Raw genomic sequence first — 57,671 nt, forward strand, 5'->3', positions numbered from 1 at the left:
AAGGAATTTCTCTGGGTAGGTGGGTCATACCGCACAGGTGTAAAACTCTACGACAAGAGCTATCTTCAAAACGACCTGACACCACGTAACTCTGCTGTTGCAGCGATACAGATCTTCCCATCAGAAAAAATCAGGATTGGTTATGGTTATGATTTCTCGATTGGTCCATTACAGGGCTATAGCGGAGGCACACATGAGATCTCGATTGCCTATTCATTCATTAAGCCAAACATCCGACTGGCAACACCAAGAGTGTTTTAAGTGCATAAAATCTTTTATATGTATAATAACCTTTACAGAATAAGACAAAAAATAAACTACATTTACGTATAATAAACTAACTTTTTACTAAATTGCCAAATATTCCTAATACAATGAAAGCAAAGAACGCCGTAGCGACGTTTTCAATTCTTATCGCCGATGATCATGAGATTATCCGCAGAGGTTTAAAAAGTTTGATATCAGACTTTTGGGCAGGTGTACAAATACTCCATGCCTCAAATATGGAACAAGCACTTTTAGAGGCTGAAAAGTCTCCTAACTTGATTGTAATTGATGTAAACTTGCCGGGGGGCAATAACCTCAAAGTAATCGATCAATTGAAGGCGGTACAACCAAATGCGAGGATTCTTGTATTTTCTTCACTTAATGAAAATATTTATGCTGTACCTTACCTTAAATCCGGCGCATCAGGGTACCTCACAAAAAATGCAGAGGAGTCGGAAATTGTTACGGCGATTACCACAATACTTGCGGGAAGCAGGTACTCGAGCAGAAACGTAAAGGAAAATATGTTTAACAGTATTTTGGGTAATGACGCCGATAATCCATTTACGAAGCTTTCTTCAAGAGAGCTGGAGGTAGCTGAGTTGCTGACAAAAGGAATCGGGGTATTGGAAATTTCCAATCAACTTAACCTGCAAATGGGAACAGTCAGTACATATAAGCTTCGATTGTTCCAAAAACTGAAAATTAAAAGTATAATTGAATTAGCCGAAAAAATGAGTATCTACGAAAGATAAAAAGAGTACTATACTCTTTTTATCTTTTGAATTCCTATGTTTTACTTTTTATCCTGATGTTTTGTCCCAGGTCCGTTTTCTTCTCCTGATTCATTTGGAGTAGAGCCTGCCTGACCATACTTTTCCGAGGCCCCTTTTCCATTTTGGTCGAAAGAAGCTTTTTCTTTGGATGTGCCACTCGTTTTTCCTTCTGTATTTTCTTTTTCCTTAGTTGCCATAACGTTATCGTTTTATATGATAACATATAGCCGCCTAAGATGGTTTGAATTAAATCGCAATACTTAACGGACTGCGAATGTGTGGATTGATTTTTACAATAAACTGTAGTCCAACCATAAATAAATTGCGATTTTTATACCCTTACGATAACCTTTAATTCGCAAATACTTATCATATATTAGCCATTGACGGTTTTGAGTCAAACTTAATGGTTGCAATCAGGATATTTGCCTAACACAAAAAATGATGTTTGATAAACAAGTTTACATTCAGCGCAGAGCAGCTTTAAAGTCAAAGATAAATTCCGGAATCTTACTTTTTCTTGGAAATGAAGATAGCCCGATGAATTATAAAGATAATACTTACCACTTCAGGCAAGACAGTACTTTTCTTTATTATTTTGGTATAAGTGAGCCTGCTTTGGCGGCAATAATTGATTTAGATGGCGATGAGACCATTCTATTTGGCGATGAAATGGGTATTGATGACATTGTATGGATGGGCCGCCAAAAAACACTTAAAGAGAAAAGTGAGGATGCCGGATTAAAACAGGTATTGCCCTTGGAAAACCTGGGTGCCTACCTGACACAGTATCAGAAGAAACATCATATAATACACTTCTTACCGCCATACAGACCGGAAAATAAAATCAAGCTGGCGAGCTGGTTAAATTTATCCATTAATCAAGTGAAAGACGCTGCATCTATAGCTTTTATTAAAGCTGTTGTCGCACAAAGATCTATAAAATCGGCTGAAGAGATTACTGAGTTAGACCAGGCAGCATCATTGTCTGCAGATATGCATTTGATGATCATGAAAACGGCCAGACCAGGGATGTACGAGCGGGAACTTGCCGCGAAAATACAGGAGGCCGCTCTATCATCAGGAGGTAACCTGGCTTACCCCGCCATACTGACTGTAAGAGGAGAAATTTTGCACAATCATTATTACGGGAACCAGCTCAGCGAAGGGCAAATGGTACTGAATGATTCTGGTGTTGAAACCGCTATGGGTTACGCGGGCGACTTAACGCGCACATTTCCGGTTGGCAAGCAATTTACCTCGGATCAAAAAGATGTTTATGACATTGTTCTGGAGGCCTATACAAATGCCAAAAACCTACTTGCTCCCGGTGTCCGCTACCTTGATGTTCATTTAACATCTTGCAAAACGCTTGCTCAGGGACTAAAAGATCTCGGTTTAATGAAAGGCAATATTGAAGATGCTGTGGCGCAGGGTGCTCATGCCATGTTTTTTCAATGCGGAACAGGGCATATGATGGGGCTGGATGTGCATGATATGGAAGATATGGGTGAACAGTATGTAGGTTATACCGATGAACTCCTTAAAAATACAAGTCAGTTTGGATTAAAATCTTTAAGATTAGGTAAAGCACTGGAAACCGGATACGTTTTAACCGTTGAGCCTGGAGTTTATATCATTCCTGAATTAATTGACCGCTGGAAAGCTGAAAATAAGTTTACAGAATTTATCAATTACGATAGACTGGAGAAATTCAGGGATTTTTCAGGTATCAGGGTCGAAGACGATTTTCTGATCACTGAAGATTCAAGCAGGATGTTAGGTAAACATCTCGCCATCACCACAAAAGAGATTGAAGCTATAAGAAGTCAGGCTTATTAGAAAACATGAAAATACTTAACACGACATTTTTAACGCTTTTGCTGCTGATTTCAGCAGCAAAACTTTTGGCGCAAAACCAGAAACCAGCCTATACTTTAGCAGATACACTTCGCGGGAGTTTAAATGCCGAACGTAGCTGGTGGGATGTGCAGCGTTACGAACTGAGTGTTAAACCCGATTACAATGATAAGAGCATTGCTGGCGATAACAAGATTGTGTACAAAGTGGTTCGGCAAAATAGCGGGGCCACACGTATGCAGATTGATTTGCAACAGCCCTTAGTTATTGATAGTGTACTCTACAACGGTGCATCCAAATTAAGATTTGAACATGCAGGTTCCGTGTGGTACATCAACGTTCCCGCTCAGAAACTCTCCACTACAAACAACATTCATATCTTTTACCATGGAAAAGTTCATCAGGCTATCCGTGCGCCATGGGATGGGGGTTTTATTTTTACAACCGATTCACTTGGCCGGCCATGGATGACAGTTGCTTGTCAGGGATTGGGTGCCTCGGTCTGGTACCCAAATAAAGATCATCAAAGTGATGAACCCGACAAAGGTGCCTCGCTTACAATGACAGTTCCTGATAGTTTGGTGGCCATAGCCAACGGGAGGCTGCGATATAAAAAAGCCAACCCGGATGGAACAACAACCTATCAATACAACGTAATTGACCCCATCAGTAACTATTGTCTGATTCCATACATTGGAAAATATGTTAATTTTAACGAGGTATATCCGGGAGAGAAAGGACCTTTAGACATTAACTACTGGGTGCTGGATTATAACTATCCTAAAGCTAAATCCTATATGCCGGATCAGGTGCATAAAATGATGAAAGCGCTGGAGCATTGGTTTGGACCTTATCCTTTTTACGAAGATGGTTACCAGCTGATTGATGCTTCGCATACAGGTATGGAACACCAATCAGCTGTTTCTTACGGGAACGGTTATAAATTTGGTTACCGCGGCAGGGATGCATCTGGCTACGGATGGGGTATGAAGTGGGATTTTATTATCATACACGAAAGCGGGCATGAATGGTTCGGGAATAATATTACCACAAACGACCTTGCGGATATGTGGGTCCATGAGGGCTTTACTAATTATAGTGAAACCTTATTTGTAGATTATACTTTTGGTGAGCAGGCTGGGAATGAATATAATTTTGGTATCCGTAAAGGCATTCGAAATGATAAAACGATTATTCCGGCTTATGGTGTTAATGCACAAGGCAGTGGAGATATGTATCCCAAAGGTGGGAACATGTTGCAATCTATCCGGCATGGCCTGAATAATGATGAATTATTCAGATCAGTATTAAGGGGATTGAATTCAACCTTTTACCATAAAACGGTAACTACCCAACAAATAGAAAACTTCATTTCGAAAAAAACAGGATTCAACTATTCCCCTGTGTTTAATCAATACCTTAGAACTGTTCAAATACCCAATTTTGAGTTTTACCTGAAAGATGGGAAAGTGTTTTTCAGATACACCCATTGTGTTGAAGGTTTTAATCTTCCGCTGGTATTGAAAACGGATGGTGTTAAAACACTTAAGATCAATCCGTCAACAAAATGGAAACAGGCAGCTATTACTGGTGATCAGCAAAAATTATTCAATAAAGAAGCCATCGAATTCATGTATTACGTACAGGTAAAACCAGCTAAATAATGGTTTCTAAAAACCTCTTATATATTAGTTTTAACTGGCGTATTTATAGTTGATATTGGTTAAAATCCTATAATATTCTGGAAAGCTGATCCTTTAACTTTGATATTAAATCAATCACATCAATTATTATAAAAGGTAATTGCCAAAATTGAATGAGTCATCTCCACAGATTAGAATTTTAAACTAAATCAATTATATAATATACCATGAGTATAAAATGGACTGGGGTTTTTCCTGCTGTTACCACTAAATTTACAGCAAATGATGAGTTGGATTTCGAAACATTCGACTTAAATATTGAAGCGCAGCTTGAGGCAGGAGCCGAGGGAATTATTCTTGGCGGTTCACTTGGTGAAGCAAGCGTTTTAACCGAAGATGAAAAATTCAGTCTTTTGTCGCACACTCTGGAAGTTGTTGCTGGAAGGGTTCCTGTTCTATTAAATATAGCGGAATCGACTACAAAAAAAGGTATTGAAGTGGCACAGAGAGCAGAGTCGCTTGGTGCTAACGGTTTGATGTTACTTCCGCCAATGCGTTATAATGCTGCGGCAGATGAAACGCTTGCATTTTTCGGCGCCATTGCCGAAAGCACATCTTTGCCGATCATGATTTACAACAACCCTGTAGATTATAAAATTGAAGTTACACTTGATATGTTTGAGGTGTTAACCAAATATGATAACATCCAGGCGATTAAAGAGTCGACCAGAGATGTATCGAATGTAACCCGTTTGATTAATCGTTTCGGCGATCGTTTCAAGATTTTTACCGGTGTAGATCCGCTTGCTATGGAAAGCATTGTGATGGGAGCAGATGGTTGGGTTGCTGGTCTTGTAGATGCCTTTCCAAAAGAAACAGTCGCCATATTCAGGCTGGTTAAACAAAACCGCATTGCTGAAGCCTTAACTATTTACCGTTGGTTCCTTCCGGTACTTGAGCTTGACATACACCCGAAATTAGTGCAGTACATTAAAATGGCTGAAAAGGCAACTGGTTTAGGAACAGAAACCGTCCGCGCGCCACGTTTAGCAGTAGAGGGTGCAGAGCGTGAAAAAGTGATGAAAATTATCAACGATGCAGTGGCTGTTCGTCCTCAATTGCCTGCTGGTAGCTGGGGTAAATAGTTTAAAAGCCAAATATGAACGGAAAAAATATAGTAGCAGCGGAATATGTTGATGTTGCTGAAAAGAATCTTCAGGCACTTGACGCTGCTACGGGATCGGTGCTTGAAGGTACCTTTTCGAAAGCCAACGAAACTTTGGTGGATGAAGCCCTCGAAGCTGCAACATCTGCATTTAAGGTTTACCGAAACATCCATAAAGATAAAAAAGCGTTGTTTTTAACCGCCATTGCCGATGAGATTGCGCTATTAGGCGATCCACTGGTAGCCAGGGCTTCGGCTGAAAGTGGTTTACCTCTGGCACGATTACAAGGGGAGATTGGCCGTACAACGGGGCAGCTCAGGTTGTTTGCCAATCTGGTATCGGAAGGTTCATGGGTAAACGCGATCATCGATCATGGTCAAGCCAACAGGCTGCCGCTACCAAAACCGGACATCAGGAGAATGCTTATTCCTATTGGGCCTGTGGTTGTTTTCGGCGCAAGTAATTTCCCCCTGGCGTTTTCTGTAGCTGGTGGTGATACCGCTTCCGCTTTGGCATCGGGTTGTCCGGTTGTTGTTAAAGCCCATCCGGCACATTACGGTACAAGTGCGATGGTTGCCGGAGCAATAAGCAGGGCAGTGGAAAAAACCGGAATGCCGAAAGGGGTATTTTCTATGTTGTATGATGATGGATATCAGATAGGTGAAGCTTTGGTTAAACATCCCTTAACAAAAGCAGTAACCTTTACAGGTTCGTTTAAAGGTGGTATGTCGTTGGTTAAGCTGGCACAGGATAGAGCACAACCTATACCTGTTTTTGCAGAGATGGGTAGTATCAATCCGGTGATCTTTTTACCAAAGGCAATTGAGCATCAGGCGGAAGAACTGGCTAAAAAATATGCAGCATCCATTACACTTGGAGCGGGTCAGTTTTGTACCAATCCCGGACTTATGCTGGCTATTCAATCGCCCGGGCTTGAAAAGTTCAAATCTGTTATGGCTTCAGCAATCGAATTGATCCCTTCTGCAACGATGCTCACTCCGGGCATTGCAGCAAATTACAGCAAGCTTTCAGAAGAAGTGGCTGGCGAAACCGGAGTTGAAATCCTGGCAGTATCAGGCATTAAAAATGAGTCGCTTAAAAATCAATCAGAAGCCAGAGTGGCACAGGTGAAAGGAAAGGATTTTATTAACAATCCGAGGCTCAGAGAGGAAATTTTCGGTCCCTATTCGTTATTGGTTGTGGCCGATGATGTGGCACAACTTTCGGAGGTTGTTGCTGCACTTGAGGGGCAGCTTACGGCAACAGTAATGGCCGCGGATCAGGAGCTATCAGACTATAAAGATCTCATTCATATATTGACCGAAAAGACCGGCCGTATTATATTGAACGGGGTTCCAACCGGAGTGGAAGTTTGTGCAGCCATGCAGCATGGAGGTCCGTTCCCGGCCACAAACGACAGCCGCTTTACTTCAGTAGGGTCAACTGCGGTTTATCGTTTCGTAAGGCCCCTGGCTTACCAGGACTGGGATCAGGATTTATTGCCCGATGAGTTGAAGGACGGTAATCCACTTGGTATTTACAGAACAGTTGATCAGAAAATAATCCTCCCAGATGAGTAAAACTTTCTTTTGCGTCGACGCCCATACCTGCGGTAATCCGGTAAGACTGGTTGCAGGTGGTGGCCCTCAGCTTAATGGCTCTAATATGAGCGAAAAGCGCCAGCATTTTTTAAAAGAGTACGACTGGATCAGAACGGGCTTAATGTTTGAACCACGTGGTCATGATATGATGTCGGGAAGTATTCTATACCCACCTCACGATCCTCAAAATGATGTAGCAGTATTGTTTATTGAAACAAGTGGTTGTTTACCTATGTGCGGACATGGAACCATCGGCACGATTACGATTGCGATAGAAGAAGGACTTATCCAGCCCCGCATTCCTGGTGTTATTCGTATGGAAGCGCCGGCGGGTTTAGTTCACATTGAGTATAAACAGGAAGGAAAGAAAGTAAAATCGGTAAAACTGAAAAATGTGGCTTCCTACCTGGCCGCAGAAAGCCTTGAAGTGGAATGCCCTGATCTGGGGCTGTTAAATTTTGATGTGGCCTACGGAGGTAATTTCTATGCAATAGTTGATCCACAGGAAAATTTCCCAGGCCTGGAAAATTATACCGCTGCTCAGTTGATTACCTGGAGTCAAACCATCCGTAAACAAATCAATGAGCAGTACAGTTTTATTCATCCGCTCGATCCGACAATTAATGGCTGCAGCCACGTATTGTGGACCGGTAAAACCCTGGACCCTACATCTACTGCCCGCAATGCTGTTTTCTATGGAGATAAAGCCATTGATCGCTCACCTTGCGGAACAGGTACATCTGCACGTATGGCACAATGGCATGCTAAAGGTAAGTTGAAACAAGGTGAAGATTTTATACATGAAAGTTTCATCGGTAGTAAGTTTACCGGAAGAGTGGAGGAGGTGGTTGAGTTAAATGGCATTACAGCCATTATACCCAGTGTGGAGGGTTGGGCAAAGGTATATGGTTACAATACCATAAAAATAGATGCTGAAGACGATCCGTATGCTTTCGGATTCCAGGTGATCTAATCAACTAATTTATCATTTGCCAATGGCCCGTTTATCGCCATTGGCTTTTACGTATCACTACATCAATGGCAAAAGTTTTAATTATAGGTGGGGGAATTGTAGGATTAACCTCGGCTTACTACCTGACTAAAAAGGGTTATCAAGTGACGGTTCTCGATAAGGGTGATATTACTGATAACTGCTCCTTTGGTAATGCAGGGATGATTGTGCCAAGTCACTTTGTACCTTTAGCTGCTCCCGGAATGATCAGTCAGGGGATTCGTTGGATGTTTAACAGTAAAAGTCCGTTTTACGTACGCCCATCTTTAAATGGCAGTTTGATCAACTGGGGTTTGAAGTTCATGAAAAATGCAAATCAGAAGCATGTTGACGCAGCTGCGATTCCATTGAGGGATCTTTCTTTACTGAGTAAAAAAATGTATGAGGAGCTTGCTGCTACGCCTGAATTTGAGTTTGAACTCACCCATAATGGCATTCTGGCATTTTATAAAACCGATCAGGCAGGAGAAGAAGAAACACATCTGGCCGAGAAAGCCATCGCACTCGGTTTAGATATGGCGGTATTGTCGCCTGGCGAATGTAAAGTTTTACAGCCAAACCTTGCACTGGATGTTTTAGGTGCAGTGCATTATCGTTGCGATGCACACCTCTATCCTGCTAAACTGATGAACGCGTTGCTTAGTTATTTAATTACCAACGGCGTGGAAATTCTTAAAAACACGGAAGTAACCAAAATAGAATCGATCAATGATCAGATTAGCCGTGTGTATGCTGGTGAAAAAGTTTTCGAAGCCGATCAGTTTGTAGTGGCCACAGGTTCCTGGTCGCCGGCGGTAGCCAAAATGGCTGGACAAAATATCTCACTCATGCCCGGGAAAGGTTATTCTTTTATGGAGCCTGAGCCTGAAGGCCGCTTAACTATTCCAGCGCTTCTTTGTGAAGCGAGAGTAGCCATAACGCCAATGAACGGCAGTATTCGCTATGGCGGAACGATGGAACTCGACAAGATCAATTCGCGGGTAAATATGCAGAGAGTAAGGGGAATCGTTGAATCTGTTCCTAAATATTTTCCTGATTTAAAGCCCATACTTCCTGATGAGAAAGATATCTGGTATGGTTTCCGTCCATCGTCACCTGATGGTTTACCCTATATTGGAAGAAGTGAGCGTAAAAAAAACCTGATCATTGCAACCGGCCATGGGATGATGGGTTTAAGCCTCGGGCCAGCAACCGGATTACTGGTAAGCGAAATCATTTCGGAAACTCAAACATCAATGCCATTGAATGCTTTCGCGGTAACCCGCTAGTGATGTCACAACTAAAACTGTTGTTTTTTGCTGTAAATGTTTGACAGGTAGTTAGTTGAATGGATTGAAGTTCTTGTGCAGTTGTTAATTTCATTAAGATATTAGCATATGTTGACCGTATTTTAACCTTATTAGCTGATTTTTTATGTTTTTGAGTTAAAATCCTTAAATTCATTCCATAATCAACAAACCTAAACCAACCAAGCTCAGATGAAAGTACTACCGTTTACCATGCTCGTTCCAGATGATAAGAGTGTTATTTCAGAACATATTGAACTGCCTTATTTTTATCAGTATTTGCACCGTCATGATGAGTGGCAAATCACTTACATTGAAAAGGGAGAAGGTACCTTGATCGCTGGAAATGATATGCATGCCTTCCGTTCTGGTGATGTATTTCTAATCGGAGCCAAACTTCCCCACCTTTTTAAGAGTAATCCCGAGTATTTTTCGGGGGATGAGCACAAATCTGTAAAAGCCTGTTCAATTTATTTTAATGCGAGCGGTGCATTAGCTGCTTTGTTTGCCCTTCCGGAAATGAAAATGGCCAGCGCTTTTCTTACTAAAAACAAGCACGGTTTTAAGGTTCCCGAAAAACTGGCCAAGGAAATTGCTGCGAAAATGTTTAGCGTGTACCGGGCATCGGGCGTTGATGTGCTGTTTAACTTTTTGAAACTGGTTAACGGACTTCAGGAATTGAATGAAAATGTTGAACCCCTCTGTTCAGATCTTTATTCATCGAACGTTTCGGAAAACGAGGGGATGAGGTTAAGTAAAATCATCAACTTTATCACTGAAAATTACAACAACCAGATCTCACTGGAAGATGTGGCCAATGCTGCATTTATGACACCTCAGGCATTTTGTCGTTATTTTAAGAAGCATACGGGTCATACTTTTGTGTCGTTCCTGAATGAAGTTCGTATCAACGATGCCTGTAAAAGCCTCATATCCGGCGAAAAAGCAGACTGTATTTCCGGAGTAGCCTATAAGGCAGGCTTCAACAGCATTACTAATTTTAACAGGGTATTCAAAAGCATCATCGGACAATCACCCCGGGCATACATTGACAATTACAACAACGTGAGCAGAGTGAGTCTTGTAGGTAATTAATTTCAACTAGTTTCGACATAGTAAATGAAGCCATTTCTTAAATGGATGGCTAGCCTGTTGTCAACTTTTTTACTAAAGGCGTCTGGATACTGACCTGATGTACTGATCCTGCTAATCAACTTTATGAACAAAAATTCTGAACATTTCAAACCCTCACTTAAACTTATTGATGCGACCATGCTGGTTGCAGGCAGTATGATCGGCTCGGGAATTTTTATTGTAAGTGCAGATATTACCCGAAATGTAGGCAGTGCTGGCTGGCTCATGGTGGTATGGCTCATCACCGGATTTATGACGCTTACTGCAGCATTAAGCTATGGTGAGCTGAGTGCCATGTATCCTAAAGCAGGAGGGCAATATATTTATCTGAAGGAGGCTTATAATCCACTGGTAAGCTTTTTATATGGATGGAGCTTTTTCACCGTGATTCAAACAGCAACTATTGCAGCAGTGGGTGTAGCTTTTGCAAAATTTACTGCTTACCTCATACCCGCATTCAGTGAGGAACTGGTTGCCATTGATCTGGGTTTTTTATCTGTTTCACCGGCACAGCTTCTATCAATTGGAGTTATTGTATTGCTTACCTTTATCAATAGCAGAGGCGTTAAAGGAGGTAAAACCATCCAAACTACATTCACTGTAGCCAAACTACTAAGTCTTTTTGGTTTAATCATTTTCGGACTGTTATTCCTGGACAAAGATATCTGGAGAAATAACTGGGCAGATGCCTGGAAACTCACCGGATTAACGTCAACCGGTACTGATATTAACTATTCTGCCATTGCTGCAGTGGGTGCAATAGCAATCTCCATGGTAGGCTCTATCTTTAGCAGTGATTCCTGGAATAACGTCACCTTTATTGCCGGAGAGATCAAAAACCCGGCGAGGAACATAGGTTTGAGTCTGGCGCTCGGTACCATCATCGTTACCATACTCTATCTGTTAACCAATATCATGTATACGGGGGTACTTTCATTGCACGACATTGCCTATGCTGATAAGGATCGGGTTGCAGTTTCTGCAGCGAATCATATATTCGGCACCGCAGGAACAGTGATTATTGCGGTCATGATTATGGTCTCTACTTTTGGATGTAACAACGGGTTGATCATGGCAGGGGCAAGGGTATATTATTCGATGGCGAAGGACGGGTTATTCTTTAAAAAAGTAGGTACGCTTAATCAAAAATCGGTTCCTGGATTTGGTTTATGGGTGCAGTGTTTGTTCGCATGTTTATGGTGTTTAAGCGGAAAGTACGGCGATTTACTGGATATGATTTCATTTGTGGTGGTGATGTTTTATATGCTTACAATTTTTGGGATTTTCATTCTTCGAAAAAAAAGACCTGATGCCGCACGCCCTTATAAAGCGATTGGGTATCCCGTATTGCCTGTCATCTATATTTTAATGGGACTGGCATTTTGTATTTTACTGATTGTTTTCAAACCTAAATTTACCTGGCCCGGATTAATCATTACCATGATTGGTATTCCGATATATTACCTGATAAAAAACAAGAGCAGGGAAACCCCTGAAGCTGTGGATGCTGAATAGTGTCTTCTCTGTTTTTTTAATTTATATCCTTAGTTTAAATAATTATTTCAACCTATGAATTGCAACAAGCTCAATGGCTTTCTCCTTACTTTTTTCACTATGCTTTCCGCCCACATGGCCATTGCACAACAAAAAGTAACGGCTTATTTACCCGATGCATCAGACATAGCATTAAATTATCAGCAGGCGTCAAAAATAGATACAGCACTACGCAATCTTCCTACTAATAACGATATCACGCCATTCTGGAAGAAGGACGGCACTGCATTCTGGTATAAGAAAAATCTGCCCAGCCGCAACTGGACATACATGTATGTTGACGCCATTTCAGGAAAAAAACAGGAGGCCTTTGATAACCGGAAAGTGGCCGCTGCCCTGGAAACCGTGTCAGGTAAGAAGCAAAATCCGGAAAGGCTGCAATTTGAAGTGCTTTACTTTTCGGAGCAAAATCAAAACGCAACCCTTAAAAAAGATAACAAATGGTATACCCTTGATCTTAATACTTACCAGATAAAAGAAACCAATGATACAGTTGTATTTAATTATAATGCTAAGAAACCCCTTCAACAGCGGAAGTCGCGCTGGCAGGGCGTGAGGGATCAGAAAAAATCTCCCGACGGAAAATATGACCTTATTATCCGCGGCGGAAATATTCTGGTATTGGACGTCACCACCAGGTTAGAAACACAGCTGAGTTTTGATGGGAATGCCGAACACCCTTATGGAAGTTATACCTGGTCGCCCGACGGCAAAAATATCATTGCTTACAAAACCTTCCCGAAAGAAACAAAGAAAGTACATTATGTGCTTAGTTCCGTTGCCGGTACTACACGAGGTCTGCTTAAATCAAGAGAGTATGCGCAACCAGGTGATGAATTTACATCATATGAGCCCTACATATTTAATGTTGAAGCCAAAAAGTCCATAAAAGTGGATACAGATCCTGTTGACTTTTTTGGACCTCAGGAACTGCATTGGCGTGTGAATAATAGCCGGTATTACACTTTCGAGAAAGCTGACCGCGGACATCAGCGTTTCAGGGTAATAGAAGTTGATGTGCAAACGGGTAAGACGAGAAACGTAATTGATGACAAAGCCAAAACCTTCATTTACGAAAATAGAATTTATACCCGTTACCTGACAAAAACCAATGAAATGCTGTACACCAGTGAACAGGATGGCTGGCAGCATTTGTACCTGGTTAATACCATTACAGGCAAGCAGCAATTGATCACCAAAGGCAATTGGGTGGTGAGGGATATTGACAGCGTTGATGTAACTAAGAGACAGATCTGGTTTCGGGCAAGTGGAATGAATAAGGATGAAGATCCATATTTTATACACTATTACAGAATTGGTTTTGACGGAAAAAACCTCATTAATCTGACTCCGGAAAAAGGGAACCACAGCTTAACCTTTTCGCCAGATCGGAAATACTATATTGATACCTATTCTCAGGTAAATATTCCAGCAGTATCGAAGTTGAAAATTACGGGTACTACACACACCGTTACTGAATTTGAACGTGCCTCCGTCGATCCTTACCTGGAAGTGGGGGTGAAGTTGCCTGAAATTTTTGTGGCCAAAGCACGTGATGGCATAACCGACATCTGGGGTATTGTTTGTCAGCCATCGAAACTAGATCCAAATAAAACTTATCCGGTAATCGAATATATTTATGCTGGTCCTCAGGATAGTTTTGTTCCAAAGAATTTTCTTCCGGCAAGTGAGATGCAAAGTATGGCCGAATTGGGTTTTATTGTTGTGCAGATGGATGGCATGGGCACTGCAAACCGCTCAAAGGCCTTCCATGATGTATGCTGGAAAAATCTTGCCGATGCGGGTTTTCCCGACCGTATTTTATGGATTAAGGCCATGGCCAGGAAATATCCAAATGCCGACATCAGCAGAGTAGGGATTTACGGCACATCTGCCGGCGGACAAAACTCAACCGGCGCTTTACTGTTTCACCCCGAGTTCTATAAAGCTGCTGTATCAGCGTGTGGTTGCCATGATAACCGAATTGATAAGCAATGGTGGAACGAGCAATGGATGGGCTATCCTGTGGGGCAGCACTATGATGAACAATCGAATATCACCAATGCAGCAAAGTTACAAGGTAATTTATTTTTAATTGTAGGTGAGGCGGATGAAAATGTGCCACCAGAATCGACTTACCGGCTAGCTGATGCCTTGATAAAAGCCAATAAAGATTTCGATATCTTAAGTATTCCCGGCATGGGGCACAGTGATGGTGGTGTGTATGGCAGACGACGAAAGCGCGATTTTTTTGTACGACATCTGTTAAATGCAACGCCACCAAATCCAAATGCCGTTTTAAGTAAATAATTCTTTAGATTTTTGACAACCTTTGGCTCAATATCGCGGTAAGGTTGTCAAAAACATTAAATCTCAGCGGAACGCATAAATTAAGATGTCCCTGTGATCTTTCCCATTGAAAACTGTACCTTTGCCCGCGTTTAATTTGGTTAATCCATATTAATCGGTTATAAAATATGGGTAAATCAACCTTCCGTACACATATCTCAATTTTCTTCCTGGGTGAGTATTTTTCAGATGCAGTTCGCAATACGCTTTCTGTAGTGTTGCCTGTTGCCTTATTCTTCTGGTTAGGTAAACCCGAAACTGCTACCGGGATTGGTGTAGGTGCATTACTCATCAGTTTAACTGATTTGCCCGACCACAGGGCAAATAAACTTAGGGCTGCAATATATAGCATCATATTGTTTTTCTTTGCTTCACTAATCGTCAGTGCAAGTTTGCCCTATCCACTCCTTGCTGCTGCAGTGCTAATTTGTTTATCCTTTATCTTTTCCATGTTTATGGGCCTGGGTAACAGAATGGGTTTAATCGGAACCATGACACTTGCGCTCAGTACCTTTGTGGTAGGGCTACATCCCAGTCATCCTTTTCAGTTCAGTTGCTATGTGCTGATCGGTGGATGCTGGTATTATGCGCTGAGTTTGGTTCAGGTACTTTTGAGGCCCTACCGCTCACTGCATCACGCAATTTTCGAGTGTTTAATCAGCAGCGCCGCCTTCTTAAGGTCGAAAGCTGAACACTATAATCCCGAAATCCCATTAGAGAGTCTGCAATCCTCCTCAATCAGACTGCATATTCGCGTGAATCAACGCCATGAATTAATCAGGCAGTTGCTGCTTACTGATACTCATGCCATGAACCCGGAAAATCGCCGTGGACAGGTTTTAATAAATAAAGCAAGGCTGGTGATCGACCTATATGAGCAACTTAGTGCGGTACATTATGACTATGAGTATGTGCGCGAAGCGTTGTCGGGTACGAACCGCCTGCCTTTAATTGAGCAACTGATTGAGGGGCTGGCTAAGGAGCTTGAATTGCTGAGCAGAGATTTCCGTAAATCAAGGCAAGGGGCACTAGCGAATGAGATGATTAATTACCGACAGTGTAAAGAAATGCTTCTCAATAACCTGGCGGGCTTGACCTCCGCACAGCAAAATATCATTTCGAGGATTGTATCAAACGCAGATGAAATCACATCGTTAATCAGCAAAATGAGAACCGAACCTGTAGTCTCTAATGACACTCCCAAAGCATTGGAAGATGAAATTGCCTATCCGTTGTTTGTAAGCCCGGAGAATACAGCCCTGTTCCAACAACTTACGTTTTCTTCACCAATATTCAGGTTTTCCCTGCGCCTGGCATTTTCCTTTCTTTTTGCTTATATCCTGTTATCATTTTTTGAGCCCAGTAAATACAGTTACTGGGTTTTTCTCACCCTCCTAATCGTATCCCGCCCCAGATTTTCACTCACCTGGAAAAGGAATATACAAAGGGTACTTGGTACTTTGCCGGGGGTAGTTTTAGGTTTGATTGTGGTTTACCTCATCAAATCGCCTGTAGTTCTATTAAGCTTATCAGTGATTTTCTTGCTTGGATTTTATGCTTTTAACCGCCTAAACTATGCGCTGTGTGTGGGATTTATCACCGCTGCGGTAATTTTAACTTTAGGAAGTTATCATGGGCATTTTGACCATATTATCCAGGAAAGAATTATCTATACGATCATTGGCTGTGCCATTGCAGTTTTTGCCAGTTATTTGTTTCCAGTATGGGATAGCCGCAAACTGCAGTACTACATATCTCATGCGGTTCAGGCAACGCAAAATTATTTAAACGTGGCAGTATATAAAGCCAGTGCCGCAATCGTGGATCCAACACAGTCCAGAATGGCTCGCAAAAATGCACATTTAACGCTAGTTGAGCTATCTGATGCCATTGGGGCTGCAAAACTTGAACCCATCAGCCATTCGATTGATTTTTCTTCGTTAAATGCTATACAGTTTAACATTTATCAGATAGGGGCCTTAACTACTTCGATTTTCCTCAGCAGCGAAGAAGCTAAAGTCCACCCACAGCTGGATCAGGTAAACAACCTGTTTGGAAAAATTTTAGCAATACGCGATGATCAGACTTTAGCCACCAGTAGCCAACCGGTTTTCAGCTACCAACTAAGCAGCGATGGAGTAAGCAGTGTAACCCACAAACTGAATGAGATTATGAAGCTGACCGAAAGCCTGTCTCATCACATGGCCAGTTTCAAAACAGCAAAAAACCAGGTTTAACTAAAGTAGTCTTCCAGCAGCGCCAAGAAGTTAGGATCAGGTTTATTCTTAGTTTTGTTAATCAAAGTATGCTGCGCAGAATTGTACTTTTCAATAAATGTGGCCTGACCTTCATTGAATTTCAAATAGCCTTGCTCAAAATAACGCTCTTCAACAGCTGGAGATGAATCCATTGAATTGAACCAGAGTTTTATAAATGCACCATTTTGACGGTCGAGATATAGCCATTGATAAAGGTCTGATAAATCAGCACTATCAGGTAAATCCAGACGTTTAACTTCTACAATAAATAAGGTTGAACTCTCGAAAAGATATAGGATCTTAAAAGTAGGCGACATGACGCAAAAATACCAAGTACCTTAGCCAAATGCAAGGTTAATCTGAAAGATTTATTAAGATAGATCACTCATCACGATTAGCGGACGTTGTTTTGTAAGACATCACAACTCCTTTATTTATTCATATTGATAATTGTCAAATCTTAATGTCAGATTGTTTGACAACTTAAACAGCAGGTACTTATTTTTGATTTTAATTCATGAGTTCTTGTCTATCCTCTTGAATATAAGTTGGATTGGTATACAGTTTATTAGGGACATTAAATTGTAAACCAAGGTAAAGAGCGGCATTATTGTTCGCTCTTTATTTTTTTATATCAGATATGCTCTTAATTCTATGGGCGTCCAAACATTGCCTGGTTCCCTAAGCAGCTATGTAGATATTCCTGCCTTTAGTAACTATAACGTTTAAATAGGGCAGCGACTGCGGGATAAAAGCGCATGTGAAGCTTCTTAATAGATTTTACCTATCATATCATAGAATTAAATGATTGTGATTGGTTGAATCAATGTTTTAATTTTATCTCAATATTTAAACTTAAAGCTTAAATTAGTATTCATCTAACAGAACATAAAAATAAAACATGGACAACGGATCAAACGACATCAGCAAATGCCCATTTCACAATGGCGCTATGAAAACCAACGTTGGCGGTGGGGGTACCCGCAATCACGACTGGTGGCCAAATCAATTGAAACTTAATATTCTTCGCCAGCATTCTTCTTTATCTGATCCTATGGGTGAAGATTTTAGTTATGCTGAGGCATTTAAAAGCCTTGATCTTGAAGCGGTGAAAAGCGATCTGCATGCATTGATGACGGATTCACAAGACTGGTGGCCAGCAGATTTCGGACACTATGGTGGTTTGTTTATCCGTATGGCCTGGCACAGTGCAGGTACTTATCGTGTCGGAGACGGCCGTGGTGGTGCGGGTGCAGGATTACAACGTTTTGCGCCATTGAACAGCTGGCCAGATAACGTGAGTTTAGACAAGGCCCGAAGATTGTTGTGGCCTATAAAACAAAAATACGGGCGTAAAATTTCTTGGGCGGATTTGATTATCCTTACCGGAAATATCGCACTAGAGTCGATGGGCTTTAAAACCTTTGGCTTTGCAGGTGGCAGGGAGGATTTATGGGAAGCGGACGAATCAGTATATTGGGGTGCCGAGAAAACCTGGTTAGGTGGTGATTTACGCTATGCACACGGCTCTGATGGTGCGCACAAAGATCACGGTGTATTAGTGAGTGATGATGATGCCGATGGCGATGTGCATACCCGCAATCTGGAGAAACCACTGGCAGCGGTGCAAATGGGTTTAATTTATGTAAATCCTGAAGGACCGGATGGTAATCCTGATCCGCTTCTTTCAGCTAAAGATATCCGCGATACTTTTGGTCGCATGGCGATGAACGACGAGGAAACGGTAGCACTTATTGCAGGAGGCCATACCTTTGGTAAAACACATGGTGCCGCTTCGGCAGATCATGTAGGTAAAGAACCTGAAGCAGCGGGTATAGAGAGTCAGGGATTTGGCTGGAGCAACAGCTATGGTTCGGGTAAAGGTGCAGATACCATTACCAGCGGTTTAGAAGTGACCTGGACAACCACGCCAACCAAATGGAGCAATAACTTTTTTGAAAACCTGTTCAAATACGATTGGGAACTGACCAAAAGCCCTGCAGGTGCACACCAATGGGTAGCCAAAAATGCGGAAGCGATTATTCCTGATGCTTACGATAGCGCTAAGAAGCATCTTCCAACCATGCTGACAACGGATTTGGCTTTAAGGTTCGATCCGGCTTATGAAAAGATTTCAAGAGGGTTCCTTGAAAATCCAGATGCCTTTGCTGATGCTTTTGCACGTGCTTGGTATAAATTAACACACCGTGATATGGGACCAAAAGACCGTTATTTAGGTCCGGATGTACCACAGGAAGAATTACTCTGGCAAGATCCGATACCTGCCGTCGACCATACCTTAATTGATGATAATGATATCGCTGCTTTAAAAGGTAAAATCTTGGATTCTGGATTAACGGTATCTGAACTGGTTTCCACCGCCTGGGCTTCGGCTTCCACTTTCCGTGGATCAGATAAACGTGGTGGTGCAAATGGTGCACGGATCCGTCTGGCTCCTCAAAAAGACTGGGAGGTGAATCAGCCTGCACAGTTAAGCAAAGTATTAAACGTACTTGAAGGTATTCAGAACGAATTCAATGCTGCGCAGTTTGATGGGAAAAAAGTTTCCCTTGCCGATTTAATTGTACTGGCTGGTAATGCCGCTATCGAAAAATCAACAGGAAGTGCAACTCAAGTGCCATTTTATCCAGGTCGTATGGATGCTTCCCAAGAACAAACCGATGTAGAATCATTCGGCTACCTGGAGCCACTGGCTGACGGTTTCCGTAACTACCGCAAATCGAAATTTGGCGTGTCTACAGAAGAATTGTTGATCGACAGGGCTCAGCTACTCAACCTTACTGCACCTGAACTTACCGTGTTGCTAGGTGGATTGAGAGTGCTGGATATCAATGCTGACGGTTCGAAAAACGGCGTGTTTACTGAACGCCCTCAGCAGTTATCGAACGATTTCTTTGTAAATTTACTGGATATGAACGTAGCCTGGAAAGCTACGTCGGATGACAAAGAAGTTTACCTGGGTACTAACCGTGCCACAGGTCAACCAAAATGGACTGCCACCCGTGCTGATCTGGCTATTGGCTCAAACGCAGAATTAAGGGCTATTGCCGAGGTGTATGGAAGCGCTGATGCAAACGATAAATTTGTGAAGGATTTTGTAAAAGCCTGGAACAAGATTATGAATGCTGATCGTTTCGATCTGGTATAAGTTGAAGTGATTTAAATGTCGAGATGGCCGTCTGATTTCTATCGGACGGCCATTTTGTTTGATCAGTCATAAGTCCTTATCTGCATATGGTAGGATATAGTACTATAATCATACGTTAGTATAAGATTGTAATCGTGATAACCCAGTTTTTTGATCAAGTTCACCATTTCTTGCAGTACTATGATATTATTTACCGGAGATGATTTATTTTTGCATTAGTCGTGCCGGAATGCACAAAACCGATCATTTTGATCAGTTACAACTTATCTCAACCATTTCGCAATTTTAATTACGATCATTAGTATATCATCGGGAAGCCAGAACATGAATAATAATAGCAACGAACAAATCAACCATAGAAATATCAAACCAGACATCAAAGCTGTATTTTTTGATGTGGATGGCACATTAGTCAGTTTCAAAACCAACCAAATACCCGTTTCTACTAAGAGGGCACTTGATGCACTCCGCAACAAAGGCATTAAAGTAATCGTAGCCACCGGGCGTTCCATTCAGGCCCTGGAAGTATTAAACGAGTTGTCTTTTGATGGCTTCATCTGTTTTAACGGTGGGCTTTGCGCCACAACCGATGGAGAGATTTTGCACAAACAACCCATGCATGCAGAAGACATAAAAGCACTGGTGGATTATCAGAAAAAATACAATATGAATTTCGCATTGATGTATCATGATGGCGTATTCGTGCATACGATTACCGATATGGTGAAACAAATGCATGATCATATCAACCTGCCTTTACCTCCGCTATTGGATCCTGAAAACGTGGATTTTGGAAATGTGTTACAGGCAAATGTTTTTATGAACCCGGAAGAGGAAGTTCTGTTTATGGAAAACGTGATGCCCAACTGCGTAGCAAGCAGGTGGACACCACTTTTTGCTGACGTAAATGCCGGCGGATTAAATAAATATGTGGGCATCGAAATTTTCTGTAAGCATTTCGATATTCAACCTTCTCAAACAATGGCCTTTGGCGATGGGGGTAATGATATTGCCATGCTTACGCATACTGCCATTGGAGTAGCCATGGGCGATGCCAATGCAGGCGTTAAAGCCATAGCCGACTATACCACTGCTGATGTAGACGATGATGGTATCTTGAAGGCATTGGTACATTTTGGCGTATTGGAAGATGTGGCTGACTGTCCAACTTTAAAAACAAAGGCGAGTTTGTCATCATGATCCTATTCTCTATCCGTGATAGTGTATTTTATTCTCTATAGTTTTCATGTGAAGATGTTTACTTGCCATCAACTCGTATACTGCCAGTTTCACAAATAAAGGTTTGATCATGGGGTCGAAACGGGAAAACTTTAAGTGCGTATAAATATCAACAGGTTGCTGTGGGTATTTGAAAAACGAACGTTCAAGTAACTTCATAACCGCTGTTTTATATTTATTAATGATCTCGAGCCTCGCGTCGTCAGGAATGATATAGTCATATTCCTCGTATGTGATGCGGCTGTTTTCTTTTGTTCCTTTCTTTTTGTTGACAACATCCCATGGATGAATAAGGCAATATTGAATTTTGCCCGCCTGGTATGTTTTGATACCTCTTATAGCTCGCTTTTCATGGAAACCGTAGGGGTCGGGAATTAAATTTAATTCTACATCTGATGTGGAGTGAAAAATAGCTTTTAAAGCAAGTTTATCATTATCATGAAGCTTTACGCCATCATTGAGTTCTTCATAATCGCGGTAAAAATAGGGTTGCTTGCCCATCAGGAATGAAACATCTTCCTGAGTGTATCCAGATGCAATTCGTGAAATGCAACATTGATAACGGATCGTAAATTCACTTTGAGTCATTAAACCCGAATAATGATGCGGTGTGTTCATAATTAGATTTGTTATAGTCTGTAAATATTTACTGGTTAAACACCACTAATGTAATGTTTGACATTACTAAAGTAATTATAAACAGTCTATTTTGCAAATTATTATTATCACTTTATTCAATGCGCTTATCTTTAAATGAATTCTGAAGAAAATTTCAATTGTGATGACCAAATTAGGAGAGTATTTAGCTAAACGATCTGTTAGTAAAGCCACATTAGCAAAAAAGACAGGCATTACCAAACAACGGTTAAATGACCTCACCTTAAAGGATAATGCGAGGCCAATGGGCTTTGAACTTTATCTGATAGCGCTTGCAATTGAAGCAGAGGTTGTGGAGATAAATAAGTTTTTATACGGACACCTGAAACTGAAGGAAGAAATGGAGGGGTAAACGCATTATAGGCTTAATTTATGGTCAAAGTATAAGCTAAGCCGTAAAACCTCACTATCTGGTATTAAAAAGTGCTAAGCTACATTATTGCCTTTTTCTGCTTGACGTAATGCTGTGTTGGTGTCAAGGTATATTGGTAGTAGGCAAGAGGCATAATCCTCCCACCACGGCCTATAACTTGTCCGGGTTTTGTACGTGTCTGGAACGTGTCTCGAACGTGTCTGCTACGTCTTTTTACGTTCAAGGTACGATCCTGGTATGCTCTTAGTTAGTACTAGCCCTTTATCGGTTATATGCCGTGGTCGAACATGTGTGCCGGGAAGACCGAACAATACCCATAGCGAGACCTGTAGCTGGAAAAAAAGTTATTAGTTCGTAAAAATTATTATTAATCAAAGTCAAGTATGCCAGATTACAAAACACCAGGAGTTTATATTAGTGAAGTTACTGCCTTCCCCAATTCAGCTGTAGCTGTTGAAACTGCCATTCCAGCTTTTATCGGATATACCTTCAAGGCTGAAAGAAACGGCAACTCCCTGCTAGGTTTACCCACCAGAATCAATTCCCTTGCCGAATATGTAGAAAGCTTTGGCGGTGCATTTTCCCCAAAATTTAAAATTGAAGAAGATAATGTTCATCCTGCTACCGCATCATCTATTAAACTTGGTGCCGCTACCGTAAATATTTCGTTCGAAGCACACAATGAGTTATATTTCTATAACAGCATTCGCTTCTTTTATGCCAATGGGGGCGGATCATGCATAATTTTGGCGGTGGACACTTACGGTGATAAGCAGAATGGACTGGAAGTCAAGGCTTCTGACTTTACCAAAGCCGGTGGCCCGCTGGAAATTCTTGCACATACCCACGAACCAACCCTTATTGTGATTCCGGATGTTGTGAAGTTAGAGGAGGAAGCTTATGCCGTTTATGCGGAAGTACTGGCACATTGCATCCGTATGCAAGACCGTTTCGCAATTTTCGATTTAAAAAAACACGATGAAACGTCGAAACCGGAAGAGGTAGCAGCGGATTTTAGAAACAGGATTGGAGATCACTTTCTCAACTATGGAGCAGCCTACTACCCCTGGCTAAATACCAGTGTGGTTGATGATGATGAGCTTACTTTCGAAAATCTGCCTGATACAATTAGCAAATACCTGGAAGACGGTGAACCGATAAAAATATGCCAGGATTTTGCAGTTAAGTTGGCTCAGCTGGAAACTCTGATGCAGGAAAAGCCGGATGATGGCAGCTTCTGGGATCAGCTCATCAGCCTAAAAAAGAATCATCACCTTGCACTTAAATCTGCAAGCCCCAATTACAAGGCTATTCTACAACATGCGAGATATTTGGCAAACCAGTTGCCTCCGAGTGCTGCGATAGCTGGCATGTATACCAGGATCGACAATGCCAGAGGTGTATGGAAAGCGCCTGCTAATTGTTCACTAAATCAAGTTTTGAGCCCCGTTGTGGACGTATCGGGCGAGATACAGGGATTTTTTAATTTAGATCCTGAAACCGGAAAATCAATAAATGTGATCCGTCCGTTTGAAGGGTTGGGGACGCTGGTATGGGGAGCAAGAACTTTGGATGGAAACAGCAATGACTGGAAATACGTCAATGTGCGTAGAACATTGATCATGATTGAGCAATCTATAAAAGCTGCCACCAGCGCTTATGTGTTTGAACCGAACGATGCCAACACCTGGATTACGGTTAAATCCATGATCGGTAGTTTTCTTTTCAGTCTTTGGAAACAGGGTGCTTTAGCTGGTGCAGTGGCTGAAGAAGCTTACGACGTGCAGATTGGACTTGGATCTACAATGACCCCAAATGATATATTAGACGGTAAAATGCTCATCTGTGTGAAGGTGGCTATTGTGAGGCCAGCCGAATTTATTATTATCACTTTCCAACAGCTACAACAGCAATCATAAATAATTCTGGTAAAACCTATCAAAAAAATATCCAGCCATGGAAGATGTGAATTGTTTGCGTGATGTTTAATATTGGTATCTTAATGCCTGTCATCATTATTTCGGGCATAGCTTACAGCATCCTGGCCAAAAAGCTGACGGTTGCGGCAGCTTTCACTGGAGCTGTGATTGCGATAACTATTTTTATTGCTGCGGGATACCCCGGATTAGCCATGATGACGACTTTTTTTATATTAGGTTCTGCTGCTACCTCCTGGCAACGGCACAAAAAGCAGTCATTAATTAAAATTGAGGAAACCGGAAATGGGCGGAATATGCTGCAAGTTCTCGCTAACGCAGGGGCAGCTGGCATCGTCAGTATCATAGTTATTAACTATCCTCAGCACTCGGCGCTGTTGTTGCCTGTAATGGCTGCCGCTTTCGCATCTGCTACAGCTGATACACTATCCTCTGAGCTCGGAATGGTTTACGGACGACGATTCTTCAATATCATTTCCTTCAAAGCAGATGTATGTGGTAGGGATGGGGTGGTCAGTGTGGAAGGAACCGTGATCGGTATCTTAGGAAGTGCCGTGATAGCGGTTATCTATGCGATTGGATGGGGCTGGGGCGTCAGCTTTTTATTTATAGTAATTTCAGGCACAATAGGTAATATTACTGATTCAGTATTGGGCGCTTTACTGGAGCGGAAGGGAATTATCGGGAATGATGCCGTTAATTTCGTGAATACATTGGTGGCAGCAGGGGTGATGATGGGAGTTGAGGTAGTTTTTCTTAATATCTAAATTACTATTCTATTTGTGCTAATATTTTAATGACCCAGTTCTTTCAAGAGCTTTGGTGCAGAGCCTTTCATCCAGTGAGTTTGGACGCCACAAAATTGTCTGCATGGATTTCCTTGTCAAAATAGAACCTCATAGGTGCGAGCAGAGTATTAAAATCACGAATGATACGTGTTTCCAGTACAGCTTTAACCTTATCAGATACATTGAGGCTGTTTTTGGAAAAACGACCTTTTGTTGAAAAGAATTCTACCATTGCCCTGAGCTGTTGTCCGGCACTGATCAGTTGGATCTGAATATGTTCATCAGCCTGGAGGTAAGCTACCAGGAAGTCTTTGATGGATGGGTTATGGAAGCGCAGCCCGGCATTCTTCGCTGATCTGATATTCAAATGCATGTTCCCAGACTTTGAACGGGCTTTCAAAAATCTCCAGCATAGCGATGGGAAACTCCTTTGGAGAATACTTTTCCCAAAGCCGGCTGTTGGCGATGTACTCGATGATCCGGGGATTATAATTGTCGTGGTTAATAAAACTCATCAGGGAATCCTGGCGGATGATCTCTGAAATATACGCGTAAGGAATCTGATTAAAGAATAGGTGATTATACAGGATGCGCGCCCGGACCATTGTGGTATATTTGGAAAGGTCCAGTATGGTTTTGACAAAGGCCATCTGGTCAAACTTTTCGAAGATCACGCTTGCCTGCATAAGGATATATTCCCAAAACATACCAGTTACCTAAAGGATGCCAGATATACAATAGGATAAAGCAGCCATTGACCAGCAGATACGACATTTGCAGGATACGCTGTATGTAATAAATGGGAAGTGGAAACTGCCTATACTGGTTGCTGTCCACCAGGGGAATACCCGCTTTCGAGATATACAACGGAGTACTGGCGGTATTACCACCAAAGTATTATCTAAAGAGCTTAAAGAACTGGAACAAAATAAGCTGGTACTACGCAAAGTATACGACACCTCTCCACCCCGTGTGGAGTACACGACTACTAGCTATTGCGATACGCTAAGCAATATGATTGCTGAAATGATTGACTGGGGTAAAAACCATCGAAATAAGATAAAGGAGGATTAATAATTGGGTTTCTAAATTTTTTTGAAGCAAAAGATCTTCAGATTATATCCTTAAATACACAGATTTTTAATATTAAAACCGCCACCGTCACAATTTGTAAGAAAAATTAGTGTATTATAACCCTGGCGTGAAAATTTACGCTTTATCGGTCTTCCAAGATCATATTATGCCTTTTTTTATATCTTTCTTAAAAAAACTAACTCATATAGAGAATCCAAAGCATGATGACAAAACTTTCATTGTACAATCGCAGCACGATTATTGTCGGTTTTTTTTTCATGAAAAACATACACCTTCAGTCATCAGAAAACGAATCCTGATCACTATTTACTAGCAACATTAATCATACCACTAATGTGTAATTTAGCTGTTTGCTGGCCTTTGTTCTACAGATTCTTATAGGTTAGCTAACCTTGAATCGACTCGTTCCTCTCCCTTATCTTCTTTTCGCTGAACCGAGGCAGCGCAAAATAGATGTAGAGTAATACTATGGGAATAATACTAAAAGCCACGTTCCAAAAAGAAATAATTAAGGCAGCTAAGTGTAGCACAGGGGCGATCGCATACTCTCTTGTCAGCAGTTTGACAAGTGCCGGGTCTGTATTTTCTTCCAAAAGACCTTTCTTTCTGGTGGCATACCACCATACGCAGTTATAAAGTACTGTCATCAACACCAATGTAGTATGATAGATCAATGCTGCCGTTCTTTCGTCTGGTTTGCCTACATGGAGTGCCAATAATCCTGTAGTGAAAGACTGGAGTGTGACAAACATTAAAAACAAGATATGTAATATGAGCAGGTACTGATCTGTCTTTTTTATATAAATAAACATGTTGTGATGGTTGGACCAGGCAACGCATATAAACAGGAAAGACGCGGCGAACGCAGCATAATGAGGCCAGTTTTTCAATATCTCTCCCAGCAGATCTGTTCCGGCTTCCGGTTTAGGCAATTCTGTGGCGAGTAATGTTGCGGCAATAGCTAAAACAGCATCGCTAAAATATTCAAGCCTGTCAGTTGTTCGATGATTGTACATAAGATCCCTATTAAACTAATTTTTTTGCAGGCCTGAACTGAAAACCAAATATCTCTTGATATCGGCAATTGATCACAACGATATCTTATGTGGTTGGATCGGGTAATATTTGAGATTGTCCACATAATCCGATCAGATCATATTCAGCAGGCAAGTGATAGCGGTCGGCCTGTGCCGGATGCCGACCTGCAGTCACTGCCAGCTTTTGTTAGAGATCACTTAAAGGCAAGTATTTTTACTTTGTCAATCACTGGCGTCGAAACAAGTAGTTCATCGGCGCTGGCCATCAGTGCTTTAGCGATCTCACCGTTTAAGTGCGCATCTCGACCGGCATCATCGGTAAATGTATCGAATATACCAAAGGTGGAAGGTCCGAGCTGCAATGCATACCAGCGAATAGTACCGGATTCAGCTTCTGCCAAAGGCAAAGCGCTTGCAAGGAAGTCAGCAACTTGTTGTTCTTTACCGGGTTTAGCCTCGAAGTGGGCCAGTAATGCTAAATTTTCCATTTGATCAATTTTAATAGAACGGTTCGTTAGCGGCAATATACCGCCATAATAGATTGAACACGAATAGTGCCACGATCAGGCAATTCAGATGCTTAGCAAATACATAATTATTTTCACAATTGATAGGTTAAAAGTCTTTTAACTGTTCATCTGCTTGGAATAGCAATCCTTTGACCGCGTTCATCCGGTTTCCTATGCGGCGCTTTTTGACCCTGGCATAACGCTGGGTAGTTCTTATACTTTTATGTCCGAGCATTTTGCTCACATCTTCCAATGGGAATTCCAGGACGTTGAGCATGATGTCTGCAAAAGTATGGCGTGCAAGGTGGGTATTCAGCTCTCTTCCGATACCACAAATATCGGCAAGTTCCTTCAAGTAGGTATTGTATTTCGCATTGCTATTTACCGGTAAGAGGCTATTTTTAAAACGGCAATAGGGATCATCTTTGTATTTATCAATGATTTCATCCACTATGGGGAGCACCGGTACCATCTCAGTCACCTTTGTCTTTCCTCTTTCCTTAACCAACCATCGTTCCCGTTCAACACCGTGTTTTTTGATATGCTGCGGTGTCAGGGCATAGATGTCCTGATAGGCAAAACCTGTAAAACATTGGAAAACGAAAGCATCTCTAACCTTGTCCAAGCGTAAAATTTTTAACCTTTTGATCGTGAGGTACCGGAAAAGCTTTTGCGCAAATGAAAAGTCAATTTCGGACAGGAGCAGATCGTTACATTTAAATTCAAAAGAAATAAATTCTTTAAGCTTCCTCTGAGAAGACCTCCATTGCCTAAGCGTTGCTTTTGAACGCTGGCCAATTGCCGCTAGTTCGGCAAATTCAGCCAGGTGATATTCACTTAGCTCCAGAAGCGTCGGTATTTCCTCAACAGTTGTTCTTTTGCCAATTTTCTCCAGGTGTAAGGGTGCATTTTTGTAGGCATTCCTAACCATTTGTGGTGTAACAAATCCATGGGACATCCGGAGAACCTTAAAGTGGGTTTCAAGATCCGACTCCACATCACTCAGTGCGAGGTTGACAGCTTTGTGATCCCTACCAGCAGATGCCCGTTCGGTAACCAGATCCAGTGATCGATATGAACTTTTTTGGATGTAGAGAATTCCTATTCCATCCCGTCGATGGTAATCCTACAGATCACCGTTGCGTAGCCGTCCTTACCGGCTTTTGATTTTTTGTGCCAGAACAATATGTTCATGACCTGATTGCTTTTCATTTTCAATCCATTTAAAGTAACACATGTTATTTCCCGGACGGATCCGGCAAAACGGCTTATGCTAAAAACTGATTCGATAGGTGGGGAGCCTAATGGTGGCCAACAAATTTAATTCATAATATGGCCAGTGAATTACCACCATACAGATTGACTTAAGTTGTATTTGATTGATTTATCTTCGAAAAGCTATCTTGGTCTAAATATTATTAAACCAAAAAAGACACAATTTCTTGCGTCTTTCTGTGATCCCGCTGGGATTTGCACCTAGTGCAAAAATCAACGTTTGCAATATTTTATAGTGGTTTTGAAATTCGAACTCCCCGAATAACGCACCTTTTAATTAATAGAGAATAGCTGCAAATGCTACATATAAATACACTAATTTTTTTCAGAAATACGAAACACAATTAATATTCACTTATCCTATCAATTTTATAAATTGTTATATGCTGCTAACCACTCAGGTTTAGTCAAAATTTCTGTTAAAAATGAGGCCTTTAAAAATTTCCTGTCGTCATACTTGTCAATCATATATTCTTCGATAACATCAGATACAACTTCATGATAGGTTAAATTATGATCTCTCATTCTATTCTTTTCAAATCTATATTTTAACAATCTTAATTCCGTTTTGCTAAACTGCCTTACCTCTTCATTATATCTTATACGAATCCCAAACAACCAGTTCCAAGTGTCAACTTTACCAACATCATTATTAAATCCTATTACTATTTCCTGTTCACTTAATAACAGATAATCTGTAGAATCTGATTCATTTATACTAACACTAATTTCAAACTCATTCTCCAAAGCTTTAAAAGGATAGAATGATATCCTTCCATTTTCAAATGGATTCTTTATTGTCTTCCATTTTTTATTACACTTGTTGCATACAGGAGGCAAATTCGTAAAATTGACTGATGCGAAGGGATATTCCGCTTTAGGTAAATAGTGATCATTATCCTCACGAAAAGGGGATTCATTACTCTCAATCCTAATCAATCCACAGCAAGGGCAAAAGTCATAGCTGTTATTATTCTCTACTAGTTTGTTATAATAATCTAATTTTTCTTTTGAACTAATCAATTCATTATAAAATCTGACTAACAAAGGTTTCATTCTTTGTTCAACAACAAGATGTAATGTGTTAAGTTCAATTGGACTTAATGCCCCTTCGCATAAAGATTCAATATCATTATTAATAAAGAAAGCTTCACGGATTGCAGCCCTTTCTTCATCAGTCAATGCTTTACATATCTCATAAATTTCATCTACAGATACCTTTACCCAATCTCTCGCTAAATATATAAGCTCAAATTCTTCCGATAATAAATCTTGAGCATTTTGACCATCAACCGCATTACACCAAACTTCACATACTAAATGCTGAACATGATTTTGATAAAGGAAAACTCCATGATTATCTAATGGTTTATAAGCTCTTAGCATTTGGATTATCTTTAAGTTTTCTATTTAGTTGCGATAATACCATATCTTTCTCAATGGATTCTCCAAATTTCCTCAATAACAACTTTGCTTTAGCAATCTCTTCAGTCGTATTTATTTCATCTATATTTATATTATCAATTTCGGAAAATGATAAGTCGCCAATTGATTGATTGTAATCAAAAAGTTTATCTAAGACCAGTTCGACAGATGTCCCATAAGTATTGAAAGTGTTTTCAATTTCAGAAACTTTTTTTGCAGTCGTTTTACCTTCACCATCCTTCTCAAATAATATGACATTATCAGGTAAACAATCCGATATGATGAACGGAGAGTGTGAAGTCAATAATACATCTTTTAATAAATGTACATTATACTCTTTTCCCTTACTCCCAGCTACTATACTATCGTTTAATACTTTGACAAATTTAGCCCTCCATTTTGGGTTAAAATGGGTTTCCGGTTCATCCAACAACAACAACGTACGTCTGTCTTTAAGTAATAAACAGATTCCAATAGTATGAATGAATTGATGTTCCCCATCAGAAAAACTCCTTAATAGCAAATCCTTTTTCGTACCAGTCTTCTTCAACTCCTTAATTATATAAAAATCTAAGAAATGAAATACATCCTTAGAAGGGCTTGGTGTTGGTAATTTTCCATCTATATATACACCTTTTGATCGATAAACCTCAGCTTTGGTTCTTTCATCAATAAAATAGTTATTTAGCTCGTATAATAAACGGAATAGTTGAAAGCATTCTAAAGCATTATTAAAATGACTTCTAAAAGCTTCTTTTGTTGCCTCGTCAACATAGAAATCTAACCATAAAGTATTTGTTTCATGATCTAAAAACCATGAGGTAGCACATTTTTTGAGATTATCTAGTTCTCTATGTTCAAGGAAATCTAATATTGGTAGTTTTTTAGTATTTCCCTTGGAATCTTTAAATTCAAAGTCATGGAAATGAATGTTCATTCTAAAACTCCTTAGGCCCAAAATACCTGTATTATCTACAGATCTAAGTGGAGCGAGGGTTTCATCATCTTCAAACAGCAAACAAGTTAATAATACAGCCTGACTCATATTGTTATCAATATAAATCAAACTATTTTCTGCCTCATGATAACCATCATAATTATCTCTAACAGCCTGTAAATATTCATCCAAATGAATCAAACGACTTTTTATAAATGGTAAACTTAAAATTTCATTTTCACCTGATGAATATCCTATAATATGAGCTGGTAAATATGTTTTTCCTTCTGCAGCAGATTCTTTATTCTTTGAAGGAACTAATGAAACTTTTCTTTTCTCAACTGATTCATCAAAGGGAAAGGATTGGATAAACATTTGCGGCTCTTTGCCTTCTTCTTTAACAATGGTTACTTTATCAAAATAATAAAGAGTATAGTATTTCCTGTTGTGTTGACCAATCAAGTACTCCACAGTGAAAGCATCGGGCGTACATTCCGATCTTCTGAAATTTTGAAGATTTTGAATATTATTGGGTAAATATCTTGCTACACAAACTTCTAAATGATAGAAAATATTGGCCAAGGCTTCTAATACGTTTGATTTACCACTTCCATTTAGACCTGCAAAACAAAAAGGACGAAAATATTCCATAGCTTCAGTATCAGCTAGCGAATGGAAATTTATTTCAAAGCCTTGTTGAAGGCTTCGGAATCCTTCTTTATTTTCTATTTTGAGTTTTAGTAATTTCATTAAATAGTCAATTTTACACGTTTCGACTTTTCATCAAAGACTTGTTTTATTTTATGCTCTTTTAGAAGTTCAAATACAAATTCTTTTGCTTTGTCGTATGCCTCTCGATCATGAAATTTATAGTTATTTAGCTCATTTTTATCCAACCTATCCAACAAGAACTGTATTGATTGAGAAGTACTATTTTCCCTGAAAAATGTGTAATCATTTTCCAATAAAACTTCCAAATCAACAGCGGTATTGAAATTTAATTGGCCTTTGAAGGCAAGTTGGGATAAACTATCTCTTAACATTTCAACCGCATACTTTGCTTTTTCAAGTTTTAGTTTGATGCTACTTACTTTTGAATATAGCAATCCAAATCTATCTTGCAAATCAATTGGAGGTAATAACAGTTGAATTTTTGCAATTTTACGTAACCCTAAATCTCTGTTTGCTATACCTTGAGTGTAGCGTTGGGTTTGATAGTAACCGTAATCTGAATTTATAAAACTTTCAAAGTAGTATGGATTAACCTCTTCTTTTAATCTAACTACAGCTAAATGCACCCAAATACAAAATTCAAATTCCCAGTCAATAACTTTAGCACATCCTGTTGTTCCCCCTTTAGTAATAATGACATCGTATTTGCTTGGCTTGAAATATTTAATTAATCTTTCATAAATTTCTTGAGATACGAATTTTAGATCGTTTAATACAAGCTGCCCCGGCTTAATGTTTCTTGTAGATAAAATTGGTATTCCATTATCTACATAGTCCGGAGAAACGTGTGGACCATCTTTGATCGTATGACTAACCTCTTCGATACTAACTTTCCTAAATCCCTTTTCGTTTTTTATCGGATCTCCAAACATTTCCAGAAAAGTGGCCTTTATTAATTCATCATATTTCTGAATTGTTTCTTCTTTTTTATCCAAAATGACTTTTACTTTATCTAAAATGGAAACAATTTTATTTTGAGTTTCAATATCCGGTAGTGGTATTGGAAGCCTTTCTAATGCTGATCGACTTAAATGTGGAATAATTGCTCCTGTAGAAGTATTTTGAAAATATTTGAACTTTGAAGATAGAAAGTAACCTATATAAATGCTGTTACATTTATCTCTTAAATCTTCTTTAATGGATAATCTAGCCAATGTGCTTCCAATAACTCCATTAAGTCTAAAACCTATGGTTCCTACATTAGCACCATCCCAAGCTATAATTATATCATTTTCGTTAACATATACAGACTTAGTGTCATTTGTGTATTTCAATTGATTGTTATTACGCAAGTCTTCAATCTGTAAATACCTATGGGAGTAACCATCAGGTTTATCTGAATAGGAACTTACTTTCGTCCCTTTCGAAATATTAAAAATATTATTCACAAACTCCATTATCCAATCATATTTTTAAGTTCATCCATTTCCTTTCGGATGGTATCCTCTAGTTGAAAAATGGCTTCCAATATTTCTTTTGGTGGATCATAACTTTGCTCTTCATATTCGAATTGCCTATAACGATTATAACTTAAATCAAAACCATTCAACTTAATCTCTTCTACAGATACATAAAAATGAGTAAGCCGCTCTGTAGAAATATTTGTTTCTCTTTGATTAAAAGTGTCTCTGGCTATTGGGAGTGGATTATCAGATAGCTTTCTTCTATTATCATCCAAGCTATATCCGTCATTCTTTAACTCATAAAACCAAACTCTTTTCGTATTTAAAATAATACTATCTTCTTTAATTTTAGAGAAGACCAAAATTGAAGTTTTAACACCCGCGTAAGGTTTGAAGACTCCGCTTGGTAAAGAAATTACGGCTTCCACATTATTGTCTTTTAATAAAACCTCTCTCGTAGCTTTTTGATTTTTGCTCCCATTGGACAAAACACCTTCCGGAATAATAACGGCAGCCTTACCTCCTTTACGAAGCATTTTAGAAATACGAATTAAGAACAGCAACTCACTTTGAGTTCCATAACTTTTGAGTTTATCACTAACACCATCTTTATTTATTCTTCCAGTAAATGGTGGATTGGCAAGAACCATTGAATATTCTCCGTCCTTATGCTGTACGTCATATTCTTTTGATAGAGAATCCAAGTTTTCAATTTGCGGGATTTTTATTCCATGAAGCATTAGATTCATTAAGCCAATGCGTACCATATTTTGGTCGATATCGAAGCCGAAAAAGGTCTTACTGTTCAGCTTATTCCAAATTTTTGAATCTGTTATTTTCTCTCCACCGTTTCTCTTATAACGGATTAATCCATTTTCGTCTTCTATTACATTATCTGTTTTTGTATATTTTGTAAGTATGTGTTGATAAGCTCCCAGTAAGAATCCTCCGGTGCCACAAGCAGGATCACAAATTTTATCATTTATATCTGGGTTTATAAGTTCACACATAAATTGAATTATATGCCTTGGAGTTCTAAACTGTCCATTTTTTCCCGAAGTGCTAATTTCATTGATAAGATATTCGTAAACATCTCCTTGCGTGTCTTGGAACTGCTGTCCTTCTTCTTGTTGCAGTTTGATATCTTCAAAAATGCTATTTATATCCTCAACGGCTTCCTTAAGCAATGTTGCATTGTTGATTCCAAAAACAGCGTTTTGCATATGCCGAGTATAAGGCTGACTGGGATCATTTAATCCCTTTATAAAAGGGAAAGCCTTTTTACTGACTACTTCTAATATTTCATCTGCATTTTCTAGCACTGAAAAATTTGACCAACGACAATCGTCAGCACTTTCTAAAATAGCTTTGCCATTTTTTCCTTTTAACGGGCTGCCATTTTTATCTACTTTTTCTTTGATAAAAAGTGTCTTATGTTTTGGGTTCTGAATTTTGGCTTCTTTATCTGCATCATCTATCCTCCGCAAAAACAACAAATATGAAATTTGTTCAATTGCCGTAATTGGATTAGTAATACCCCTGCTCCAAAACTTATCCCAAAGCTTATTTATTTTCGATTTTAAATCGTTTGACAACATAATATCCTTATATTTTTTCTAAAATTTCTGTTTTTACAAGTTCGTAAGCTTCAATAATCTCATAAGTCAAACCCGGTCTTAATAACCCTTCCATATCACCTAAAAAATCTTGATCCAAAATTTTTTTTTCCATGTTTTCTAGGAATTCCTTTTGCGACACACTATTATCTTCTTGCTTCATGTAAAATTTCCAAGCTTCGATAATTCTTGTTGAATCAACGTCATTCTGTGTAATCGCAAACCACATATCAAACAAATCTCTTCCTTTTCGTCTCTGGTACAGGGCACGCATTTTAGTTCCTAACAACTCGGCTAATTCATAGGTCGGAACAAGGACTTCACCGCTATACCATTCCGATTGCATAGTGTGCTTTACATCCTGGATGCCAAAAATTGTATGGTGTTCCCGACAATTAACCTCAACCTTTAATCTTAATGGAATTCCACCTTCTGAATCAAAGCGGTAAATCAATGTATTATTATGTTGTTTTTGTTTACGTATTGGTTTGTCACCCAAAAAAGATAATACTTCACGTAGCTTGTCCATAATTGGCCCGAATGGCTCTGCGGTAATTTGCACCAAATCTATGTCTTCAGAATATCTAGCGGCTGGCGAAAGATATAATTTATGTAATGCCGTTCCACCTCTAAAGGCCAATCGCTCTTTTAAATATTCATCGCTATATATTGCCATCAAAGCCCGCTCAATGACTAGATCCTGTTCTACCTGAAAATCCTCCTGCCAGGGAGCTTTCTTACGCCATGCGGTTATATATGCCTGTGGAATCATAAATCTGTTTCTATTTCTAAATTTTGAACAACCTTCCAGTCATTACCGGTTATCATCTCTGGCTTTTCCTTTTGCGGTCTTAATAGTATCGGGAAATAATTCACTGTCTTTAAATAGTCTTTTATTGGTTCGCTTAAATCATACATATTCAAAATCTCTTCTAGCAGAAAGCCTAAACGCTGAATCGCAGTTATAGGAGAATACCGTTTTGCTAGATCAAGCATCTTATCAGCATCTATACTTTCACAAAGTTCTTCCAACACTGTTGCAACTCTATTAAGGCCGCCCGCCTGTTCAAAATAATTTACCAAATCCAAAGCGGTTAACTCTGGAGATGATACGTTTATATATCCTGTATCAACCTTTTTTTGAACGATATCACTTTTTGCCCATTCCTTCTTTATATAGAAATTTATTTTCAGGTTATCGTTATCTACATTCCTTAAGCTTGGTTTCATTGTGATTACCGAAAAAGATTGAGGTTGCTGGTGGGCAGCTCCGTAATAAGCGGCTGCATTTAACAGACCTACGTAGTAATCTTTATCTAAAAATTTCATCAATTCTGACACAAATAAGGATGGTGGAAGAATTCCTTTAATCCGATATTCAGGAGTAATGATTACATAGAACTCATTTCTTATTAAGGCAATCTCGCCCTTCTTTTTAAGCCGCTGTAGTGCCTTTTTAATCGCCTCATCGGATTGTTCAAACTTATTCCGTACTTCCGGCAATGAAAATGCATACCTTCCATCTGAACGCAGTTCGCTAATAAAGTCCTCTAAGTAACCGTATTGCCCAATCATTTAAGTTTCCGTCTGACAAAAGGGATGATATTTATCCCTTCTTGCATACACAAACTTAGTTAATAAATACTGATTGTAACAAGTTTTCAAGATTTATTTCTCATTTCCCACCACTAAATGCGTAAATCCCTGATTATCGGATACCATTTCTATTTTGGAAAGCAAAATATTCTAATTATCTAGCTTAACATGTAATTTTGTCTATCACGCCATTATCCAATTTGATTATCACCTGATGCCTTTACCGTTTTTCTGATCGTGCTGGGTGTTATTATAGAATTATAATCGATAAATTTGGGGTACTAATTTATATTATCCACATGGGATAAATTAATTCGGAAAGTATGCCCAACAAATATTTTAAACCCCACGAAGCTTTTAACCTCAACCCGCATCCCTATGATATAGGTATTTTTACCGGGCTGAAAAATGGCTTTGAGGATAATCTTTTTATAAAAAAGCTTTTTACATTACCTGAAAAAGAATACCCTGCCTTTTATCAATATCACCTTGCCTATTTTCTAGAAAAAAAACCAGACGGCGAAGAGGAATTTTTCACTTTTGTCTGGCAAATTGTTCTAAGACGTATCAATTTTTTAGAGCATAAAAATCCTTTTAATTCCAGTCATGCACTGGATATGGAGATACTGGAAAAACTCACAGATTTTCAAAAATATCTACGCTCGATTGACCAGTGGCATACCCAAAAGACCCTCCCTGAAATTATTGCCGATCAGGTCGAGCTGATCAGGAAACAACAATTAGAGATTACAGATTTAAAGGCAGAACTGAAAGAAGCCCGACAGTGGGATGGCTATATAAATATCAGGAATGAACAAGCTTTAGCTATACTAGATCTATTCCTGCAAATGCAGAAATTAAAGGCGCCGGATGGCAACGAATTGTTGATCACCCCTGCACAAAACACCTGGGCTAAGATGATCAGTAAGTATTTCAGAGAATATGATCAGGAGAATATTGGACAGGTCAAAGAAATAAAGATAGATAAATTACGGTACTATCTCCGAGGCATTGATCCAAAAGATCCTCTGAAAAGAGAGAATGAAATACCTGAAAAGCATAGACTTTACACAATTACTCCTGCAAAAAAGAAGAAATAACGTTTTTACGGCTCATCATCCGATCTAAAAGAAACGGTTTTCTATCAATCTGATAATAAGAATTTTAATAGCACTCTCCAAGCATATTCAAACCTTATCAATTTACCACGCAAACCCGGTGGTAACAAAAAACTAAATCCATAGCATTCTTTTGTCCCAAAACAAAGGCTATGGTTATTATCAATGAACAAGCCCTTAGCCAGTGCATCAGGGATGCATTGCGGGCAGAACTACAACAACATTTTAAAACAGGCGGCAGTTCCAGTCAGGAACAGCAAGAACACCTATTATCCAAACAGGAACTAGCCGCTGAGCTTGGCGTATCGCTGGTCACTCTGACAGACTGGATGAAAAAGGGGCTGCCCTTTTTGCGACTGCACAGGTCCTTTGTCCCAATGACTTTTCCTGCTTTTGCATTCCATCGCTCTGGTTCGCAGCTTCTGCTTGTAGACATCTCCGCACGAATCCCGTCCACCGTAATTCTTAAAAAGATAAAGTAAACAGCCCCTTTTGTGTAGTTTTTTGGCTTTTTCAAAAAGAAAAGACGCTAAAATTAGTTTTCATAACGATAACATTAAGGTTAAACAAAAATAGCTTTGCAGTTTCATTCATACAAGATGTTCATCTATTAAACTAGTTGAATATCAATATGTTAATACGAATTAGGGGAGTTTGATATATAAAGAACGACGCACCGAATGACACAAATTTTATATGCGATTTAATGCATATTTTGGTAAAATCCGTAAAAGCAAAAACCCTGCAATCATTTGATTTTCAGGGTTTTAGTTCTCTTTTATATTTTTTTTGTGATCCCGCTGGGATTCGAACCCAGGACCACTACATTAAAAGTGTAATGCTCTACCAGCTGAGCTACGGAATCGTTTTTCCTTGTTGTTTAAGGAGGTGCAAATATAGGGATAATAATTAATCGTGCAAATCTTTTTTTATTTTTATTTGAAGCGTTTTATTGAGCCCTTTACAACTGTCTGATTTTTAAAAATATAGTCGCCAAAAAAAAATAAAAATTATTTAGTCGACTTCGGTATAAAGTTTAAAAACGACTGGAACTGCGCCTTATGCTTGTTTTTATCCAGTTTAAAGTAGAAAGCACCGCGACGGGAATTCGATTTATCTTTTTCAGTTTGCTTAATTAACAGACCACTTGCGGTGATTTTACGGATGAAGTTCCGGTTATCAATAGGGGTATCATATACCTGCTCATAAAGCGATTGCAATTGTGGAATGGTAAATTTCTTTGGCAGTAGTTCAAATAAAATAGGATGGAGGGCTGCCTGATAACGGATCTTATCCATCGCGGCTTGCACCATTTCATTATGGTCGAAAATCAGTTCAGGAACTTCCGCAAGTTTAAACCACTCGGCATGGAACTGGTCGCTAATCTGTTTGCTGTATTTATTGATGTCGATTAAAGCAAAATACACCACCGAAATAGTACGCTCAATCGGATCACGATCCGGGCGTCCGTAGGCATGGAGTTGTTCGAGGTACACATCGTGCAGGCCCGTCAGCTCCAGAAGGATACGCTTGGCGGCACCATCCAGGTTTTCTTCGTCGCCGATAAATCCACCCATTAAGCTCCATTTATCTTTTACCGGTTCGATAGCTCTTTTGATGACCAGGAGTTTCAATTGCTCGCCATCGTAGCCGAAGATGATACAATCTACCGCTACAAGTACAGGTTTCTGGTTAAGGTATTTAGCCATTTTTAAGCAGAACGTTTTAGGTTGTTGTGAATGATTTGCTAACATTGCAAACCGATGCAAATTATGCGATTTTTTCTGATGTTATAAAGTCAATTCAATATTAACTCAAATATTATTGATAATCGTTACAATGACGATAATATATTTTTGCTACTTTAGCCTTAACCAAAATAAATCTTTATGAAGAAAATATATCTTAAGCCGGTATCGGTTGCGGCCATTTGTGCTGCTATGTTCCTGTATTCGTGCCAGTCTAAAACAGAAAAGTCTGTCCAAAACACCACTGCGTTGGACAGTACCAAATACGAAAGCACTATTGATGGTAAAGCCGTTAAATTATACACACTCAAAAATAAAGACGGTGCAAGCATAAGCATTACCAATTATGGCGGAAGGATTGTTTCGCTTATGGTTCCTGATAAGGATAATAAATTAACTGATGTGGTTTTAGGCTACGATAGCATTGGGGCCTACCGCAAAAAAGGTGAACCCTTTTTTGGCGCGTTAATCGGTAGGTATGGCAACCGCATTGGCAAAGGGAAGTTTACTTTGAATGGGGAGCAATATCAGTTACAGCTTAACGATGGACTTAATACACTTCACGGTGGAACTGATGGTTTTTATTCAAAAGTGTGGGACGCCAAACAATTAGATGGGCACAAACTGGAGCTGACTTACGTAGCTAAAGATGGTGAAGCGGGTTATCCGGGTACGTTGAATGTTAAAGTAATTTATACCCTAACGGATGATAATGCGGTGCAGATCGACTACGAAGCCACTACAGATAAAGCTACGGTGGTGAACTTAACCAACCACGCCTATTTTAACCTGAACGGTGAAGGGAACAATACCATCCTTGATCATGAATTAACCGTTGCTGCAGATTCGATTACGCCGGTTGATTCTACTTTGATCCCAACAGGAAAGTTAACCGCTGTTGCAGGTACTCCATTTGATTTCAATAAGGCGAAAACGATTGGCAAATCTATTGAAGATAAAGACGAGCAGTTGAAGTATGGTAAAGGATACGACCATAACTTCGCTTTAAAAGCACACGATGCTAAAACATCAATTGCTACGGTAAAGAGTACGGTAACTGGAATTAAAATGGATATTTACACCACAGAGCCGGGTTTACAGTTTTACAGCGGAAACTTCCTAACCGGAGCTGATAAAGATGGTAAAGGAGGTAAGTCATATCCGCATCGCTCAGCGATTTGCCTGGAAACACAGCATTTTCCTGATGCACCAAATCATCCGAACTTTGCTTCCACGGAGTTGAAACCAGGACAGACATACAAAACGAGTACGACATATAAGTTTTCGAAGTAGGTAATCTATTTTTACTACGAAGACACAAAGAATGAAGGAGCTCCTGCGTTGCAGGAGTTTTTTTGTGGGTAGCCACGGAAACACGGAAGGCGCGGAATTTCAAAACAAAAGACACAAAAGAACACAAAGCATAATGATCCCCTTTGTGTTCTTTTGTGTCTTTGTGGTTTTTTTTAATGACGGAAATACTTCGGTATATGCGAAATCAGCGAGATCTGCGGGAACTTCATTGCCATCATGAACTCAAGACTTCGGACTAATTACACCTCCAATAATCTGTCAGGAAATTGGGAAACCTTCTCAATCGTCAGCTGCTGCATGATCTGGTAAAGGTGCGTTTTGAACATATTAATGGTATGTTCACCGCCTTCGTTACCCAAAGCACCAACACCATACATAAACGGGCGTCCCATAAAATTGAATTCAGATCCAACAGCATGTGCCCTGGCTAAATCTACACCTGAACGGATACCACCATCAAGCATGATTTTTAATTTCGATTTATAAGCGGGATTTGCGGCCAGTTTGATTAATGAATTGATCGATGATTCACCTGCATCAATTTGTCTTCCGCCGTGGTTCGATACAATTACCCCATCAACACCAATCTGTATAGCTGCCTGCATATCTTCATCCGTTGCAATGCCTTTCAGTACCAGTGGTCCTTTCCAGATTTCGCGGATAGCAGAAACCTTTTCGATATCTACCTTACCGGTAAAAGTCCGGTTCATGAATTGCCCCAGTTGCGACATGTCCATACCTTTTTCCATATATGGCTTTAGTGTAGCAAAAGACGGGATCCCATGCTGTAAGGTTTTAATGCCCCATAGTGGTCTTGCAAATGCCTGAAGAATGTTATTGATGGACATCTTCGGTGGAATGGATAGTCCGCTTTTAATTTCTTTATACCGCAACCCAAATGCAGGAACATCAACCAATACGACGAGCACCGGGCATTCAACCGCTTTCAAACGGTTCAATATATCATCCCTTAACCTGCTTTCTGTCGGGTGATAGAGCTGAAACCATGCCTTTCCATCAGAAACTTCGGCAATGCGCTCAATGCTGCTGGTAGAAACGGTACTTAAAGTATAAGGGATATCATGTTTTGCTGCTGCTTTGGCTAATATTTCAGGAGCATTAGGCCACATTAAACCTTGCAGGCCTATTGGTGAAATACCAAACGGAGCACTATACTTACGGCCGAACAGCTCTACCGACATGTCGATTTCTGACCCTACACGCAGGTAATTTGGCTTCAGGTAAATATCATCAAAATCGTTCTCGTTACGTGCCAAATTCAGTCCCTCATTACAACCACCTTCTAAGTAGTCGAACGCGAACTTAGGAATTCTGTTTTTTGCTTTACGCCTTAAGTCGGCAACAGAAGGATATTGCGGATGGTAAGGAAATGTAATTTTTTTGCTCATTATTTAATCTATTGTCTTGGTCAGATGCCTTTTAAAGTCGAAAACTAATATTATATATTAATTTCTCCATCCTGCACTATCTGTTATATTCGGTTTATTTAGGAATTTAACTACCTAAAAGCTCTAAAATGATAAATTTCCGTGGTTTACAGTCTATAAAAAGCTTTGGCATTATCACTGAAAACTGATTTTCTTTGCTGCTCACTCAGCCTTTCCGTGTATTTGCGCACAAGCTGAAGCCAGTCCTGGTAAGGGCGGCTGATGAGCATTACCGGCCAGTCGCTGCCATACATGATCCGCTCTGCACCAAAGTTTTCAAAAATCACATCGAAGCAGTTAAAAATTTCAATCTCTTTCCAGTTTTCCCAGTCGGCTTCTGCAAGCAAGCCTGAAACTTTACAATATACATTCGGATTTTCTGCCAGTGTTTTAATATGGCCAGCCCAGGTTTTTAAATCTTGCGATTTTACATCCGGTTTACCGCAATGATCGAGGACAAAGGCCTGGTCAGGAACCTGGTCGACCATCCTGATGATGCTATCGAGCTGATTGTGGTAACACAGCAGGTCGTAAGTATAGCCGAAATCTTTCAGTTGCCTGATGCCCGCAATGAAATCCGGGTTAAGTATGAACGCCTGATTTTCTGCCTGAAGCACATGGCGCCAGCCTTTGATCAGTTTAAAATTGCTCCAATGTTTTAGGCGATCAGCAAGATCAGGGTTTTTAAGATCGATCCAGCCGACAATGCCTTTAATCAGGTCATTTTGTTCTGCCAGTGACAGCAGGAATTCATTTTCAGCCTCCGACTGGTTGGCCTGAACCGCTACGCAGCCCGTAATCTGGAGGTCGCTGTATATCCGGCTTAAGTTTTTAGGGGAGAAGTCATTGCGGATCGCCTGCATGTCTTCGGTGATCCAGCTATCCCTTACCGGATCAAAATTCCAGAAATGTACGTGGGTATCAATCATGATCTATAGCTTGAAAATTTTATCCATTAGCCGCCATTTCTCACCCGGCTCAGCTCCTGGCAGCGCCTGCTGGTATTTCCACATCAGGGTTTCCCATTCCTGCACTTTCGGGTTTTCCAGGTCGGCCTGTGCTTTCTTCTCAAAAGAAAAGTCTTCACCCACTTCCATAACCATAAACAGCCTGCTTCCGCTTAAGTAGATTTCCATATCGAGCACACCTGCCGAAGTAATACTTTCCTGTATCTCCGGCCAGATCGCTTCATGGTGTTTTCTGTATCCTGCAATCAGGGAGGGCTCATCGATCAGATCGAGGGTGAAGCAATATCTCTGCATTAGTTTTCGGTGTAAGCTTTAACGTTTTGTTTACTTGAACCTAAACCATCAATGCCTAGTTCCACTACATCACCATCTTTAAGGTACCATGGTTCTGGTTTTTGTCCTAAGCCAACACCTGCAGGTGTTCCGGTAGTAATCACATCACCCGGCAATAGCGTCATAAACTGACTGATATAAGATACCATAAATGGCACATTGAAAATCAGGTTTGAAGTATTACCGTCCTGTAAAGTTTCTCCGTTAACCGTTAACCAAAGGCGAAGATTGTGCACATCTTCAATCTCATCCTGGGTGGCAATGAATGGGCCAATCGGAGCAAACGTATCGCAACTTTTACCTTTCACCCATTGTCCGTTGCGTTCCAGCTGGAATTCACGTTCACTGTAATCGTTGTGCAGCACGTAGCCTGCAATGTGGTCTAATGCATTTTCCTCAGATACATAGCTGGCTTTTTTGCCAATAACAATTGCAAGTTCCACTTCCCAGTCTGTTTTTTTACTGTTTTTAGGGATGGTGAGGTCATCATTTGGACCCACAATCGCTGAAGTGGCTTTAAAGAATAAAATCGGTTCAGCAGGGATAGGTGCATTGGTTTCTGCAGCGTGATCTTTGTAGTTTAAGCCTACACAGATGATTTTGGAAGGACGCGCCAATGCTGGTCCGAGGCGTACACCTTTATCTACTTCTGTTAAGCTCGCAGTAGCGATATCCTGTTTTAGTTTTTCCAGTCCATCGCCACCAAAAAATGCTTCATTGTAATCCTGTACCAAACCTGAAACGTCATAGTATTTATCATCTATAATCACTCCTGGTTTTTCTGCACCTGCAGCTCCAAAACGTATTAATTTCATATTGTTAATTTTTATATAGTATCAAGTGAGGTATCTTCGGGCTTAGTATTAATTATTTAAAGTAGTAAAGCCACCGTCGATCGGATAATCGCAGCCGGTAATAAACGAAGCCTCGTCGCTGCATAAATACAACGCCAGTGCACCGATCTCTTCCGGTTTGGCCATTCTGCCGATGGGCTGCGTTTTAGATAATTTATCGAACATTTCGTCAATATTATCCGGATAGTTTTTTTGCAGAAAACCATCCACAAAAGGGGTATGCACACGGGCCGGTGAAATGGAATTGCACCTGATGTTTTCACCGATATAGTCCTTCGCCACACTCATGGTCATGGCTTTCACCGCACCTTTTGCTGTACTGTAGGCAAACCTGTCGGGCAGGCCAATCAGCGAGGCAATAGACGCCATATTGATGATTACGCCGCCACCAGCCGCACGAAGCTGAGGGATTGCCGCATATAAACAATTGTAAACGCCTTTTACATTCACCCGCATAATGCGATCGAAATCGGCTTCTTCGGTTGTATCGGCTTTTCCAATATGCGCAATGCCGGCATTGTTAACTAATATATTAATCTGTCCGATTTTGTTAAAAGTATCAATTACAGCCTGGTGGTCAGATACATCGCAGGCGTAGCTGAATGCAGCACCGCCGCCATTTTTAATTTCCTGCAAGGTGTTTTCGGCATGTTCAGGGCCCAATTCAATGATGTGAACCTCTGCGCCCTGCTTTGCCAATACGGTTGCAATGGCTTTGCCGATTCCGCTACCGCCACCCGTAACCACTGCTCTTTTGTTTGTTAAAGAAAACATGTTTATGGTTTAAATTTATAATTGATTAGAATATGCTTACAAATAAAATAAATATTGTTGATTAAAATTCTTTATCTTCTAATCTAATTATCCTTTTGCTTGCCAAATAGTACTATAAGCAATTTTAAGGCATAGAAATTTTACAAAAGCGAACGGCTCATTTGCTTATATTTGAATATTATTTTTATATTTAAATAATTTATTAACCAAATATAATGCTGATCGGATTCGATTAGTCTTTTATCAGAGCCACACCGAATGAGAAAATTCCTGATTTTTGCTTTCTGTTTCCTATTATCTTTCATTTCAATTTGTTCAGGGGCAACCCTTCCATTGCAGAAAACCATTATTGTTTCCGGCAGGCAACAGTTACGCGTTCAGTTTGGCGCGGAAAGACTGTCGAAAAGCTTAACCGCCAACGGTATCAGTAACCGAATTGAAAAAAAACAGAAACCGGTCGCTGCAAAAAATAACATCGTTATTGGAATCGTAGATGATCAGGCATTCGTGGCAGCGATTCCCAAAGCGATTCTCAGTAAGCTCGTTCAGCAAAAAGAAAGTTTTATCATTTCCAGCGCGCCAAACGGTACCATTTATATTATTGGTTACGATGCTTCCGGAGCGCTGTACGGTTGTATGGAACTGGCTGATCAGGTACAGAAGACAAAAAAAATGCCGTTGCAGATCAATCTCACTGATCGTCCGGAGATGGTGCTCAGGGGAACTTGCATCGGATTGCAGAAACCAGATTACCTCACAGGTCACGATGTATATGAATACCCCTACACGGAGGAGACTTTCCCATGGTTATATGATAAAAAACTATGGATAAAGTATTTGGATATGATGGTGGAAAACCGTTACAATTCGCTTTATCTATGGAACGGACACCCATTTTCTTCTTTATTGCGGCTGAAAGATTATCCTTATGCAGTGGAAGTGGATGAAGCGACTTTAAAGAAAAATGAGGAGATTTTTCAGTTCCTGACGCATGAGGCAGACAAAAGAGGTATTTGGGTGATCCAGATGTTTTACAATATCATTATCCCAAAGCCATTTGCCGATAAGCACGGATTGAAAACGCAGGACCGCAACCGGCCTATTATTCCCTTAATTGCCGATTACACCAAAAAGTCCATTACGGCTTTTGTAGAAAAATATCCTAACGTTGGTTTAATGGTGGCTTTAGGCGAGGCCATGGAAGGTGTGGGGCAAGACGATATTGACTGGTTTACCAAAACCATTATCCCAGGTGTAAAAGATGGTTTAAAAGCTGCGGGCATAAAAGAGGAGCCACCCATTGTGCTCCGCGCCCATGATACGGATGCACCCAGTGTAATGAAAGCGGCACTGCCTTTATACAAAAATTTATACACCGAAAACAAATTTAACGGAGAGGCATTAACCACCTACCAACCCCGTGGTGCCTGGGCAGAGCTAAACAGGAAACTGGCAGCCATTGGTACCATTAATATATCGAATGTGCATATTCTGGCAAACCTGGAGCCTTTCAGGTATGGTTCGGCAGATTTCATTCAGAAGTCGGTACAAGCCATGAACAAAATTTATGGTGCCAAAGGATTACACTTATATCCACAGGCAAGCTATTGGGACTGGCCATATACTGCTGACCAGGTGAATGGCAGATTATTAGAGGTTGACAGGGACTGGATTTGGTATAAGGAATGGGCACGCTATTCCTGGAATTCGCAGCGCGACCGTACAAAAGAAATCGATTACTGGGGCGCAGAACTGGCATCGAAATACGGCACGGATCTGGCCGGTGGAAAAGAAATATTAAATGCTTACGAAGAATCGGGAGAGATTTCGCCCAAGTTGTTGCGCAGGTATGGTATAACCGATGGTAACCGCCAGACGCTGACACTGGGCATGCTGATGACGCAGCTAATTAATCCCTACCGATACGGTGTGTTTACCCTGATGTATGAATCGGAAGCGCCTGAAGGTGAAATGATCATCGACTATGCAGAAAAAGAATGGAAGAAACAGGGGCATATTGGTGAAACACCCATTCAGATTGCAAAAGAGGTGGTGGCACACGGCAAAAATGCCTTGGCATCGATCAATAAAGTGAAGGCCGGAAAAGATGTGGAAGAATTCAATCGTTTAAAAAACGATATGTATTGTTACGATGAAATGGCGAACTTTTATGCTGAAAAGGTTAAAGCCGCGCTCTGGATTCTGCGCTTTAAATATTCAAACCAGGTGGCTGATCTGGAACAGGCATTACCTTTCCTGCAAAACAGTGTAGATCATTATGCTAAACTAGTGAAACTGACCGAAGGGAGCTACCTGTATGCCAACAGCATGCAAACCAAACAGCGGAAAATCCCGATGCGTGGCGTAGATAAAACATTTATCCACTGGAAAGAGATGCTTCCGGTATTTAACAAAGAGCTGGAACATTTTAAAAGGAGTATTGATTCATTGAAATCGGTAAAAGGGGCGGGTATTGTAACAGTTCAGCCTTATAAAAACGCGGATGTAAAGCTAATCAGTCCATTAGAAAATTACACAGTTGAAAAAGAGGCAATCGTATTTGCAGATAGCTCGGTGCGCATCAAAGAAGTCGCAGACCAGCTGAACGGATTAAAAGGAATCAGACTTTCCAAAACCAGGCAATTAAAATCTGGTACGGAGATCAGCTTCGAGACTAGGATTCCGGTGAAGTTGCTGGTCGGCTTTTTCAATCAGAAAGATGCAAAATTCTTAGCGCCACCACAACTGGAAACAGATGCGAGTGCCAATAATTACGGACAATCGGAGATTAAAATCTCAAACGCGCTGGTATTGAATGGTTATCCGCCGGCAAATGTGCATGCTTATAGTTTCCCGGCCGGAAAACATACGTTAACTTTAGGAAAAGGGGAATGCCTGGTGCTGGGTTTTATTGATGATAAGCAGGAATTGCGCATTTTCAATGCGGGTTTAGATGGCAGAGGTAAGGATATAGATTGGTTATTTGAATAATGATAAATACGAAAAAAATATTATTTACAGCAGGTATCTCGCTGTTAACGATTAGCGGTTTTGCGCAACAATCGGCTATTTTAGGCACATCCAAACTTAAAAAGTATGTCGATTATTTTAACTCAATTGATACGGAGGCGGTAAAAAATTTTGTGCCGAACAGCGAGGCTTTTACCTGGCTGGCCGATCAGGCACCCATGTTCGAATGTCCTGATTCCGTATTGGAGCAAAACTATTATTATCGTTGGTGGACTTACCGCAAGCATCTGGTGAAAACTCCTGATGGATTTATCTTCACCGAGTTCATTGAGCCGGTAAAGCATGCAGGGAAATACAATTCCATCAGCTGCGCTTTGGGGCATCATATTTATGAAGGAAGATGGCTGAAAGACAATAGCTACTTAAAGGATTATATTAAGTTCTGGCTTTACAAAGCAGATATTGGGGAAAGCAAACAACGCTTCCACCAGTTTAGCAGCTGGGTAGATGACGCGGTTTATCAGAATGAACTGGTAAAACCAGACCAGGCTTTTTTAAAAGAGATTCTTCCTGCGCTGGATCTGGATTATGCCAAGTGGGAAGAGCAGCGCCAGCTTAAAAACGGTTTGTTCTGGCAAAATGATGTAAAAGATGGGATGGAGGAATCGGTGAGCGGTTCAAGGAAAGACCAGAATCAGCGTCCAACCATAAACAGTTATATGTACGGCAATGCAGTGGCTTTGAATAAGATTGCCAGTTTAATGGGTGATAAAGCAATGGCCTTAAAATACCAGGAAAAATCTGCAAGGATCAAAAGCCTGGTACAAGACAGTTTATGGAATACAACCGAAAGTTTTTTTGAAACCAGGAAGGCAAAAGGAGGCTCATCAGCTGTAAGGGAAGCGATCGGCTTTACCCCATGGGACTTTAATTTACCTGATGATAAGTCCGTTTACGCGAAAGCCTGGGATCAGTTACTGGATACTGCGGGGTTCAAAGCGCCCTGGGGGCTTACCACAGCAGAAAGAAGGGAGCCTACATTCAGGACCCGCGGCACGGGGCACAGTTGTGAATGGGATGGCGCACTCTGGCCCTTTGCCAGTTCGCAAACGCTGAAGGGATTAGCTAATTTGCTAACCAACTATAAGAATCATGGCAAAATGAATGCCCGGGTATTTTACCAGGAGTTGCACCAGTATGCTGCCTCGCACGTAAAAAACGGAAAACCTTACATCGGTGAATATCAGGATGAAAAAACCGGTGAATGGTTGAAAGGGGATAATCCGCGAAGCAGCTTTTACAACCACTCTACTTTTAATGATCTGGTGATTAATGACCTGATTGGGATCAAGCCCCGTGCAGATAATGTTTTGGAAATCACCCCGCTGATTCCGAAAAACCAGTGGGATTGGTTTGTATTGGATAACCTGTCGTACCACGGAAAAAGCATTACTGTGTTGTGGGATAAAACCGGAAAAAGGTACAATAAGGGAAAGGGTTTCCTGATTTTTGACAATGGAAAAGAAATTTACAAAGGCAAAGATTTGAAGGCACTAAAAGTGAAAATGGATTAATCGAAAACACACAATGAAATTAAAGCTGGTAACAATCTTTTGTATAGCGATGAGCTTATTAACCACTTCAGTGGTTGCCAATGCACAATCCTATTACAATGTTTTAAAATACGGTGCTAAAAACGATAGCAGCAAACTGGCCACTACGGCCATAAAAAATGCCATTGAAGCCGCCTCGAAGGCAGGTGGTGGTACTGTTTATTTCCCTGCGGGCAAATATTTAACAGGTGCCATTCATCTTAAAAGCAATATCACTATTCTGATTGATGCCGGAGCGGAGCTCCACTTCAGCGATAATTTTGACGATTACCTGCCCATGGTAAAAAGCCGTTATGAAGGGGTTGATGTCACATCCTTTTCACCTCTTTTTTATGCCTATAAAGCCGAGAACATTTCCATCATCGGCAGGGGGCTAATCGACGGCCACGGAAAGAAATGGTGGGATTTCGTTGAAGGCTATAAAGAGGGGCAGCCGCGCTCGAAATGGCAAACCACTTTCGACGGACTCAACGAAGATATTGTGCTTCCGGATGATCCGAAGCAAATGAAACGCGGTTTCCTTCGTCCGCCGTTTATACAGCCTATGTTCTGTAAAAATGTGTTGATTGAAGGCATTACCATCAGAAATTCTCCATTCTGGACAGTTAATCCGGAGTTTTGCGAAAATGTAAAGGTTCACGCGGTGACCATCAATAATCCACATTCGCCAAATACGGATGGTATTAATCCTGAATCCTGCAACAATGTGCACATTTCTGATTGCCACATCAGCGTAGGTGATGACTGTATTACCATCAAATCGGGTAAAGATGCACCCGGACGTAAAATGGCTGTTCCTGCAGAAAATTATGTGATCACCAATTGTACCATGCTATCCGGTCATGGCGGTGTGGTAATCGGCAGTGAAATGAGCGGCGATGTGCGGAAAATAACCATTTCAAACTGCGTGTTTGATGGCACCGATCGTGGCATCAGAATCAAAACCGCCAGAGGGAGAGGCGGCATCGTGGAAGAAATCAGGGTGAGTAATATCATTATGAAAAATATTAAAGATCAGGCTATCGTACTGGATATGCAATATGCTAAAACCAATGTCGAGCCGGTTTCTGAGCGTACTCCAAAATTCAGGAATATTCATCTCAGCAATATCACCGGACAGGTAAATCAGGCAGGCTACTTAAATGGCCTGGAGGAGATGCCAATTGAAAACGTAACTTTCAACGACATCAATATGGAGGCTAAAACCGGATTCAGCATATCCAATGCCAACCTGATTGAATTCCATAATGTTACGGTAAACACAGAAATCGGCCCTGCACTAAAAGCCCTGAATGTAACCCAGTTCATTGTTGACGGCTTCAAAAGCTATAAACCGAACACGGCGGCAGTGGTCGATCTGAAGAATGTAAGTGATGCTTTTATTTATAATGCCTTCCCCGTTCCGGCCACGGCAACCTATCTTAAATTGAGTGGGCAGGCCACCAAAAACATCAGCTTGGGCAATAACAATTTCGGGAAGATTAAAGGAGCCGTTAAAAAAGAGGGCGATGTGACTGAAAATGTCAACGTAATTTCTGGTGATAAAGGGCAGTAGAGATGAGGTTTGCAATACGGAAATATGTTTTGATAATTTGCAGTTTATTGATTGCTTTTTCAGCCAAGGCTCAGAATCTAAATCAGTTACTTTGGTACAATAAACCTGCGCAAAAGTGGAGTGATGCCCTTCCTATAGGTAACGGGCGCTTAGGCGCAATGATATTCGGGGGTGTAAACCACGATCATATTCAGTTCAATGAAGAAACATTATGGACGGGTAAGCCCCGCAATTACAATAAGAAAGGTGCTTCGCGATATCTTGCTGAAATCAGGAAGCTTTTAGCCGAAGGAAAGCAGAAAGAGGCCGAGACTTTAGCACAGGTGGAGTTTATGGGGGTGGAAAGCGAAGCGGGCAACAGGGCTGCGTGGGTACAGGAAATGAAAGCCGGAAAAGGCATTCAAGGCAATCCTGCACTGCCCGGTTTTGATGATCAAAACTGGAAAGATTTGGCCGTTCCGAGTTATGAGGGCTGGGAAACCGTGGGCTTACAAAACCTGGATGGGGCAGTGTGGTTTCGCACGAGCATCGATGTGCCTGAAAGCTGGGTAGGTAAAGATCTGACCTTAGATTTAAACAAAATCTTCGACGAGGATTTTACTTATGTTAACGGAGAACTGGTTGGCCATATGGATAAACCGGATGCACGAAAATATACAGTTCCGGCAAAGCTGATCAGGGCCGGAAGAAATACAATAGCCATTCAGGTATTCAATTACGCTGATCGTGGTGGCATAGGTGGTTATAAAGATACCACCAAACCTATCGGGATTTATCCTGCAGGAAGCAATGTCGGTCAGGGAATCTCCCTGGTTAAAACCTGGAAGTATAAAATTCAGAATGCAAGCCCACCCGCAACACCGCAATATCAGGGCAGCTATCAACCTTTTGGTGATTTAGATTTAAACTTCCATCATGGCAAAGCAGCTGTTTCGAACTACAAGCGTTCACTTGATTTAACTACGGCCATTTCCAAAACCTCCTATACCGTAAATGACGTTCATTTCGAAAGGAGCTATTTCGCCAGTCAGCCTAACCAGGCAATAGTGGTACATTTGGCCTCCGATACCAGAAGATCTGTAAGTTTTGAAGCCTCATTTTCCAGCGTTCACCCGCAGTCGTCGGTCAGAATGCTCGATCAGCATACTATCGCACTCAACGTGCAGGTAAAAGACGGTGCGTTGAAGGGGGAAAGCCGTCTGACGGTTATCACCAGCAATGGCAATGTAAAGGTTGTGGGCAATAAAATCATAATCAGCAAGGCTGATGAAGCCACTTTGTTTTTAACCGCAGGAACCAACTTTATCAATGCGGATGATGTTTCAGGCAAGCCAGAACAAGCCAGCATTATGGCATTAAAATCTGTAAGAGAGAAAAGTTATGAAACGCTTAAGCAAAACCATATTCGCGAATACCAGTCTTACTATAATCGTTTTAAAGTAGATTTCGGCCCGTCGACAAATGAAAAACTGCCCACTGATGAGCGTTTGATCAGGTTCGCAAATTCCAGCGATCCGGCATTTGCGGCTTTGTATATGCAGTATGGACGCTATTTGCTGATTTCCAGCTCTCGCCAAGGTACGCAACCTGCCAACCTTCAGGGGATTTGGAATGATTTATTGAGTCCGCCATGGGGAAGCAAGTACACTACCAATATCAATCTTGAGATGAATTACTGGCCGGCCGAAAATCTGAATCTTGCTGATTTAAACGAGCCGCTGTTCCAGAAAATAAAGGGCCTGGCTAAAAAAGGTGCTGAAACCGCAAAAGACTATTATAATGCCCGGGGTTGGGTATTACATCACAATACTGACCTATGGAATGGCACCGCGCCGATCAATGCATCCAACCATGGGATTTGGGTAACCGGCGCCGGCTGGTTGAGCGAGCACTTATGGGAGCATTACCTGTTTGCCAGAGATGAACGTTTTCTCAGAAATGAGGCCTATCCGCTGATGAAAGAGGCTGCATTTTTTTTTCAGGATTTCCTGGTTAAGGATCCAAAGACTGGCTGGCTGATCAGTACGCCGTCTAATTCTCCGGAGAATGGTGGGCTGGTAGCCGGACCAACGATGGATCATCAGATTATCCGTTCGCTGTTTAAAAACTGTATAGATGCTTCGCGTATATTAAATGTCGATGCCGCTTTCAGAGGGGAACTGGAAGACAAAGTAAAACAAATCGCACCCAATCAGATTGGGAAATACGGACAATTGCAGGAGTGGCTCGAAGATAAAGATGATACGGCCAGCAAACACCGCCACGTTTCCCATTTATGGGGCGTGTTTCCGGGAAATGACATTACCTGGGATCAGGACACAATGCTGATGAATGCCGCCAGAAAATCACTCATTTACAGAGGGGATGAGGCTACGGGCTGGAGCCTGGCCTGGAAGATTAATTTCTGGGCACGCTTTAAAGAAGGTGACCATGCCATGAAGCTAATTAAAATGTTATTGAAGCCTGCTAATGGCGGTGCAGGTTCGTATGTAAACCTTTTCGACGCCCACCCGCCATTTCAGATTGACGGAAATTTTGGCGGCGCAGCGGGAATAGCGGAAATGCTGGTGCAGAGTCACCAGGGCTACCTGGATATTTTGCCTGCGTTGCCAACAGATATCCCGAACGGAAAGATTAGTGGTTTACGCGCCCGCGGTGGTTTCGAACTGGAATTGAACTGGGATAAAGGGCGGCTGACTTCTCTGGTAGTGAAATCGACTGCGGGAGGAAAGTGCGTGGTGAAGTATCAGGATAAGAAGATTGAATTTAATACAAAAGCTGGTGAGAGATATCAACTGAACGGGGATTTGAGGCTTAAATAATGATGAAGAATACAAAAGCATTACTGATTTTTTTCCTGTTGTTCTCAGTGACCGGGTTAAATGCCCAGACCAGGAAGGATATTTCTTTAAACGCAGATTGGCTAACCATTGCTGATGAGCAAAACATCCGGGCATACGATGGTTTCGAAGCACAGCAGTATAATCCGGTAAACTGGAAGATGGTAAACGTTCCGCATAACTGGGATCAGTATGAAGGCTATCAGCGCAAGCTTCATGGCAATAAACATGGTTATGCCTGGTATCGTAAAACGTTCAAAAGCAGGGAGTCAGGAGTGGGGAAAAGACAATTCCTCTATTTTGAAGGCGTAGGTTCATATGCTACCATTTGGCTGAATGGAAAAATGATCGGCTATCACGCAGGTGGTCGAACCACTTTTACACTTGATGTTACAGGTGTCATCAAACTAAACAATCAGGAAAATATTCTGGCTGTTCGTGCTGATCATCCTGCCAACATTCAGGATTTACCCTGGGTAGATGGTGGATGTTCTACGGAACGCGGATTCTCTGAAGGCTCGCAACCCATGGGTATTTTCCGCCCGGTGCATTTAATTACCACGAATGATGTCAGAATTCAGCCTTTTGGCGTTCATGTCTGGAATGATGACCAGATCTCAGAAAAAGCGGCTGTTCTAAACCTCGCGACAACCATCAAAAATTACAGTAGCCAGTCGAGATCAATCAGCGTTTCCACTCAACTCCTTGATGCAGGCGGAAAGGTGGTGAAATCCTTAAAAAATAGGCTTACAATTCCTGCTGGCAGGGAAACCGAGCTAAGTCAGCAAACCGGTAAAATCGTTGACCCTCAGCTGTGGTCTCTGGAAAATCCGTATCTATATTCCGTACGAACCACGATTGTTGAAAACGGCAAAGTACTTGATGAACTGAAAACGCCCTATGGTATCCGCTGGATCAGCTGGCCCGTTGGCGATAAGGCCTCACAGAAAGTATTTTTGTTAAACGGAGAGCCAGTATTTATTAACGGAATCGCCGAATATGAGCATTTAATAGGGCAGAGCCATGCTTTTTCAAATGAGCAGATTTCATCGAGGGTAAGGCAGATCAAAGCGGCCGGCTTCAACGCCTTTCGCGATGCCCATCAGCCCCATAATCTGCTTTATTCAGCATACTGGGATCAGGAAGGGATTTTGTGCTGGACACAAATGGCTGCGCATATCTGGTACGATACCCCTGCGTTCAGGAGTAACTTCAAAGCATTGTTAACCGACTGGGTAAAGGAACGCAGGAACAGCCCGGCAGTGGTTTTATGGGGACTGGAAAATGAAAGTACCCTGCCCGAGGCCTTTGCAAAAGAATGTACCGAACTAATCAGAAAACTCGATCCGACCGCCTCGTCGCAGCGAAAGGTAACCACCTGTAATGGAGGTAAGGGTACAGACTGGGACGTTCCGCAAAACTGGACGGGGACTTATGGTGGAAATCCGCTAAGCTATGGCGAAGACCTGCAACGTCAAGTGCTGGTGGGTGAATATGGCGCCTGGAGAACCATCGACCTCCATGATACAGATGACAATGGTAAAGGCTATACAGAAAACAAGATGACCGACCTGATGGAGACCAAAGTCCTTCTGGCTGAAACGGTTAAAGATAAAACTGCCGGTCACTTTTTTTGGCTATACAGCTCTCACGATAACCCGGGAAGGGTACAGGGCGGCGAGGGGTTAAGAGACCTGGACCGGGTTGGACCGGTAAATTACAAAGGGATGTACACTCCCTGGGAGGAACCGACAGACGTATTTTATATGTTCAGGGCGAATTATGCGCCGAAGAAGACGGAGCCGATGGTGTATATCGTCTCGCATACCTGGCCAAACCGCTGGACTAAGCCGGGCATAAAGGATAGTATTGTTGTGTATTCAAACTGTGATGAGGTAGAACTTTTCAATGATGTGAACGGCCAGTCGTTAGGCAGGAAAAAGCGTGGAGTTGTGGGCACTCATTTCCAATGGGATAAACCAGAAATTAAATATAATGTACTGTATGCTGTGGGATATGTGGATGGGAAGGCTGTTTCGAAAGATCAGATCGTTTTAAATGACCTGCCTCCATCGCCAGGCTTTAACCGTCTGTTAGAAAAGACTACGGTTTTAGCACCGCAGAAAGGATATCAATACCTGTACCGGTTAAATTGTGGTGGGCCTTCTTATCAGGATGCGTCCGGAAACGTATGGCTGGCCGATCAGCAATTAAGCACTGATGGAAAAAAGTATGGCTCAGGTTCGTGGACAGATGCCTTCCCGGGTGTACCGGCTTTTTTTGCCAGTCAGCGAAGAACATTCTCGCCGATTCAGGGCAGTTCAGACTGGAAGCTATTTCAGTCTTTCCGGTATGGCAGAGATCAATTAAAGTTCAGTTTTCCTGTACCCGCCGATGGGGAGTTTCTGGTAGAGCTATATTTCATTGAGCCCTGGCTGGGTATTGGTGGCGGCATGGATGCCGAAAAAATGAGGCTGTTTGATGTAGCCATCAATAATCGGGTAGTATTAAAGGACCTTGATATCTGGAAGGAAGCAGGAACAAACAAAGTGCTAAAAAAAACCGTCAGGGCATTTGTGAAAGGCGGGCAGCTGGTGGTTTCTTTTCCTCAGGTTAAAGTGGGACAGGCACTTATTTCGGCCATTGCCATCGCTACAACAGATCAGAAGGTTAAAGTGGCCGATCAACGTAATCAGATTATTGAAACCGGTGCAAGTAATGAATATCAGTTAAAAAGCTGGATGGATGTCGGCGATCAGCAGTATGCCGGTAACAGGGCAACTTTCAACCAACTTCCGCCAAACTTATATGGCGCAGAGTGGATTCAGTTTAAGTCTGCCGCTTCAAAAAGACAAGTTAAATTCAAAATGAACCGGGAGGCAGATGTATTTGTACTGAGCAGCCCTGGTTCTGCAAGCATGAAGCTTTATGAAGATACTAAAACGCAGGTTGTAAACAGTGTTGGTGATCACTTCAACGTATATCGAAAGCGATTTAACAAAGGTGATGGGTTAGATTTACAGGGAGATTTTGCCAATGTGGTAATTGTTCCGCCAAGTGAGCTTGCACCTGCCTATGATTTAAAAATGGTCACTTCTTACAAAGCAACCGATGCGGTATTAAGGGGAACCAGTATTGTTAGAGCTGAACTGATGGGCAAACCTCGTGTAACATTTAAATCAGCAAGTGGAGGTATTCTGGAATGGAGCATTCAGGTGGGGGTAGCAGATACCTATTCATTAACGATTAAGTATCATAATCCTTCCGATAAACCTTTAAAAGCTAAACTCGTATTTTCATCTGCCGACGGGACAGTAATGAAAACTGAACAACTGGAATTTGCTGCCACAAAAGAGGGCAAGTGGAACTACCTGAACACCGATACCGGCAGCATGATTAACGCCGGAAGCTATAAGGTGAGTGTGGTTGCGGTAGATGCTAA

At 41.0% G+C, this 57,671-nt stretch carries 46 protein-coding genes and 1 tRNA gene (1 of these 47 running past the window's edge); 25 read left to right on the forward strand and 22 right to left on the reverse strand.

Features of this window, described 5'->3' with window-relative positions; genetic code table 11:
• The coding region (locus AC570I_RS15300; protein ID WP_497406137.1) for a type IX secretion system membrane protein PorP/SprF at nt 1-261 on the forward strand (261 nt) is incomplete at its 5' end.
• A 113-nt stretch (nt 262-374) separates the two neighbouring features.
• Complete coding sequence (locus tag AC570I_RS15305; RefSeq protein WP_047800743.1) at nt 375-1,022, forward strand: response regulator; 648 nt, start codon at nt 375-377, stop codon at nt 1,020-1,022.
• Between the two features lie 41 nt (nt 1,023-1,063).
• Here the strand turns inward: AC570I_RS15305 and AC570I_RS15310 are convergent, their stop codons facing one another.
• A complete protein-coding gene (locus tag AC570I_RS15310) occupies nt 1,064-1,240 on the reverse strand; it encodes a hypothetical protein (RefSeq protein WP_156166779.1) in 177 nt (58 codons plus the stop codon).
• 244 nt (nt 1,241-1,484) lie between these two features.
• Between AC570I_RS15310 and AC570I_RS15315 the strand changes: the two genes are divergently transcribed.
• The 10 genes from AC570I_RS15315 to AC570I_RS15360 all read left to right on the forward strand — a co-directional run bounded on the left by AC570I_RS15315 (nt 1,485) and on the right by AC570I_RS15360 (nt 16,885).
• Nucleotides 1,485-2,885 carry an aminopeptidase P family protein gene (locus AC570I_RS15315; RefSeq protein WP_497406138.1) on the forward strand — a complete coding sequence of 467 codons (1,401 nt, stop codon included), beginning with the start codon at nt 1,485-1,487 and terminating at the stop codon, nt 2,883-2,885.
• Nucleotides 2,886-2,890: 5 nt separating this feature from the next.
• Nucleotides 2,891-4,567: a M1 family metallopeptidase gene (locus tag AC570I_RS15320; RefSeq protein ID WP_497406139.1), complete on the forward strand. Its 1,677-nt coding sequence runs from the start codon at nt 2,891-2,893 to the stop codon at nt 4,565-4,567.
• Between the two features lie 206 nt (nt 4,568-4,773).
• Entirely contained in the window at nt 4,774-5,691 is a 918-nt protein-coding gene (locus tag AC570I_RS15325; protein ID WP_497406140.1) for a dihydrodipicolinate synthase family protein, read from the forward strand.
• 14 nt (nt 5,692-5,705) lie between these two features.
• A complete protein-coding gene (locus AC570I_RS15330; RefSeq protein WP_497406141.1) occupies nt 5,706-7,292 on the forward strand; it encodes an aldehyde dehydrogenase (NADP(+)) in 1,587 nt (528 codons plus the stop codon).
• Entirely contained in the window at nt 7,285-8,286 is a 1,002-nt protein-coding gene (locus tag AC570I_RS15335) for a 4-hydroxyproline epimerase (protein ID WP_497406142.1), read from the forward strand. The genes AC570I_RS15330 and AC570I_RS15335 overlap by 8 nt, the downstream gene beginning before the upstream one ends.
• Nucleotides 8,287-8,351: 65 nt before the next feature.
• On the forward strand, nt 8,352-9,593 hold the full coding sequence (locus AC570I_RS15340; RefSeq protein WP_497406143.1) for an NAD(P)/FAD-dependent oxidoreductase: 1,242 nt from the start codon (nt 8,352-8,354) through the stop codon (nt 9,591-9,593).
• A 210-nt stretch (nt 9,594-9,803) separates the two neighbouring features.
• On the forward strand, nt 9,804-10,706 hold the full coding sequence (locus AC570I_RS15345) for an AraC family transcriptional regulator (protein WP_497406144.1): 903 nt from the start codon (nt 9,804-9,806) through the stop codon (nt 10,704-10,706).
• Between the two features lie 123 nt (nt 10,707-10,829).
• Nucleotides 10,830-12,260, forward strand: a complete 1,431-nt coding sequence (locus tag AC570I_RS15350) for an APC family permease (RefSeq protein ID WP_497406145.1) — start codon at nt 10,830-10,832, stop codon at nt 12,258-12,260.
• Nucleotides 12,261-12,314: 54 nt separating this feature from the next.
• Nucleotides 12,315-14,609 (forward strand): S9 family peptidase, encoded by a 2,295-nt coding sequence (locus AC570I_RS15355; RefSeq protein ID WP_497406146.1) that lies wholly within the window; start codon nt 12,315-12,317, stop codon nt 14,607-14,609.
• A 167-nt stretch (nt 14,610-14,776) separates the two neighbouring features.
• Entirely contained in the window at nt 14,777-16,885 is a 2,109-nt protein-coding gene (locus tag AC570I_RS15360) for an FUSC family protein (protein WP_497406147.1), read from the forward strand.
• Here AC570I_RS15360 and AC570I_RS15365 read toward each other — a convergent pair.
• Nucleotides 16,882-17,223 (reverse strand): hypothetical protein, encoded by a 342-nt coding sequence (locus AC570I_RS15365; protein WP_047800732.1) that lies wholly within the window; start codon nt 17,221-17,223, stop codon nt 16,882-16,884. The genes AC570I_RS15360 and AC570I_RS15365 overlap by 4 nt on opposite strands.
• 584 nt (nt 17,224-17,807) lie before the next feature.
• On the opposite strand from AC570I_RS15365, the gene katG reads away from it, so the two are divergent.
• Both katG and AC570I_RS15375 read left to right on the forward strand, forming a co-directional pair.
• On the forward strand, nt 17,808-20,075 hold the full coding sequence (gene katG / locus AC570I_RS15370; RefSeq protein WP_497406148.1) for a catalase/peroxidase HPI: 2,268 nt from the start codon (nt 17,808-17,810) through the stop codon (nt 20,073-20,075).
• A gap of 324 nt (nt 20,076-20,399) precedes the next feature.
• On the forward strand, nt 20,400-21,275 hold the full coding sequence (locus tag AC570I_RS15375; RefSeq protein WP_497406149.1) for a Cof-type HAD-IIB family hydrolase: 876 nt from the start codon (nt 20,400-20,402) through the stop codon (nt 21,273-21,275).
• 9 nt (nt 21,276-21,284) lie between these two features.
• Here AC570I_RS15375 and AC570I_RS15380 read toward each other — a convergent pair whose 3' ends face one another.
• A complete protein-coding gene (locus AC570I_RS15380; protein WP_497406150.1) occupies nt 21,285-21,932 on the reverse strand; it encodes a hypothetical protein in 648 nt (215 codons plus the stop codon).
• A gap of 163 nt (nt 21,933-22,095) precedes the next feature.
• On the opposite strand from AC570I_RS15380, the gene AC570I_RS15385 reads away from it, so the two are divergent.
• The 3 genes from AC570I_RS15385 (at nt 22,096) to AC570I_RS15395 (ending at nt 25,048) form a co-directional block, all read left to right on the forward strand.
• Nucleotides 22,096-22,323: a helix-turn-helix domain-containing protein gene (locus AC570I_RS15385; protein WP_316801606.1), complete on the forward strand. Its 228-nt coding sequence runs from the start codon at nt 22,096-22,098 to the stop codon at nt 22,321-22,323.
• Nucleotides 22,324-22,727: 404 nt separating this feature from the next.
• Nucleotides 22,728-24,263, forward strand: coding sequence for a phage tail sheath family protein (locus tag AC570I_RS15390; protein WP_497406151.1), 1,536 nt, complete (start codon nt 22,728-22,730; stop codon nt 24,261-24,263).
• An 83-nt stretch (nt 24,264-24,346) separates the two neighbouring features.
• A complete protein-coding gene (locus tag AC570I_RS15395) occupies nt 24,347-25,048 on the forward strand; it encodes a DUF92 domain-containing protein (protein ID WP_497406152.1) in 702 nt (233 codons plus the stop codon).
• Nucleotides 25,049-25,115: 67 nt separating this feature from the next.
• Here the strand turns inward: AC570I_RS15395 and AC570I_RS15400 are convergent, their stop codons facing one another.
• Both AC570I_RS15400 and AC570I_RS15405 read right to left on the reverse strand, forming a co-directional pair.
• On the reverse strand, nt 25,116-25,442 hold the full coding sequence (locus AC570I_RS15400) for a hypothetical protein (RefSeq protein ID WP_497406153.1): 327 nt from the start codon (nt 25,440-25,442) through the stop codon (nt 25,116-25,118).
• Nucleotides 25,393-25,776, reverse strand: coding sequence for a hypothetical protein (locus tag AC570I_RS15405; protein ID WP_497406154.1), 384 nt, complete (start codon nt 25,774-25,776; stop codon nt 25,393-25,395). Before AC570I_RS15405 ends, AC570I_RS15400 begins: the two co-directional genes overlap by 50 nt.
• A 67-nt stretch (nt 25,777-25,843) precedes the next feature.
• Here AC570I_RS15405 and AC570I_RS15410 point away from each other — a divergent pair, with 67 nt between their 5' ends.
• Nucleotides 25,844-26,143, forward strand: coding sequence for a winged helix-turn-helix transcriptional regulator (locus AC570I_RS15410; protein WP_497406155.1), 300 nt, complete (start codon nt 25,844-25,846; stop codon nt 26,141-26,143).
• A 407-nt stretch (nt 26,144-26,550) separates the two neighbouring features.
• Here AC570I_RS15410 and AC570I_RS15415 read toward each other — a convergent pair whose 3' ends face one another.
• The 9 genes from AC570I_RS15415 to AC570I_RS15455 all read right to left on the reverse strand — a co-directional run bounded on the left by AC570I_RS15415 (nt 26,551) and on the right by AC570I_RS15455 (nt 36,673).
• Nucleotides 26,551-27,180: a TMEM175 family protein gene (locus tag AC570I_RS15415; RefSeq protein WP_497406156.1), complete on the reverse strand. Its 630-nt coding sequence runs from the start codon at nt 27,178-27,180 to the stop codon at nt 26,551-26,553.
• Nucleotides 27,181-27,395: 215 nt separating this feature from the next.
• Nucleotides 27,396-27,689, reverse strand: coding sequence for a putative quinol monooxygenase (locus AC570I_RS15420; protein ID WP_231427699.1), 294 nt, complete (start codon nt 27,687-27,689; stop codon nt 27,396-27,398).
• A 127-nt stretch (nt 27,690-27,816) separates the two neighbouring features.
• Complete coding sequence (locus AC570I_RS15425; RefSeq protein ID WP_497406157.1) at nt 27,817-28,707, reverse strand: site-specific integrase; 891 nt, start codon at nt 28,705-28,707, stop codon at nt 27,817-27,819.
• 647 nt (nt 28,708-29,354) lie between these two features.
• A complete protein-coding gene (locus AC570I_RS15430) occupies nt 29,355-30,371 on the reverse strand; it encodes a hypothetical protein (protein ID WP_497406158.1) in 1,017 nt (338 codons plus the stop codon).
• On the reverse strand, nt 30,355-32,097 hold the full coding sequence (locus AC570I_RS15435) for a restriction system-associated AAA family ATPase (protein WP_497406159.1): 1,743 nt from the start codon (nt 32,095-32,097) through the stop codon (nt 30,355-30,357). Before AC570I_RS15435 ends, AC570I_RS15430 begins: the two co-directional genes overlap by 17 nt.
• Nucleotides 32,097-33,476, reverse strand: a complete 1,380-nt coding sequence (locus tag AC570I_RS15440; RefSeq protein WP_497406160.1) for a restriction endonuclease subunit S — start codon at nt 33,474-33,476, stop codon at nt 32,097-32,099. The genes AC570I_RS15435 and AC570I_RS15440 overlap by 1 nt, the downstream gene beginning before the upstream one ends.
• Nucleotides 33,476-35,080, reverse strand: a complete 1,605-nt coding sequence (locus tag AC570I_RS15445) for a type I restriction-modification system subunit M (RefSeq protein ID WP_497406161.1) — start codon at nt 35,078-35,080, stop codon at nt 33,476-33,478. Before AC570I_RS15445 ends, AC570I_RS15440 begins: the two co-directional genes overlap by 1 nt.
• Nucleotides 35,081-35,087: 7 nt before the next feature.
• Nucleotides 35,088-35,870, reverse strand: a complete 783-nt coding sequence (locus AC570I_RS15450) for a nucleotidyl transferase AbiEii/AbiGii toxin family protein (RefSeq protein ID WP_497406162.1) — start codon at nt 35,868-35,870, stop codon at nt 35,088-35,090.
• A complete protein-coding gene (locus AC570I_RS15455; protein ID WP_497406163.1) occupies nt 35,867-36,673 on the reverse strand; it encodes a type IV toxin-antitoxin system AbiEi family antitoxin domain-containing protein in 807 nt (268 codons plus the stop codon). Before AC570I_RS15455 ends, AC570I_RS15450 begins: the two co-directional genes overlap by 4 nt.
• 344 nt (nt 36,674-37,017) lie before the next feature.
• Here AC570I_RS15455 and AC570I_RS15460 point away from each other — a divergent pair, with 344 nt between their 5' ends.
• On the forward strand, nt 37,018-37,794 hold the full coding sequence (locus tag AC570I_RS15460; protein WP_497406164.1) for a hypothetical protein: 777 nt from the start codon (nt 37,018-37,020) through the stop codon (nt 37,792-37,794).
• Between the two features lie 265 nt (nt 37,795-38,059).
• Here AC570I_RS15460 and AC570I_RS15465 read toward each other — a convergent pair whose 3' ends face one another.
• From AC570I_RS15465 to AC570I_RS15475, 3 genes are all read right to left on the reverse strand, one after another.
• Complete coding sequence (locus AC570I_RS15465) at nt 38,060-38,329, reverse strand: Arm DNA-binding domain-containing protein (protein WP_497406165.1); 270 nt, start codon at nt 38,327-38,329, stop codon at nt 38,060-38,062.
• A 275-nt stretch (nt 38,330-38,604) separates the two neighbouring features.
• Nucleotides 38,605-38,677: transfer RNA gene (locus AC570I_RS15470), tRNA-Lys, on the reverse strand.
• 145 nt (nt 38,678-38,822) lie between these two features.
• On the reverse strand, nt 38,823-39,521 hold the full coding sequence (locus AC570I_RS15475) for an NUDIX hydrolase (RefSeq protein WP_497406166.1): 699 nt from the start codon (nt 39,519-39,521) through the stop codon (nt 38,823-38,825).
• Nucleotides 39,522-39,701: 180 nt separating this feature from the next.
• On the opposite strand from AC570I_RS15475, the gene AC570I_RS15480 reads away from it, so the two are divergent.
• On the forward strand, nt 39,702-40,853 hold the full coding sequence (locus AC570I_RS15480; protein ID WP_497406167.1) for an aldose epimerase family protein: 1,152 nt from the start codon (nt 39,702-39,704) through the stop codon (nt 40,851-40,853).
• Nucleotides 40,854-41,113: 260 nt separating this feature from the next.
• Here the strand turns inward: AC570I_RS15480 and AC570I_RS15485 are convergent, their stop codons facing one another.
• From AC570I_RS15485 to AC570I_RS15505, 5 genes are all read right to left on the reverse strand, one after another.
• Entirely contained in the window at nt 41,114-42,283 is a 1,170-nt protein-coding gene (locus AC570I_RS15485) for an alpha-hydroxy acid oxidase (RefSeq protein WP_497406168.1), read from the reverse strand.
• 146 nt (nt 42,284-42,429) lie between these two features.
• Nucleotides 42,430-43,251 carry an amidohydrolase family protein gene (locus AC570I_RS15490; protein ID WP_497406169.1) on the reverse strand — a complete coding sequence of 274 codons (822 nt, stop codon included), beginning with the start codon at nt 43,249-43,251 and terminating at the stop codon, nt 42,430-42,432.
• A gap of 3 nt (nt 43,252-43,254) precedes the next feature.
• Nucleotides 43,255-43,584, reverse strand: coding sequence for an L-rhamnose mutarotase (locus AC570I_RS15495; protein ID WP_497406170.1), 330 nt, complete (start codon nt 43,582-43,584; stop codon nt 43,255-43,257).
• Nucleotides 43,584-44,438 (reverse strand): fumarylacetoacetate hydrolase family protein, encoded by an 855-nt coding sequence (locus AC570I_RS15500; RefSeq protein ID WP_316800603.1) that lies wholly within the window; start codon nt 44,436-44,438, stop codon nt 43,584-43,586. The genes AC570I_RS15495 and AC570I_RS15500 overlap by 1 nt, the downstream gene beginning before the upstream one ends.
• Before the next feature lie 48 nt (nt 44,439-44,486).
• Nucleotides 44,487-45,251: an SDR family NAD(P)-dependent oxidoreductase gene (locus AC570I_RS15505; protein ID WP_497406171.1), complete on the reverse strand. Its 765-nt coding sequence runs from the start codon at nt 45,249-45,251 to the stop codon at nt 44,487-44,489.
• Between the two features lie 258 nt (nt 45,252-45,509).
• On the opposite strand from AC570I_RS15505, the gene AC570I_RS15510 reads away from it, so the two are divergent.
• The 5 genes in view from AC570I_RS15510 to AC570I_RS15530 are tightly spaced (at most 49 nt apart) and all read left to right on the forward strand, a layout consistent with a single transcriptional unit that may run on beyond the window.
• Nucleotides 45,510-48,242 carry an alpha-d-galacturonidase gene (locus tag AC570I_RS15510; protein WP_497406172.1) on the forward strand — a complete coding sequence of 911 codons (2,733 nt, stop codon included), beginning with the start codon at nt 45,510-45,512 and terminating at the stop codon, nt 48,240-48,242.
• Complete coding sequence (locus AC570I_RS15515) at nt 48,242-49,795, forward strand: MGH1-like glycoside hydrolase domain-containing protein (RefSeq protein WP_497406173.1); 1,554 nt, start codon at nt 48,242-48,244, stop codon at nt 49,793-49,795. The genes AC570I_RS15510 and AC570I_RS15515 overlap by 1 nt, the downstream gene beginning before the upstream one ends.
• 49 nt (nt 49,796-49,844) lie before the next feature.
• Nucleotides 49,845-51,389 carry a glycoside hydrolase family 28 protein gene (locus AC570I_RS15520; RefSeq protein ID WP_497406174.1) on the forward strand — a complete coding sequence of 515 codons (1,545 nt, stop codon included), beginning with the start codon at nt 49,845-49,847 and terminating at the stop codon, nt 51,387-51,389.
• A gap of 47 nt (nt 51,390-51,436) precedes the next feature.
• On the forward strand, nt 51,437-54,211 hold the full coding sequence (locus AC570I_RS15525; RefSeq protein ID WP_497406175.1) for a glycoside hydrolase family 95 protein: 2,775 nt from the start codon (nt 51,437-51,439) through the stop codon (nt 54,209-54,211).
• Nucleotides 54,211-57,671: the 5' portion of a malectin domain-containing carbohydrate-binding protein gene (locus tag AC570I_RS15530; protein ID WP_497406176.1), read on the forward strand. The gene runs 34 nt beyond the window's last position; only the first 3,461 of its 3,495 coding nucleotides appear in the window; the start codon lies at nt 54,211-54,213; its stop codon lies beyond the right edge, outside the window. The genes AC570I_RS15525 and AC570I_RS15530 overlap by 1 nt, the downstream gene beginning before the upstream one ends.

It is taken from the genome of Pedobacter sp. A2324 (genome assembly GCF_059693705.1).

What these genes read in the sequence shown, in the direction of transcription:
- AC570I_RS15475 (WP_497406166.1), bottom strand. Translation starts at nt 39,521, where the DNA reads ATGGCTAAATACCTTAACCAGAAACCTGTACTTGTAGCGGTAGATTGT.
- AC570I_RS15345 (WP_497406144.1), top strand. Translation starts at nt 9,804, where the DNA reads ATGAAAGTACTACCGTTTACCATGCTCGTTCCAGATGATAAGAGTGTT.
- AC570I_RS15375 (WP_497406149.1), top strand. Translation starts at nt 20,400, where the DNA reads ATGAATAATAATAGCAACGAACAAATCAACCATAGAAATATCAAACCA.
- AC570I_RS15400 (WP_497406153.1), bottom strand. Translation starts at nt 25,442, where the DNA reads ATGCATTTGAATATCAGATCAGCGAAGAATGCCGGGCTGCGCTTCCAT.
- AC570I_RS15455 (WP_497406163.1), bottom strand. Translation starts at nt 36,673, where the DNA reads ATGATTGGGCAATACGGTTACTTAGAGGACTTTATTAGCGAACTGCGT.
- AC570I_RS15500 (WP_316800603.1), bottom strand. Translation starts at nt 44,438, where the DNA reads ATGAAATTAATACGTTTTGGAGCTGCAGGTGCAGAAAAACCAGGAGTG.
- AC570I_RS15315 (WP_497406138.1), top strand. Translation starts at nt 1,485, where the DNA reads ATGATGTTTGATAAACAAGTTTACATTCAGCGCAGAGCAGCTTTAAAG.
- AC570I_RS15445 (WP_497406161.1), bottom strand. Translation starts at nt 35,080, where the DNA reads ATGTTGTCAAACGATTTAAAATCGAAAATAAATAAGCTTTGGGATAAG.
- AC570I_RS15340 (WP_497406143.1), top strand. Translation starts at nt 8,352, where the DNA reads ATGGCAAAAGTTTTAATTATAGGTGGGGGAATTGTAGGATTAACCTCG.
- AC570I_RS15450 (WP_497406162.1), bottom strand. Translation starts at nt 35,870, where the DNA reads ATGATTCCACAGGCATATATAACCGCATGGCGTAAGAAAGCTCCCTGG.
- AC570I_RS15510 (WP_497406172.1), top strand. Translation starts at nt 45,510, where the DNA reads ATGAGAAAATTCCTGATTTTTGCTTTCTGTTTCCTATTATCTTTCATT.
- AC570I_RS15380 (WP_497406150.1), bottom strand. Translation starts at nt 21,932, where the DNA reads ATGAACACACCGCATCATTATTCGGGTTTAATGACTCAAAGTGAATTT.
- AC570I_RS15350 (WP_497406145.1), top strand. Translation starts at nt 10,830, where the DNA reads ATGAACAAAAATTCTGAACATTTCAAACCCTCACTTAAACTTATTGAT.
- AC570I_RS15355 (WP_497406146.1), top strand. Translation starts at nt 12,315, where the DNA reads ATGAATTGCAACAAGCTCAATGGCTTTCTCCTTACTTTTTTCACTATG.
- AC570I_RS15495 (WP_497406170.1), bottom strand. Translation starts at nt 43,584, where the DNA reads ATGCAGAGATATTGCTTCACCCTCGATCTGATCGATGAGCCCTCCCTG.
- AC570I_RS15430 (WP_497406158.1), bottom strand. Translation starts at nt 30,371, where the DNA reads ATGCTAAGAGCTTATAAACCATTAGATAATCATGGAGTTTTCCTTTAT.
- AC570I_RS15365 (WP_047800732.1), bottom strand. Translation starts at nt 17,223, where the DNA reads ATGTCGCCTACTTTTAAGATCCTATATCTTTTCGAGAGTTCAACCTTA.
- AC570I_RS15305 (WP_047800743.1), top strand. Translation starts at nt 375, where the DNA reads ATGAAAGCAAAGAACGCCGTAGCGACGTTTTCAATTCTTATCGCCGAT.
- AC570I_RS15320 (WP_497406139.1), top strand. Translation starts at nt 2,891, where the DNA reads ATGAAAATACTTAACACGACATTTTTAACGCTTTTGCTGCTGATTTCA.
- AC570I_RS15395 (WP_497406152.1), top strand. Translation starts at nt 24,347, where the DNA reads ATGCCTGTCATCATTATTTCGGGCATAGCTTACAGCATCCTGGCCAAA.
- katG (WP_497406148.1), top strand. Translation starts at nt 17,808, where the DNA reads ATGGACAACGGATCAAACGACATCAGCAAATGCCCATTTCACAATGGC.
- AC570I_RS15460 (WP_497406164.1), top strand. Translation starts at nt 37,018, where the DNA reads ATGCCCAACAAATATTTTAAACCCCACGAAGCTTTTAACCTCAACCCG.
- AC570I_RS15360 (WP_497406147.1), top strand. Translation starts at nt 14,777, where the DNA reads ATGGGTAAATCAACCTTCCGTACACATATCTCAATTTTCTTCCTGGGT.
- AC570I_RS15480 (WP_497406167.1), top strand. Translation starts at nt 39,702, where the DNA reads ATGAAGAAAATATATCTTAAGCCGGTATCGGTTGCGGCCATTTGTGCT.
- AC570I_RS15390 (WP_497406151.1), top strand. Translation starts at nt 22,728, where the DNA reads ATGCCAGATTACAAAACACCAGGAGTTTATATTAGTGAAGTTACTGCC.
- AC570I_RS15385 (WP_316801606.1), top strand. Translation starts at nt 22,096, where the DNA reads ATGACCAAATTAGGAGAGTATTTAGCTAAACGATCTGTTAGTAAAGCC.
- AC570I_RS15310 (WP_156166779.1), bottom strand. Translation starts at nt 1,240, where the DNA reads ATGGCAACTAAGGAAAAAGAAAATACAGAAGGAAAAACGAGTGGCACA.
- AC570I_RS15440 (WP_497406160.1), bottom strand. Translation starts at nt 33,476, where the DNA reads ATGGAGTTTGTGAATAATATTTTTAATATTTCGAAAGGGACGAAAGTA.
- AC570I_RS15420 (WP_231427699.1), bottom strand. Translation starts at nt 27,689, where the DNA reads ATGGAAAATTTAGCATTACTGGCCCACTTCGAGGCTAAACCCGGTAAA.
- AC570I_RS15485 (WP_497406168.1), bottom strand. Translation starts at nt 42,283, where the DNA reads ATGAGCAAAAAAATTACATTTCCTTACCATCCGCAATATCCTTCTGTT.
- AC570I_RS15415 (WP_497406156.1), bottom strand. Translation starts at nt 27,180, where the DNA reads ATGTACAATCATCGAACAACTGACAGGCTTGAATATTTTAGCGATGCT.
- AC570I_RS15325 (WP_497406140.1), top strand. Translation starts at nt 4,774, where the DNA reads ATGAGTATAAAATGGACTGGGGTTTTTCCTGCTGTTACCACTAAATTT.
- AC570I_RS15335 (WP_497406142.1), top strand. Translation starts at nt 7,285, where the DNA reads ATGAGTAAAACTTTCTTTTGCGTCGACGCCCATACCTGCGGTAATCCG.
- AC570I_RS15520 (WP_497406174.1), top strand. Translation starts at nt 49,845, where the DNA reads ATGAGCTTATTAACCACTTCAGTGGTTGCCAATGCACAATCCTATTAC.
- AC570I_RS15490 (WP_497406169.1), bottom strand. Translation starts at nt 43,251, where the DNA reads ATGATTGATACCCACGTACATTTCTGGAATTTTGATCCGGTAAGGGAT.
- AC570I_RS15515 (WP_497406173.1), top strand. Translation starts at nt 48,242, where the DNA reads ATGATAAATACGAAAAAAATATTATTTACAGCAGGTATCTCGCTGTTA.
- AC570I_RS15435 (WP_497406159.1), bottom strand. Translation starts at nt 32,097, where the DNA reads ATGAAATTACTAAAACTCAAAATAGAAAATAAAGAAGGATTCCGAAGC.
- AC570I_RS15330 (WP_497406141.1), top strand. Translation starts at nt 5,706, where the DNA reads ATGAACGGAAAAAATATAGTAGCAGCGGAATATGTTGATGTTGCTGAA.
- AC570I_RS15405 (WP_497406154.1), bottom strand. Translation starts at nt 25,776, where the DNA reads ATGTTTTGGGAATATATCCTTATGCAGGCAAGCGTGATCTTCGAAAAG.
- AC570I_RS15505 (WP_497406171.1), bottom strand. Translation starts at nt 45,251, where the DNA reads ATGTTTTCTTTAACAAACAAAAGAGCAGTGGTTACGGGTGGCGGTAGC.